The sequence below is a fragment of the Flavobacterium tructae genome, from assembly GCF_002217475.1.
Lineage (GTDB): Bacteria > Bacteroidota > Bacteroidia > Flavobacteriales > Flavobacteriaceae > Flavobacterium > Flavobacterium tructae.
This window is the reverse complement of sequence record NZ_MUHH01000022.1, coordinates 83697-141367: the sequence shown is the minus strand read 5'-3', so window position 1 is coordinate 141367 and position 57671 is coordinate 83697. Positions and strand designations below refer to the sequence as shown.

Annotated in this window: 52 protein-coding genes (1 of these 52 only partly in view); 20 read left to right on the top strand and 32 right to left on the bottom strand. The window is 35.3% G+C overall.

The features are described 5' to 3' along the window. From B0A80_RS10490 to B0A80_RS10425, 14 genes are all read right to left on the bottom strand, one after another. A protein-coding gene (locus tag B0A80_RS10490; RefSeq protein ID WP_165769243.1) for a DUF3857 domain-containing protein crosses the window boundary here: on the bottom strand, window positions 1-209 show its 5' end (the start). Its footprint begins 1804 nt before the window's first position; only the first 209 of its 2013 coding nucleotides appear in the window; it begins with the start codon at window positions 207-209; its stop codon lies beyond the left edge, outside the window. A 5-nt stretch (window positions 210-214) separates the two neighbouring features. Beyond that, window positions 215-2122 (bottom strand): DUF3857 domain-containing protein, encoded by a 1908-nt coding sequence (locus B0A80_RS10485; RefSeq protein WP_089077252.1) that lies wholly within the window; start codon window positions 2120-2122, stop codon window positions 215-217. Window positions 2123-2187: 65 nt separating this feature from the next. Beyond that, window positions 2188-2640, bottom strand: a complete 453-nt coding sequence (dtd, locus tag B0A80_RS10480; protein ID WP_017496168.1) for a D-aminoacyl-tRNA deacylase — start codon at window positions 2638-2640, stop codon at window positions 2188-2190. 90 nt (window positions 2641-2730) lie between these two features. Continuing rightward, window positions 2731-3708: a ribosome small subunit-dependent GTPase A gene (gene rsgA, locus B0A80_RS10475; protein WP_026109952.1), complete on the bottom strand. Its 978-nt coding sequence runs from the start codon at window positions 3706-3708 to the stop codon at window positions 2731-2733. Window positions 3709-3845: 137 nt separating this feature from the next. After that, a complete protein-coding gene (locus tag B0A80_RS10470) occupies window positions 3846-7205 on the bottom strand; it encodes a VIT domain-containing protein (protein ID WP_233430735.1) in 3360 nt (1119 codons plus the stop codon). Between the two features lie 217 nt (window positions 7206-7422). After that, complete coding sequence (locus B0A80_RS10465; protein ID WP_070906531.1) at window positions 7423-8505, bottom strand: bifunctional 3-deoxy-7-phosphoheptulonate synthase/chorismate mutase type II; 1083 nt, start codon at window positions 8503-8505, stop codon at window positions 7423-7425. Window positions 8506-8517: 12 nt separating this feature from the next. Continuing rightward, the gene (locus B0A80_RS10460; RefSeq protein WP_089077250.1) at window positions 8518-9375 is read right to left on the bottom strand and encodes a prephenate dehydrogenase; all 858 of its coding nucleotides are present in this window, start codon (window positions 9373-9375) and stop codon (window positions 8518-8520) included. Window positions 9376-9519: 144 nt separating this feature from the next. Beyond that, window positions 9520-10665, bottom strand: coding sequence for a pyridoxal phosphate-dependent aminotransferase (locus B0A80_RS10455; protein WP_089077249.1), 1146 nt, complete (start codon window positions 10663-10665; stop codon window positions 9520-9522). 104 nt (window positions 10666-10769) lie between these two features. Further along, window positions 10770-11609, bottom strand: a complete 840-nt coding sequence (locus tag B0A80_RS10450) for a prephenate dehydratase (protein ID WP_089077248.1) — start codon at window positions 11607-11609, stop codon at window positions 10770-10772. A 439-nt stretch (window positions 11610-12048) separates the two neighbouring features. Beyond that, window positions 12049-13215, bottom strand: coding sequence for a DUF1501 domain-containing protein (locus B0A80_RS10445; protein WP_089077247.1), 1167 nt, complete (start codon window positions 13213-13215; stop codon window positions 12049-12051). An 11-nt stretch (window positions 13216-13226) separates the two neighbouring features. After that, a complete protein-coding gene (locus tag B0A80_RS10440; RefSeq protein WP_089077246.1) occupies window positions 13227-14624 on the bottom strand; it encodes a DUF1800 domain-containing protein in 1398 nt (465 codons plus the stop codon). A gap of 400 nt (window positions 14625-15024) precedes the next feature. After that, a complete protein-coding gene (locus B0A80_RS10435) occupies window positions 15025-17418 on the bottom strand; it encodes a ribonucleoside-diphosphate reductase subunit alpha (RefSeq protein WP_017496179.1) in 2394 nt (797 codons plus the stop codon). Window positions 17419-17670: 252 nt separating this feature from the next. Beyond that, entirely contained in the window at window positions 17671-18648 is a 978-nt protein-coding gene (locus B0A80_RS10430; RefSeq protein ID WP_070906526.1) for a ribonucleotide-diphosphate reductase subunit beta, read from the bottom strand. Between the two features lie 335 nt (window positions 18649-18983). Continuing rightward, window positions 18984-19553, bottom strand: a complete 570-nt coding sequence (locus B0A80_RS10425; protein ID WP_017496181.1) for a DUF3109 family protein — start codon at window positions 19551-19553, stop codon at window positions 18984-18986. A 318-nt stretch (window positions 19554-19871) separates the two neighbouring features. Between B0A80_RS10425 and B0A80_RS10420 the strand changes: the two genes are divergently transcribed. The 3 genes from B0A80_RS10420 (at window position 19872) to B0A80_RS10410 (ending at window position 21368) form a co-directional block, all read left to right on the top strand. Continuing rightward, the gene (locus B0A80_RS10420; protein WP_089077245.1) at window positions 19872-20450 is read left to right on the top strand and encodes a MarC family protein; all 579 of its coding nucleotides are present in this window, start codon (window positions 19872-19874) and stop codon (window positions 20448-20450) included. 107 nt (window positions 20451-20557) lie between these two features. Then, window positions 20558-20758 (top strand): hypothetical protein, encoded by a 201-nt coding sequence (locus tag B0A80_RS10415; RefSeq protein ID WP_017496183.1) that lies wholly within the window; start codon window positions 20558-20560, stop codon window positions 20756-20758. Window positions 20759-20762: 4 nt separating this feature from the next. Beyond that, complete coding sequence (locus B0A80_RS10410; protein ID WP_089077273.1) at window positions 20763-21368, top strand: FAD-dependent oxidoreductase; 606 nt, start codon at window positions 20763-20765, stop codon at window positions 21366-21368. 60 nt (window positions 21369-21428) lie between these two features. On the opposite strand, the gene B0A80_RS10405 is transcribed toward B0A80_RS10410, so the two are convergent. Genes B0A80_RS10405 through B0A80_RS10390 form a run of 4 tightly spaced genes read right to left on the bottom strand, consistent with a single transcriptional unit; the run spans window position 21429 to window position 24420 of the window. Beyond that, window positions 21429-21794: a nuclear transport factor 2 family protein gene (locus B0A80_RS10405; RefSeq protein WP_089077244.1), complete on the bottom strand. Its 366-nt coding sequence runs from the start codon at window positions 21792-21794 to the stop codon at window positions 21429-21431. 17 nt (window positions 21795-21811) lie between these two features. Continuing rightward, window positions 21812-23389, bottom strand: a complete 1578-nt coding sequence (locus tag B0A80_RS10400) for a S41 family peptidase (protein ID WP_089077243.1) — start codon at window positions 23387-23389, stop codon at window positions 21812-21814. Next, window positions 23390-23821, bottom strand: coding sequence for a deoxycytidylate deaminase (locus tag B0A80_RS10395; RefSeq protein WP_017496187.1), 432 nt, complete (start codon window positions 23819-23821; stop codon window positions 23390-23392). A 5-nt stretch (window positions 23822-23826) separates the two neighbouring features. Next, window positions 23827-24420 (bottom strand): HupE/UreJ family protein, encoded by a 594-nt coding sequence (locus B0A80_RS10390; RefSeq protein WP_017496188.1) that lies wholly within the window; start codon window positions 24418-24420, stop codon window positions 23827-23829. 171 nt (window positions 24421-24591) lie between these two features. Here B0A80_RS10390 and B0A80_RS10385 point away from each other — a divergent pair, with 171 nt between their 5' ends. After that, complete coding sequence (locus tag B0A80_RS10385) at window positions 24592-25023, top strand: tellurite resistance TerB family protein (RefSeq protein WP_017496189.1); 432 nt, start codon at window positions 24592-24594, stop codon at window positions 25021-25023. A 174-nt stretch (window positions 25024-25197) separates the two neighbouring features. On the opposite strand, the gene fbp is transcribed toward B0A80_RS10385, so the two are convergent. Next, window positions 25198-26205: a class 1 fructose-bisphosphatase gene (gene fbp, locus B0A80_RS10380; RefSeq protein ID WP_017496190.1), complete on the bottom strand. Its 1008-nt coding sequence runs from the start codon at window positions 26203-26205 to the stop codon at window positions 25198-25200. A 171-nt stretch (window positions 26206-26376) separates the two neighbouring features. Between fbp and B0A80_RS10375 the strand changes: the two genes are divergently transcribed. Both B0A80_RS10375 and B0A80_RS10370 read left to right on the top strand, forming a co-directional pair. Continuing rightward, window positions 26377-26865, top strand: a complete 489-nt coding sequence (locus B0A80_RS10375; protein ID WP_089077242.1) for a GNAT family N-acetyltransferase — start codon at window positions 26377-26379, stop codon at window positions 26863-26865. 117 nt (window positions 26866-26982) lie between these two features. Then, entirely contained in the window at window positions 26983-28242 is a 1260-nt protein-coding gene (locus B0A80_RS10370; protein WP_089077241.1) for an aspartate kinase, read from the top strand. Between the two features lie 68 nt (window positions 28243-28310). Here the strand turns inward: B0A80_RS10370 and B0A80_RS10365 are convergent, their stop codons facing one another. Further along, the gene (locus tag B0A80_RS10365; protein WP_089077240.1) at window positions 28311-28664 is read right to left on the bottom strand and encodes a helix-turn-helix domain-containing protein; all 354 of its coding nucleotides are present in this window, start codon (window positions 28662-28664) and stop codon (window positions 28311-28313) included. A gap of 152 nt (window positions 28665-28816) precedes the next feature. Between B0A80_RS10365 and B0A80_RS10360 the strand changes: the two genes are divergently transcribed. Continuing rightward, window positions 28817-29311 (top strand): hypothetical protein, encoded by a 495-nt coding sequence (locus B0A80_RS10360; RefSeq protein ID WP_089077239.1) that lies wholly within the window; start codon window positions 28817-28819, stop codon window positions 29309-29311. A gap of 64 nt (window positions 29312-29375) precedes the next feature. Here the strand turns inward: B0A80_RS10360 and B0A80_RS10355 are convergent, their stop codons facing one another. The 3 genes from B0A80_RS10355 to B0A80_RS10345 all read right to left on the bottom strand — a co-directional run bounded on the left by B0A80_RS10355 (window position 29376) and on the right by B0A80_RS10345 (window position 33137). Next, window positions 29376-31547 carry an outer membrane beta-barrel family protein gene (locus B0A80_RS10355; RefSeq protein ID WP_089077238.1) on the bottom strand — a complete coding sequence of 724 codons (2172 nt, stop codon included), beginning with the start codon at window positions 31545-31547 and terminating at the stop codon, window positions 29376-29378. 102 nt (window positions 31548-31649) lie between these two features. After that, a complete protein-coding gene (locus B0A80_RS10350) occupies window positions 31650-32723 on the bottom strand; it encodes a helix-turn-helix domain-containing protein (RefSeq protein ID WP_089077237.1) in 1074 nt (357 codons plus the stop codon). A gap of 81 nt (window positions 32724-32804) precedes the next feature. After that, the gene (locus B0A80_RS10345; RefSeq protein WP_017496198.1) at window positions 32805-33137 is read right to left on the bottom strand and encodes a helix-turn-helix transcriptional regulator; all 333 of its coding nucleotides are present in this window, start codon (window positions 33135-33137) and stop codon (window positions 32805-32807) included. Window positions 33138-33791: 654 nt separating this feature from the next. Between B0A80_RS10345 and B0A80_RS20790 the strand changes: the two genes are divergently transcribed. The 4 genes from B0A80_RS20790 (at window position 33792) to B0A80_RS10325 (ending at window position 39453) form a co-directional block, all read left to right on the top strand. Beyond that, on the top strand, window positions 33792-33962 hold the full coding sequence (locus B0A80_RS20790) for a hypothetical protein (RefSeq protein ID WP_017496200.1): 171 nt from the start codon (window positions 33792-33794) through the stop codon (window positions 33960-33962). Between the two features lie 89 nt (window positions 33963-34051). Continuing rightward, window positions 34052-37483 carry a hypothetical protein gene (locus B0A80_RS10335; RefSeq protein ID WP_089077235.1) on the top strand — a complete coding sequence of 1144 codons (3432 nt, stop codon included), beginning with the start codon at window positions 34052-34054 and terminating at the stop codon, window positions 37481-37483. 63 nt (window positions 37484-37546) lie between these two features. Further along, on the top strand, window positions 37547-38137 hold the full coding sequence (locus B0A80_RS10330) for a hypothetical protein (RefSeq protein WP_070906515.1): 591 nt from the start codon (window positions 37547-37549) through the stop codon (window positions 38135-38137). 239 nt (window positions 38138-38376) lie between these two features. Then, window positions 38377-39453 carry a glycosyltransferase gene (locus tag B0A80_RS10325; RefSeq protein ID WP_017496203.1) on the top strand — a complete coding sequence of 359 codons (1077 nt, stop codon included), beginning with the start codon at window positions 38377-38379 and terminating at the stop codon, window positions 39451-39453. Here B0A80_RS10325 and B0A80_RS10320 read toward each other — a convergent pair. The 3 genes from B0A80_RS10320 to B0A80_RS10310 form a co-directional block, all read right to left on the bottom strand. Then, window positions 39450-40754, bottom strand: a complete 1305-nt coding sequence (locus B0A80_RS10320) for a porin (protein WP_070906514.1) — start codon at window positions 40752-40754, stop codon at window positions 39450-39452. The genes B0A80_RS10325 and B0A80_RS10320 overlap by 4 nt on opposite strands. Window positions 40755-40928: 174 nt before the next feature. Further along, the gene (locus B0A80_RS10315) at window positions 40929-42008 is read right to left on the bottom strand and encodes a sensor histidine kinase (protein ID WP_017496205.1); all 1080 of its coding nucleotides are present in this window, start codon (window positions 42006-42008) and stop codon (window positions 40929-40931) included. Between the two features lie 238 nt (window positions 42009-42246). Next, window positions 42247-42930: a response regulator transcription factor gene (locus B0A80_RS10310; RefSeq protein ID WP_017496206.1), complete on the bottom strand. Its 684-nt coding sequence runs from the start codon at window positions 42928-42930 to the stop codon at window positions 42247-42249. Between the two features lie 230 nt (window positions 42931-43160). Here B0A80_RS10310 and B0A80_RS10305 point away from each other — a divergent pair, with 230 nt between their 5' ends. The 4 genes from B0A80_RS10305 (at window position 43161) to B0A80_RS10290 (ending at window position 48900) form a co-directional block, all read left to right on the top strand. Then, window positions 43161-45935, top strand: coding sequence for a TonB-dependent receptor (locus tag B0A80_RS10305; protein WP_089077234.1), 2775 nt, complete (start codon window positions 43161-43163; stop codon window positions 45933-45935). A gap of 216 nt (window positions 45936-46151) precedes the next feature. Continuing rightward, window positions 46152-47333 carry a hypothetical protein gene (locus B0A80_RS10300; RefSeq protein ID WP_089077272.1) on the top strand — a complete coding sequence of 394 codons (1182 nt, stop codon included), beginning with the start codon at window positions 46152-46154 and terminating at the stop codon, window positions 47331-47333. A 107-nt stretch (window positions 47334-47440) separates the two neighbouring features. Further along, window positions 47441-47779 carry a T9SS type A sorting domain-containing protein gene (locus B0A80_RS10295; protein WP_017496209.1) on the top strand — a complete coding sequence of 113 codons (339 nt, stop codon included), beginning with the start codon at window positions 47441-47443 and terminating at the stop codon, window positions 47777-47779. A 140-nt stretch (window positions 47780-47919) separates the two neighbouring features. Then, entirely contained in the window at window positions 47920-48900 is a 981-nt protein-coding gene (locus B0A80_RS10290) for a LuxE/PaaK family acyltransferase (RefSeq protein WP_089077233.1), read from the top strand. Window positions 48901-48975: 75 nt separating this feature from the next. Here the strand turns inward: B0A80_RS10290 and B0A80_RS10285 are convergent, their stop codons facing one another. Together B0A80_RS10285 and B0A80_RS10280 are read right to left on the bottom strand one after the other, a co-directional pair. Beyond that, window positions 48976-49566 carry a uracil-DNA glycosylase family protein gene (locus tag B0A80_RS10285; RefSeq protein WP_070906510.1) on the bottom strand — a complete coding sequence of 197 codons (591 nt, stop codon included), beginning with the start codon at window positions 49564-49566 and terminating at the stop codon, window positions 48976-48978. A 61-nt stretch (window positions 49567-49627) separates the two neighbouring features. Continuing rightward, window positions 49628-49843, bottom strand: coding sequence for a helix-turn-helix domain-containing protein (locus B0A80_RS10280; protein ID WP_070906509.1), 216 nt, complete (start codon window positions 49841-49843; stop codon window positions 49628-49630). A gap of 130 nt (window positions 49844-49973) precedes the next feature. Between B0A80_RS10280 and B0A80_RS10275 the strand changes: the two genes are divergently transcribed. Continuing rightward, entirely contained in the window at window positions 49974-50183 is a 210-nt protein-coding gene (locus tag B0A80_RS10275) for a hypothetical protein (RefSeq protein WP_070906508.1), read from the top strand. Window positions 50184-50328: 145 nt separating this feature from the next. Here B0A80_RS10275 and tyrS read toward each other — a convergent pair whose 3' ends face one another. Then, window positions 50329-51624 (bottom strand): tyrosine--tRNA ligase, encoded by a 1296-nt coding sequence (gene tyrS, locus B0A80_RS10270; protein ID WP_070906507.1) that lies wholly within the window; start codon window positions 51622-51624, stop codon window positions 50329-50331. 195 nt (window positions 51625-51819) lie between these two features. On the opposite strand from tyrS, the gene B0A80_RS10265 reads away from it, so the two are divergent. Continuing rightward, window positions 51820-52824 (top strand): NAD-dependent epimerase/dehydratase family protein, encoded by a 1005-nt coding sequence (locus tag B0A80_RS10265; protein ID WP_089077232.1) that lies wholly within the window; start codon window positions 51820-51822, stop codon window positions 52822-52824. On the opposite strand, the gene B0A80_RS10260 is transcribed toward B0A80_RS10265, so the two are convergent. The 3 genes from B0A80_RS10260 to B0A80_RS10250 are packed head-to-tail and all read right to left on the bottom strand — an operon-like array spanning window position 52825 to window position 55372. Continuing rightward, on the bottom strand, window positions 52825-53286 hold the full coding sequence (locus tag B0A80_RS10260; protein WP_089077231.1) for a DUF4296 domain-containing protein: 462 nt from the start codon (window positions 53284-53286) through the stop codon (window positions 52825-52827). 9 nt (window positions 53287-53295) lie between these two features. Then, window positions 53296-54636 (bottom strand): dihydroorotase, encoded by a 1341-nt coding sequence (locus tag B0A80_RS10255; RefSeq protein WP_026109959.1) that lies wholly within the window; start codon window positions 54634-54636, stop codon window positions 53296-53298. A gap of 10 nt (window positions 54637-54646) precedes the next feature. After that, a complete protein-coding gene (locus B0A80_RS10250; protein ID WP_017496217.1) occupies window positions 54647-55372 on the bottom strand; it encodes a polyprenol monophosphomannose synthase in 726 nt (241 codons plus the stop codon). A gap of 105 nt (window positions 55373-55477) precedes the next feature. Between B0A80_RS10250 and B0A80_RS10245 the strand changes: the two genes are divergently transcribed. The 3 genes from B0A80_RS10245 (at window position 55478) to B0A80_RS10235 (ending at window position 57634) form a co-directional block, all read left to right on the top strand. Further along, a complete protein-coding gene (locus B0A80_RS10245; RefSeq protein ID WP_017496218.1) occupies window positions 55478-56146 on the top strand; it encodes a DUF4271 domain-containing protein in 669 nt (222 codons plus the stop codon). Window positions 56147-56160: 14 nt separating this feature from the next. Further along, entirely contained in the window at window positions 56161-56910 is a 750-nt protein-coding gene (locus tag B0A80_RS10240; RefSeq protein ID WP_026109960.1) for a uroporphyrinogen-III synthase, read from the top strand. Between the two features lie 253 nt (window positions 56911-57163). Next, on the top strand, window positions 57164-57634 hold the full coding sequence (locus B0A80_RS10235; RefSeq protein ID WP_017496220.1) for an Lrp/AsnC family transcriptional regulator: 471 nt from the start codon (window positions 57164-57166) through the stop codon (window positions 57632-57634). The last annotated feature ends 37 nt before the right edge of the window (window positions 57635-57671 follow it).

Below are 57671 nucleotides of genomic sequence, written 5' to 3'. Positions count from 1 at the left end.
GTTACCACAACAAAGCCTTGCGTTTCATCGTATTCAAATCTGGCCGTTCCTTTTTTATACAAAATAGCAGCCGCCGCTGATGAATCTTTAGGGTGTACTTTCTGTTCTAATTCAGCAACAGACACTTTTCCTAATTTAAACTCTTGTGCTGTTACTTTGAACATACAGAGCAATACCATTAAAAAACTTAAAAATTTGATTGGTTTCATTTTGATTAATTCTTGGTTAGTATAATTTTGGCATTATCATTTTTTGCTATCTGCTCCATAAAAAGACGATAGTCATCGTATTCTTTGTTGGAATATTTTCCTTTATTCAAAAACAGCGAGCGTTTGTAGAGTAATTTATTATTTTCTTTTTTGATGATTTCAGTTTTATATTCGCCGAACTTTCCTTTTAACTCAAAGTTTGAAGGCAAAAACTCTATAGCAAAACCTGCTGGTAAATTGACCTCAATCTCGTCTGTATCTGCATATCCACGCTGAATCTGAAAGGGGTTTTTTCTGTTTCGGATTCTCTTTACGTTTGTGGCGCTTTGATTAAATGCATCAACGGCAAAAATTAGTTTATTCCCTGAAACTGTTGCATAATTCAAAGCACTAAGCTGAACATCTTCGGTAAAACGTATTGTCTCTTTGTTATTGTTCAAAGTTATTTTACCCAATTTCAGATTGTTGATGTTATCCCAATACTCTTTGTAATGTGCTTCTTTTTCCGTTGGCTGTAAATGCTCTATTCGTGTTTTCGAAGCGTATTGAGATCCTTCTGAATTTATTAAAATAGAACCGGAAAAATGTCCGCTTTCATCTATTGTATAAGTTCCTTTTTCGATTTGAGTATTCCCCTTATCTTCATAGATATTAGTCCTTACAATTTCTGCTCCCTCAGGTTTAACAACCAATACATCTCTATCATCGGTAAAAGTTCCCTGATATCCAAAAGGATCGTCCTGACTTGTACATTCTAACCAGGTATACTGATTGCCATTCGGAATTGATAGAATCATGTGATTTCCCTGCATGGAAACAAAATCAGATTCGATATTTGTTTTATTAGAATCTCCGTATAAAATTGTATTATAAGACGGAACATCTACAGCTTGTAAAAGTGCTTTAGTATAATTGGTTAAAGCTTTACAATCGCCATAACCCAAGCGGTCAACATCGGTCGCCAGCATAGGTTTCCAACCACCAATTCCAACCTGAATACTTACATATCTGGATTTTTTTTGAACAAAATCGTAAACCAATTTTGCTTTTTTAATCGGGTCTTTTTCGTTGCCAACAATCGCTTTTATTTTAACTTTGGTTTCCTCCGGCAAATCGGTTGTTCCGGAAAGTATTTTTTCAGAATACCATTTGCCAAAATCAGTCCAATTTGTGGCGGTACCGTCAACCCCTTCCAGATGAAAATGTTCTAATCCCATCATAACTTTAGGAAAAAGATCTCTGTATACCGGACTATAATCTTCCTGTTTTTGGGCTAAAATAGTACTTGCAGTATAAGAAAGCTGCGTACTGGTATCGATTGTTTTCTTTACGTTGAACCCTGAAAATTGAAGTTCTTTCTTTTTAAATCCCAAATCAGCAGGATAGACGACATTTAGAACTGCTTTTTCAATGCTGGTATAAAACCCTTTTAAAGGCATCCAACTTGGAATAAAAGCAGTTGAAGAAGTTTGGACCTCACTGCTAAACTCAACTGTGAAAGGGTAGGAAATTGGAGTATAGTCTAAATATATAACACGACTATCAGAAAAGAGCGTACTACCTCCAACAACGCTCTGATCTTTAAAATCTTTCCTTTTTACTTTTTTAATTTCCTTACCAAAAGCATCATAAACTACCGCTTCGATACTCCTGACCGAAGTTGATTTATCATAATATTCATGAGCTTGTATTGCGCTAAGTCCTTTTTCGTTTAAAACCGTAACAACACGACGATTTCTAGCGTTCATAGTTCGTTGAGACAAAATCGCTATATCAATCTGATCGAAACGAACTACTGCATTGGCATTTTCTTTAAGACTGTCGGCAATTGCAGCTGAACTATATTCGCTCTTCTGAGCTGTTAAAACAAAGGTGAAAAAGAAGAAAAATAACGTAAGAACTAGGCTTTTCATTTAGTAAGTAATTTCGCCAAATATAATTTTTTTTTAGAAATTCTTAACACTCGTCTAATATTTTTTTAATCTCTGTTTTTACTGTCTATTAAAATAGTCACAGGTCCGTCATTAACCAGACCAACTTTCATATCGGCACCGAAAATTCCTGCCTGTATTTTTTTATTGAATTCCCTTTCTAAGGATTGTAAAAAATTCTCATACATCGGTATTGCAAAGTCCGGTTTTGCCGCTTTTATATATGAAGGACGATTCCCCTTTTTAGTAGAAGCATGAAGTGTAAACTGACTCACTACAATAATATCTCCATCGATATCCTGAATTGAACAATTCATAACATCGTTTTCGTCTGCAAAAATTCTCATTTTTATGATTTTACCCACCAGCCAATCAATATCTTCCTGCGTATCGGCTTCTTCTATTCCCACTAAAACCAATAAACCTTTCTGAATATCTGCAACTTTTTTCTGATCGACTGTTACGGATGCTTCTGAAACTCTTTGCAGTACTATTCTCATTTATGTAAGTCTTAAAGTTGAAAGTTATAAAGCCAAAAAGTTTAAAAAAGTCCTTTCGAAACTTTTTAAACATCGACCTTTTAACTGAATTTATTTTCTCGTTTCATCACTCGCTGCACGATCATCACCATAAGTATCCGTGCGGTAATGCTCTTCGTCTCCTTCCAAAATCTTAAGATAACTATTATAGCGGGACCAGGCGATTTCATCTTTTTCCAAAGCGGCTTTGATCGCACAATGCGGTTCTTCTTTATGTAAACAGTTGTTAAACTTGCACTGATCTTTTAATCGGAAGAATTCCGGAAAATAACCGCTTATTTCTGAAGGTTCCATATCAACAATTCCAAAACCTTTTATTCCCGGGGTATCGATAATCTGCGCATTAAAAGACAGATCGTACATTTCGGCAAAAGTGGTGGTGTGCTGTCCTTGTTTACTTTGTTCTGAAATTACAGTAGTTTTAAGATGCAAACTTGGTTCCATCGCATTGACCAATGTTGATTTTCCAACACCGGAATGTCCGGAAAACATACTTACTTTACCCACCATCATTTCTTTAAGCTTATCCACTCCTTTATTCTCTGTCGAAGAAATACGCAGGCACTTATATCCTATTTCCTGATAAATGTGCTGCAGATAAAGCTGTTCGTCCAAAGTATTTTCATCCAAAGTATCGATTTTATTAAAAATCAAAACAGCTTCAATTCCATACGCTTCGGCTGTAACTAAAAAACGATCTATAAAACTCGTTGTTGTTGGCGGATTATTAATCGTAATCAGCAAAAAAACCTGATCTATATTGGATGCAATGATATGAATCTGTTTGGATAAATTAACCGATTTACGAACGATATAGTTTTTTCTTTCGTGAATATTAAAAATCGTTCCGGTTACCGCATCTGAAGTTTGCTCCAATTCATAATCAACAATATCACCTACAGCAATTGGATTGGTGCTCTTAATACCCTTCATCCTAAACTTCCCTTTCATACGGCATTCTATAAAATCACCCTTTTCTGATTTCACAGTGTACCAACTTCCTGTAGATTTATATACGATTCCTGTCATTCTATATTTTTAGATTTCTGATTTTAGTTTTTAGATTATTCCTTGAACTAAAAAATAAAAGGCAAAATTACGTTTTTAGAATTGAACAACGCAACTTCGTCTTTTAAAATTAAAGGCTTACTCTTTATTTGAAAGATTTACCAGATAATTTCGGCTAAAATATCATTCTCTTTAACTTTTCCTAACTGAATCGTTTTTAAAGTTCTGGACGTTTTTCCTGCTCTTGTAATATAAATTTCGACCATTAATGTTGCTGGACCATTTTCAGTTAATTCAGTTTCTCCAAAATAATCGGTTTTAATTTTATATTTCCCCTTTATTGCATTTCGAATTATATATTGCTCCGGCCCATAACCTTCTGTAAAATCTTTAGAAAATCTTCCTCCAATTTGTGTAGAAGTATGGCTGTAATAACATTCTTCATTTGTTGGCTCAATTACATGTAAATCCAAATCAACATCCATTTGGTTCCAGTTCATGATAACTCTGATATCAACCGGCATTTTTGCAAGGTACTTTTTATCAAGCTTACCCGTTTTTATGCCAGAATGTTCTGTTATCATTCGATTAACATCCATTAGAATAATATCCTCTACACCTTCATACTGGCCACTCATTTCTCCATAATAATTCACTTCAAGCGCTTTAATTAATTGATCAAAAGCTTCTTGATATTTTCCTGCATCTTCTAGTGTTAAAGCATAATCTCTAAGACTCTGTGGTTCATGTTCTCTCCATTTTGCCACTTGTTTTGCAGTAAAAACTGCATCATTATGATCTTTCCACTGACGCAAAGTATAAGTCAAAGTTTTATAAAGCTGATGATTCTCTAACCCTAAATCAGCAATATTACTAAGGATCAGCAACGCTTTTTTTACATCGCCCTGATTGTAGAAAAAATGAGCCGCATCAAAATAAAAACTTGGGTTCCTTTCCTGTGCTTTTCGTAATTCAAAATACAAATCATATTGTTTTTCTTTTGGAGCTGAGGCCAACGCTTTTAAATACAATCGATCTGGATTCCAACTTTTTGTTTGAACAACTCCACTATTTGAAGAGTCCTTTTTCGTTGTTATGATAATAACTCCATTTGCCCCTCTGCTACCATATGTAGAAATTCTCGACGGATCTTTCAACACCTCTACCAAAGCGATATCATCTGACTTTAAATCGGTTAATTCACCCTCATAAAACTGACCATCAACAATAATTAAAGGCTTTTTTGAATCTCCGGCTAAATAACCTCTATTAAAATTTGAATCTTCCGAAAAATCTTTATTTTTTGATGTACCTTCTTCAAGAGCCCCTGTTAAATCTGATTTTTTTTGAGTACCATACCCTACTACAACTACTTCTTGTAATTCTGCGCTATTTGAAACTTTATTAATTTCTTCGCTTCCTACTTTTTTATCTTTTATATCAGCAATTTTTGGTATATCCTCAGTAACTTCTTCCGCTTTTGCTACCACTGGCGCAACAAATTTAACCTGATCTACTTTTGGTGCAGAAGCAGTATTATATACATTGTTGTCTTCAATTACTGTCGCGGCTGTTCCTGCACCAACAGGTTCATCTACGGTCAAGACTGCATCAGGATCTCCTTTTATAGTCTCTTGATAAACTGTGCCCCCATCTCTACCTAAACTAGGCGGAAGTTGCCTTTTGTATTTATACTTAGACGCAATTTTCTGCCCTTTATATTGAACATTCTTTTTCCACCAAATATTTAATTCCTTAAAATAATTTTCAATACTTTCCCAATTATTTTTTTGCTGCGCCAGTGTAGCATCATGTTCCTGTTTTTTAATTCGGTCAAATTCGGCACGCAATTCTGCTGGCGGAATAATATCATAAGAAATATAATCGCGAATATCTTCCAGAACAATCAATGACGTATTCTTCGTTATGATTCCGTATTTCTTACCCAGAAGCTCGATTTCAGCTGCATTTTTGTCATATTGAAAATCAAGATTGGCAATTTTTTTCTGCGCCCAAAGTTTTTCAATATTTACTTCTTTGGTATCTTGAATAGCAGCTTCAAGCGTAATTTTTCGTTCCAAAACTACTTGGTTGCCGTAACCAAAAAGAAGTGTAATCTCATTTTTCGGATTCAAAGAAATCCCCGAAAAACTAAAATTTCCCGAAACCGAAGTTCCTTCTATAGGAAATACATCAGTTACCGTTAAATTCTCCTTTATTCCAAGAAACTTTAAATTAGTATTTACCAATTTATCTAAAGCAGCTTCAGCATTTATCTGATTTAAATTGATGAAATTTCCGCCGGTTTTCATTGAAGAAAAGTTGAGAAAAGCAAAATCTGAAGAAACTGAAGAGGTAATTATGTAAAGAGGTTTCTTCGTTTTGGGTAAAAGATTTTCACTCAAAGAAGATAATCCATCTGTGAAAAATAAAAATTCATCCTGGTTTTCAAAACTGATTTGTGAAAAACGAGTTCCGCCATCGTATTTCGTATTTTCTAAAACTGTTTTTAATTCGGACCAATTTCCATCAGAAACTACAAATTCTTTTCGTTTTTCGAAAGTATAATTCAAAAAGTACAGGGTAACTTTTGTATTTTTTATTTTCTGGAAATAAACATTTAACAAATCCAGTTCCTTTTTTAAATCTCTATTCTGACAGCTAAGCGAGTTGTCCCAAATTAAACCAATCGAAGCTGGTGTCTTTTTCGCTGTTTTATTCCCTTCTACAAAAGTATTCCCGTAAAAATAATGTTGGCCACCAACATCCTGCATCAATACACTTGGAATATTCTGCTGCAATGGAATTTTAAAAACTTTTTTTTCTGCAGGCTGATAGTTTTCTTTTTTGATCGAAGCCTGAAAAGATTGGTTCCATTTTGAAAAAGTAATCTCGTTTCCTGAATTCTCAGTAACTGTTGGTGCCGTTGAAGCTCCTAAAACTGATACATTAATTTCAAACTGATCTATTTTTTTTGGAAAACGACTCATCAATTGATACACCAGATTGTCTTTATCAAAAGCCGAAAGTTCTTCTTCGTAACCAATAATCACGGTTCGTTCTCCATTTGGCAGTAACGGATAAATTCTCGTTCTAAAATTATTCCCATCTACTTTCTCCAGTAATCCCGGATCAACACGACGATGTTCAATCGCTTCAAAAACCTGTTTCCCTTTATTTTTATTAACCGGAACTGCTTCACGTATTTTTCCGTTAATATCAATAGCATATCTGGAAACCGAAACATTTTCCGGTAACGGAAAAATAAGTTCTGCCTCCATCTGACGGGTTCCTGAATTAAAAAAGTGCATTTCGGCAGTAGTATAAGCAATGTTTCCTACCACTTTTACATTGACGAAAAGTTTGTTCATTCTCACTTTTTCAGCATCCTCTCCTTTAACCGTTAGTTCAGGACTTTGTGCGAAACTTTTTATTCCCATAAACAAAAAGAATAAAAACAATACATGCAAATTCATCCGAAAAATGCCCGGCACAGACGAAAACAATTTTGACTTCATGATACGAAAATTTAGGTTTATACTTTTATAGAGAACAAAAAACATCAAAAGGTTGGGAAGATACTATTTATTTCAAAAAAAAATCTCCAAAGCCCAAAAGCAAAGGAGATTTAATGTAAAAAAAACAATCTATTTTTAAAATTGTGACATAAGAAAATCGTAGAACAGCGTTTAAAAAGCTTCAATTCACTTATATCACTTATGTGCTTAGAAAAAATTATGCATTGAAAACTTTTTCCTGGTGACCAATACTTTCCTGGTGAATTGCTTTAAACATTCTCAAAACGAATTCTTCAGTAAGTCCTTTTTTCTCTCCTTCCAAAATCATTTTTCCTAAAATTTCATTCCAACGGTTGTTTTGAAGAATCGCAACGTTTGCATCTTTTTTCACCTGTCCGATTTCATCAGCAACTTTCATACGTTTTCCAAGCAACTCTAATAAGTTAGCATCCAAAACATCAATGTTTGCTCTTAATTTCTTCATTTTTTGGTTGTACTCGTCTGTAGTATCATCTGTTTTTCTGATGGTCAAATCTTTTATGATTTGCTTCAAGGCATCCGGAGTTACTTGTTGAGCGGCATCACTCCAGGCATTGTCCGGATCGTAATGCGTTTCGATAATCATACCATCGTAATTTAAATCTAATGCTTCCTGAGTCACTTCGAAAATCATGTTACGGTTTCCGGTAATATGAGACGGATCGATGATTAATGGCAGATCAGGGAATTTATTTTGCAATTCGATTGCAATTTGCCATTCCGGAATGTTTCTGTATTTTGTTTTTTCGTAAGTCGAAAATCCTCTGTGAATCACCCCTAATTTTTCGATTCCTGCCATGTGCAAACGCTCCACACCACCTAACCATAAAGCTAAATCAGGGTTTACCGGGTTTTTAACCAAAACGATTTTGTCTGTTCCTTTCAAAGTATCTGCAATTTCCTGAACTGCAAAAGGGTTTGCCGTTGTACGGGCACCTACCCATAAAACGTCGATATCGTGTTCTAAAGCCAATTTACAGTGTGCTGCAGTTGCTACTTCAGTTCCCATTAATAAACCGGTTTCAGCTTTCGCTTTTTGTAACCATTTCAAACCAATTTCTCCAACACCCTCAAATCCTCCCGGACGCGTTCTTGGTTTCCAGATTCCTGCTCTGAATACACTAACTTTTGAATCTTTCAACTCACGTGCAATTTTCAATACCTGATCTTCTGTCTCTGCGCTGCATGGTCCTGCTATCACAAGTGGGTGATTTAAATTGAAATCTTCTAACCACTTTCTCATTTCTTTCTTATTTTCCATCTTTGTTATAGTTTATTTTTTAATTGTTAATCCGTTTAGTATTTCTTTAATTTTATTGGTGCTTTCCATTTCTTCAAAAATGGCGCTATAATCTTCTTCTTTCAGCAAATCTCTAAACCGACTGAGATTTGAAATGTATGCTTCTAAAGTTTCGAGAACGTATTCTTTATTCTGCTCAAAAATGGGGGTCCACATTGCAGGAGAACTTTTGGCCAGACGCACTGTACTTTCAAATCCGCTTCCCGCCATATCGAAAATATCCTGTTCGTCTTTTTCTTTGTTCATCACCGTTTTCCCAAGCATAAATGAACTGATGTGCGATAAATGCGACACATAAGCGATGTGTTTGTCGTGCGACACCGGATCCATGTATCGAATCCTCATTCCTATTTCGCTGAAAAGCTTTAATGCCTTTTCCTGCAATTTAAAAGTGGTTTTTTCCACCTCGCAAATAATATTCGTTTTCCCTTTAAACAACCCTCTTATCGCCGCCGAAGGTCCTGAGAACTCTGTACCGGCTATTGGATGTGTCGCAATAAAATTTCTTCTCTTTGGGTGGCTTGCTACTGCATCGCAAATTGGTTTTTTAGTCGACCCTACTTCAAAAACGATTGTTTTATCGCCCACTAAATCCAGTACTTTTGGCAAAACCGTTAGCGCCACATCTACAGGAACCGAAACAATTACAAAATCAGCTCCTGACAAATCTTCAAAATGTCCTTCCTGATCAATAACTCCTAAATCAATTGCTTCCTGCAGGTGTTTTTCATTACTGTCAATTCCAAAAACAGCTGCATTTGTATGTTGGTCCTTGATGTCCAACACCATCGAACCGCCAATTAATCCTATTCCTATTACGTATACTTTCATACTATTTCTTTAATTTCCAATTTTTGATCTTATTTGTCTCCCTGAGCGAAGTTGAAGGTCGCTCCAATTGGAATGTGGGCTTCGACTCCGCTCAGCCAGACAATTTGGATAAAATCTAGACTCTTGATTCTAAAATCTTAATCTCTAAAATCGCTCTATCGCTTCTTGTACTTTTTCTTCTTTTACACACAATGAGAATCTGATGTATCCTTCGCCATTGCTTCCGAAAATAGTTCCCGGCGTGATGAAAATATGTTTCTCATATAATATTTCATCAATAAACTTCTCTGCTGATGCTATTCCTTCCGGAAGTTTTGCCCAGACAAATAGTCCAACACCTTCTTTGTAAACTTCGCAGCCCAATTTCTCTGCTAATTTTTCTGTTAATTCTCTACGACGTCTGTAAATTACATTTTGATCTTCGAACCAGCTTCTATCACAATTTAAAGCTGCGACAGCGCCTTTCTGAATTCCGTAAAACATACCACTGTCCATGTTGCTTTTTACTTTCAAAACAGCATCTATAATTTCAGGATTTCCTAAAACCATCCCCACTCTCCAGCCGGCCATATTGAATGTTTTACTCAATGAATTCAATTCTAAAGCCACATCCTTTGCCCCTTCAACCTGCAGCAAACTCATTGGATTATCATTTAAAACAAAACTATACGGATTATCGTTAACCAATAGTATGTTGTGTTTTTTAGCAAAAGCAACCAGTTTTTCGAATAACGTCAAGCTTCCTCTTGCTCCCGTTGGCATATGGGGATACCCCAGCCACATAATTTTTACCTTCGAAAGATCCAATTTCTCTAAAGCATCAAAATCAGGTTCCCACGCATTTGCTTCTTTCAAATCATAATAAACCGGAACTGCTCCAACCAAATTGGTTACCGAAGTATAAGTTGGGTAACCCGGATTCGGAATTAAAACATGATCGCCTTCATTTAAAAATGCTAACGAAATGTGCATAATTCCTTCTTTCGAACCCATCAACGGTAAAATCTCATTGTTGGGATTCAACACAACACCAAACTGATTCTGATAAAAATCAGCCATCCCTTTTCTCAATTCCGGCAACCCCTGATAGCTTTGATAGCCATGCCCGTTTTCCTCCTGAATTGCTGCGGCTACCGCTTCAATTACTGCTTTAGACGGACTCAAATCAGGGCTTCCGATGCCCATATTGATGATAGGTTTCCCTTCAGATTGCAGTTGACGAACTTCTCTCAATTTTGAGGAGAAGTAGTATTCTTCAACTGTATCTAATCGTTTTGCTGTTGTGATCATTTTTTTTTTTTGCTTTAGGCTTTAAGCTGTATGCTTTAGGCTCATTTAAACTTTTTAATTTGCTATATTATTTTTTTGACTTTATGATTTTCGACTTTTCAACTTTAAGACTCACTTAAAGGCTTGGTGTTTTTGTATTCTCCCAATACTTTAAAATACTCTGCCATAATGTTTAATAACGATTTGGCTTTTGCAAAATCCTCGTATTTCTCAAAGGTTACGTCTACGAAAAACGCATATTTCCAAGGTGTTTCAATTTTTGGAAGCGACTGAATTTTCGTCAAATTCAATTTGCAGTCACTCATTACATTTAAAACCGCTGCCAGACTTCCTCTCTTATGATCCAGTTCAAATTTAATTGAGGCTCTGTTGATTTCATTTTCCGGCAAAAATGAATTCTCCTTTTTAATGATTACAAAGCGGGTCATATTGTTTTTGATGGTTTGGATTTCAGGAGCAATAATTTCTAAATTGTACATTTCTGAAGCCGTTTTACTTGCGATCGCCGCAATTCCGGTCAATTGTTTCTCCTGAATTCTTCTTGCTGTTTCGGCCGTATCTTTATCCTCAACCAATTTAATATTGGGATATTGTTTCAAAAAATCCATGCATTGCAATAAGGCCATCGGATGTGAATGAACCTCTTTTATATCCTCAATTTTCTGACCTTTTAAAGCCATTAAATTTTGGTGAATATTCAAATAATGCTCTCCGATAATGTGAATATTATTCTTATCAATCAAGGCATAATTCGGAATAATTGGCCCCGCAATCGAATTTTCAATAGCCATTACTGCCTGCTCTGATTTTCCTGAAAGCAGACTGTCAATTAATTCCTCAAAAGACAAACACTCATCAATGTGCACGTTTTCAGAGAAATACTCCTTCACTACCTGATGGTGAAAAGATCCTTTAATACCTTGTATTGCAATTTTCGTTGTCATATATTCAAAAAAAAATCCTGATTTGCATCAGGATTGTATATTAGTTTTATTTGTCTTTTAATTTTCTCAAATAACCATAGCACAATCCTCACTTCTACTAAAGAAGAAATAAAAAGAGTTGCTAAAATAAAAACGGTTATTAGTCATTTTGTTTGTGTTTTTCAATAAATACTCTGCGAATGTATAAATTATTTTTACCGCACCAAAAAAAATAATACTTTTTATGAAACAAAAAAGGATTTCTTAACAAATTTATGATGTTTTGTAAGATAATATAAAAATATCCTCTTAAAATGAGATATTTACAATTGGTTTTTTGAAGATGCTAAGGTTCTTAGATACTAATGTGCTACGTTTTTTCGCCACGAATTCACAAATGATTTCAAACTATTGCAGCTTTTAAACAAAAAATCCGTGAATTCGTGGCTATCTCGCAATTCTAAAATAATCCTGAAACCGGTGCATTCTTAATTCCTATTTTAGTATAATCGAAATTCATTTTTTGCTGTAATAATGAGGCGTACACACTTCTAAAATCAATTTCATATTTCAAATCTCCGTTATCCAAATTAGATAAATCAGGGTTCTTACCTAAAATTGTTCCTCGGTTGTTTCCACCAATTATAAACATTGGAGCCGCAGTTCCGTGATCTGTACCGTTTCCGTTATCTTTAACTCGTCTTCCAAATTCAGAAAAAACTACGACCGTTACATTCTGAAGCAGCTTTGCCTGTTTCAAATCCTGATAAAAACTATACAAGGCGTCATTCAGCTCCCCTAATTTTCTTTCGTGTAAAGCCAGCTGATTGTCATGAGTATCAAATCCACCCAGCGAGGTATAATATACTTTCGAATTTAGATTTCCTTTAATTAGTCGGCCAATCCATTCCAGGTTTTTAGACAATTCTGTTTTCGAATAACTAATTTCCGCCTTTGATTTTGCCAATGCCTTCTGAATCTCATCCGATCCTTCTGTAACCGAATTGGCAATTTTTCGAACAAAATCCAATTGCGGATTATCAGACAAGGTTACATTTACTTCTTTATCTGATTTTACCTTAAATCGGTTTGGGTCTTTTACGGTTATAAAATTAGGCTCATTCCCTTTTAAAGCTAAATTATCGATCGAATCCAGATTTATTCCCGCCGTAGCCTGATGTCCGTTGCATTGTAAATCCAAATAACGTCCTAACCAGCCTTCGTTACTATACTTATTAGAATCTGTTGCGGTTTGCCAAATTTCCTGACTTCTAAAGTGTGATCGAATGGGTTCGGGATAACCTACATTTTGAATTACAGTCAAATCTCCGTTTTGTTGTATCTGAGCCAGATCTTTCAATGCCGGATGAAATGCCATTCCTTTATTTTTACCAATAACAACGTCTTTATTCAAAGCGATTTTTGCACGATAATCGTAATACAGCGGATTGTCGTATGGTATAAAAGTATTCAGACCATCATTCCCACCATTTAACTGAACAAACACCACACATTGCTCCCCTACAATTAAACTACTCTGCGAACCAAATGCGTGTAAAAAATCAGGAAGTACCAACATTCCGCCGGTAAGAGTTCCTGTAAGCGTTAGAAAATTCCTTCTGTTCATGATAATAACTTCTAAATTAATTGATACTCGGGCAGTTTTGTAATATAATTGAAGAGCCGAATTACAGCAAAATTGGCGTGTTCCTCTTTTGGATCGAAATCGTATTTTAGTAAATTCTCCATGTCTTTTTGCATCGAATCATTTACTTTAAACAATAATCTGTTTGACAGTTCCGTGATGATCGTTTTATTAGTGCCATTGGTATCAAAGCCCATTTTCACATCCACTTTTTCAAATTCTGATTTTGGTTTTTCAGTTTCAGTAGTCATTGTGTTCAAAGTTTTTCGGGTAATACTTTTTCCAGAACAAAGTAAGTCGGCTGTGTTGTTGCGCTGCAGATACACCTGAGAAGTCAGCCAGGAATTTCCTCCCTCCCAGCCTTTCACATTAACCTGATTGTACAAATCCATTCCTTGCTGCTTCAGAAAAAACAAAATCATACCCTCATCAAGATCGTCGATATGCAGTTCCTCTAAAAGCTGCAAAATATAAACTAACGGATCTTTGATTTTGGCTCCTGAATTCTCTTTCTTATACTCTTCGGTAAAAATTTTGGTCAGTAAAGGCTGTATTTCAAATTTCACCTTTCTAAAATAATCTCCATAGTAAGTGACCAAATCTTCAGGTGGATTGTCATAAATGAACCATTCCAGAATTTTTCGCGTAACGAGATATGGAATATTTTTCTGTTCGAAAATAATATCAACCAAATCATCTGCTTTCCAATTTCCGGTTTTACCAAAATACGTTTTGTCTGTATCATCTTCAGCAAACCGTCTGTAAGCAGCCCCGTTGTCGCCGTAATTGAGTCCGGCCAGAGCTCTTGCACCGTTCTTAATGTCGCTTTCGGTATAGTTTCCAATTCCAATGGTAAACAGTTCCAATAATTCACGACTGAGATTCTCGTTGTATTTCCCTTTTTTGTTGTCAACATTATCCAGATACTTCACCATAGCATTCGATTTTATGATTTGCTTGGTAAGCTCTTTAAAATTACCGAAGGCATGTTCCCGCAAAATCATATTGTGCTGATAAATCCAGTAATTGACTTTTACTTTTTGAGAAGTAGAGACAAAGTGATTGTGCCAAAAGCAAACCATGTTCTCCCGTAATGGAAATTCGTCATTACGCATTTTTCCGATCCACCACTTTCGCAACTCCACAGCGGAGTAGATTTCTTTTTTCAGCGCTTTCTTTTTTTCCTCTGAATCTGCGACTTTAATAGACTCTTTAAGTTCTTTGAGTTCTAATAATGTTTTGGGATCATCTTCCAGAAAAGCGGGGAGCTGGGTATCAAATTTTGATTGATAAGACTGTTTCAGGAATTTTTCTATTCCCAATTTTTCAATCACATCGGATTCTTTTCCGGAAAAACCCAATCGTAATGACCAAAGATTGCTTTTTTTCATAATTCAGAAAGTATTACAATAAGACTTGACTTTCTCTTAAAGGTTTAAAGAGAAGGTTCTGAGATGCTTAGTTACTAAGGTGCTAAGGCTTTAAAATCTTTGGTAATAATTAGAACGGATTTTTTTATGGGATATTACGCGCTTTATAACATTTATATACATTACAAGTTATAGTTTCAAGTCTGGAAAACCTATGACAAAATGCAGTGTATTTAACGGTTGAAACCCTGGACAATATTAAAATAGCAGTGGACAAAAACACCTCGTTCCTCTACATTGACAAAAACAAACAACAACAAAAAAAGCAGCTACCCTTACGATAACTGCTTTCTATAAACTTAAGAATAAAAATAATCACTACTCTATTTTCTTTACTCTATCTTCTTTCTTCTAAAAAAAATTAAGATCCACACATTTCACAATCTTCAGGATCTCCAGCTTGCGCTTTTAGCAACATTGCTTTGTAATCTTCAACGCTGATTGCTTCAGTTTCCGGAACTAAAGTTGGGCTTGTTTCTTCTTTTTTATCGTTGTTCAACGTAAACTTAATCGCATCAACTGCTGATTTTGTTCTTAGGTAATACATTCCTGTTTTTAAACCTGATTGCCAAGCGTAGAAGTGCATAGACGTTAGTTTAGAATAGTTGGCATCCTGCATGAACAAGTTTAACGATTGTGATTGATCAATGAAGTAACCTCTTTGACGTGACATATCGATAATGTCTTTCATCGACATTTCCCAAACTGTTTTATAAAGATCTTTTAAATCTTGTGGAATAATATCAATGTTTTGAACAGATCCGTTATGACGCATAATTTCTTGTTTCAAATCTTCGTTCCACAAACCTCTGTCTACTAAATCATGAAGTAAATGTTTGTTTACTACGATGAATTCTCCAGACAATACACGACGTGTATAAATGTTTGAGGTATACGGCTCGAAAGCTTCATTGTTTCCTAAAATTTGTGAAGTCGAAGCTGTTGGCATTGGCGCAACCAATAATGAGTTACGAACTCCGTGCTCCATTACTTCTTTTCTTAAAGAAGCCCAGTCCCAACGACCTGATAATTCTTCATCTTTCAATCCCCACATATTGTATTGGAATTCTCCCTGTGACATTGGAGAACCTGCGAAAGTTGAATATGGTCCTTCTTCTTTTGCCATTTCCATAGAAGCGGTTACAGCTGCAAAGTATAAAGTTTCGAAAATTTCCTGGTTTAATGCTTTAGCCTGATCACTTGTAAATGGCATACGCAACATGATGAAAGCATCGGCTAAACCTTGCACTCCTAATCCTACCGGACGATGACGAAGGTTAGAATTTTCAGCTTCCTTAACCGGGTAATAGTTTCTGTCGATTACCTTGTTCAGGTTACGTGTTACACGTTTCGTAACATTGTAAAGCGCTTCGTGATCGAATTTTCCGTTATCAATAAACATGGGTAATGAAATAGAAGCCAGGTTACAAACTGCGATTTCATCTTTAGAAGTATACTCCATAATCTCAGTACACAAGTTAGACGAACGAATGGTTCCTAAATTCTTGTGATTTGATTTACGGTTTGCTGCATCTTTGTACAACATATACGGTGTTCCCGTTTCGATTTGTGATTCCAGGATTTTCTCCCATAATTCACGTGCACGAATCGTTTTTCTACCTTTTCCTCTAAATTCATAATCGGTATACAATGCTTCAAATTCTTCTCCATAAACATCGTACAAACCAGGACACTCATTAGGACACATTAAAGTCCAGGTAGTATCTTCCTGTACACGTTTCATGAATAAATCTGAAGTCCACATCGCGAAGAATAAATCTCTCGCACGCATTTCTTCTTTCCCTGTGTTTTTCTTTAAATCTAAGAAATCAAAGATATCAGCATGCCAGGTTTCGATGTAAATCGCAAAACTTCCTTTACGTTTTCCGCCACCTTGATCTACATAACGAGCAGTATCGTTGAAAACTCTCAACATCGGAACAATTCCGTTTGAAGTTCCGTTTGTGCCACGAATGTATGATCCCGTCGCACGAACGTTATGAATAGAAAGTCCGATTCCTCCCGCCGATTGTGAAATTTTAGCGGTTTGTTTTAAAGTATCATAAATACCATCAATACTATCGTCCTGCATGGCCAATAGAAAACAAGAAGACATTTGTGGTTTTGGAGTTCCGGCATTAAACAACGTTGGCGTTGCATGCGTAAAGAACTTTTTAGACATTAAGTCGTAGGTTTCAATTACAGCTTTTAAATCGTCAAGGTGAATACCAACCGAAACACGCATTAACATGTGCTGTGGCCTTTCGACGATTTTACCGTTTATTTTTAACAGATAAGAACGTTCTAAGGTTTTAAAACCAAAGTAATCGTAATTAAAATCTCTTGTGTAAATGATATGAGAATCTAAGAAAGCGGAGTTTTCCTGAATTACTTTAAATACTTCATCCGAAAGTAACGGAGCATCTTGTCCGTTTCTTGGATTTACGTAATTGTACATATCCTTCATCGTTTCTGAGAACGATTTCTTGGTATTGGAATGTAGATTTGAAATTGCCACACGTGCCGCCAATTGTGCATAATCAGGATGCGCAATCGTCATAGAAGCCGCCGTTTCTGCCGCAAGATTATCCAACTCAGAAGTCGAAACCCCATCGTACAATCCTTCAATAACCCTCATCGCTACCTTAACAGGATCTACAAGTTCATTTAAACCATAACACAATTTTTTGATTCTTTCTGTAATCTTATCAAACATTACCGGCTCTTTATGGCCATCTCTTTTTACTACATACATAAGCTTACTTTTTTAGTTATTGAAAAAATGAAAGTCTCGGGAATAACGATTTCCAAGGCTTAAACATTGTGTGTTTTTAAATTATTTTTTGAGAATTGCAGGATTCTCAATAGTTGTCTGTTTCCAGTTTGAAAAACAAACTGAAAGGCATTAAAAATTGTACTTGAATCAACGATTTGGGATGAAGATTCAATCTTATAAAATGATTTATTTTTTTAGTGTTTTGGTATACACTAAATTTATTGCTGTTGGCTAAAAATCTGCATCAAATGAAATTTTCTGAGCATCACTATCTGTGTTCATCACACCTGATTTTTGATACTCCGCAACACGTTTTTCAAAGAAATTAGTTTTTCCCTGAAGAGAGATCATGTCCATGAAATCAAACGGATTCGCTGATCCATACACACGCTCGCAACCTAATTCTACTAATAATCTATCCGCAACAAATTCTAGATATTGCGTCATTAAAGTAGCATTCATTCCTATTAAACTTACCGGAAGAGATTCTGTTACAAACTCTCTTTCGATATTTAAAGCATCAACGATGATTTCTTTAATTCTGTCTTTTGGCACTTTATTAACCAGGTGATGATTGTGTAAGTGCACTGCAAAATCACAGTGTACACCTTCGTCACGCGAAATCAATTCATTCGAAAAAGTTAAACCTGGCATTAAACCACGTTTTTTCAACCAATAAATTGAACAGAAAGCACCTGAGAAAAAGATCCCCTCTACTGCTGCAAAAGCAATTAGTCTTTCAGCAAACGAATCTGATTCGATCCATTTTAAAGCCCATTCTGCTTTTTTACCAATCGCAGGAAAAACTTCTAAAGCATTAAACAATTCCGCTTTCTCTGCTTCGTCTTTTACATAGGTATCAATTAATAAAGAATAAGTCTCACTATGGATATTCTCCATCATAATTTGAAAGCCATAGAAAAATTTAGCTTCGGCATATTGAACTTCATTTACAAAGTTCTCTGCAAGGTTTTCATTTACAATTCCGTCAGAAGCTGCAAAAAAAGCTAAAATGTGCTTGATAAAGTATCTTTCGTCGTCACTTAATTTATTATTCCAGTCAGTCAAGTCTTGGTGCAAATCGATTTCTTCGGCAGTCCAGAAACTAGCCTCCATCTTTTTGTACCATTCCCAAATATCATGGTGTTTTATTGGGAAAATAACGAAACGATTTTTGTTTTCTTGTAATATTGGCTCGACTTGTAACATGAAATTTTTCTTTAATTTTTATACTAAATTTTAGCTCATTCAGTAGACTACAAAGATTGTCATTTGTTGCCGAAAATAAAAGTCAAACTTATTCACAATCGGGCGTAGTTTTTAACAACACACCGAAAATGAGATATTTTTCATACAATAACTAAAATACTGAAAACAAGCAAATTAATATTAAATTTCATCTCATTTTTGGAAGTAAAATATAGAATTTTTGAAACAAAAAGCAAGAAAATTTTAAATGTTTTTAAAAGTTTTCACCTGACTTCTTAAATGTTTTTTAATCAAAATCCGAACACTTCCCAGCAATGGTAATGGCTACCGATTTTTTACGATTTTTTGAGTTCTTCTGCAACTTTTTCAAGCTCCAAATACCAATCCTGTCCAAAACGGCGAATTAATGCTTCTTTGACAAATTTATACACCGGAACTTCCAACTCCTTACCTAACGAACAGGCATCGTCGCAAATATCCCACTTGTCATAGTTTACAGCAGCGAACTCTGTAAAGTCTTTCACCCGGATTGGATACAAATGACAGGAAACAGGTTTTTTCCAGTCTACAATTCCCTGATTGTACGCCTGCTCAATTCCGCAAAGTGCAGTCTTGCCATCAAAAATAACATAAGCACAGTCTTTATTATCAATCAGAGTCGTTTCAAGATCACCATCCGTTCCTTTTACCCAGGTTCCCTGAGCTTCGATGGCAGCAATCCCTTCTTTTCGCAGGAAAGGCTTAACTTTAGGATAGATTTCTTCCAGAATTTTAGTCTCAGCTTCGCTCAAAGGCGCACCGGCATCTCCATCAACACAGCAAGCTCCTTTACAAGCTGACAAGTTGCACACAAATTCTTTTTCAAGAATATCTTCTGAAATAATGGTTTTCCCTAATTGAAACATGATATTGAAATACTGTAATTTATAAAGTGCAAAGATACGCAAAGAAAGCAGATATTCTGCCTATTCTTTTCTCATACTTACCCAACAGGTCCTCATGTCAAACACTTTATGCCGGTCCCGGACAAAAAACCGTCGCAACATTTTTCAGCAAACGCCTTGCAAATATGCAAAACAACTTGGTAATTGTTATAAAAATCGTTTTTTTAAACAACAACACGTGTTTTTATAACAAAAATGCAGCCCTTTCACTATATCACAAAAAAGCATTAACTTTATTATCTACTTTTGCACATCTCTAAACAGTAAATAAAAAAAATTATGTTAGAAATTGATTTTAAGGAAATTATCACCGTTGGAATGGTACTTTTTGCCGTAATTGATATTGTAGGATCAATTCCGATTATATTAAATTTGAGAGCGAAAGTTGGTCATATAGATTCAGAGAAAGCTTCGATTGTAGCCGGTCTGATTATGATTACTTTTCTTTTTGTCGGAGAAGGTTTTTTACATCTTATTGGAATTGATGTACATTCTTTTGCTGTTGCGGGTTCATTTGTATTGTTCTTTCTGGCCTTGGAAATGATTTTAGGAATCCGAATTTATCGTGATGAAGAACCGGGATCAGCCTCGATTGTTCCTTTGGCCTTTCCTTTAATTGCTGGCGCCGGTACGATGACTACTTTATTATCATTACGTTCTCAGTTTCACACTATTAACATTATCATTGCCATTTTACTGAATATTATTCTGGTTTACGTTGTTTTGAAATCTTCTAAAAAAATAGAAAATTTATTAGGAGAAAACGGACTCGGTGTAGTTCGCAAGACATTTGGAGTAATCCTTTTAGCAATTGCTGTTAAATTATTTGCTGCTAATGTTAAAGGTTTGTTTGTCTAACATTTATTTTTATAAATTTACCCCATAAAATTTCTAAAATATAACTTTAAGATATTTTTCACATCTGACGGTTCTACTTTATTATTTTAGACAAACAAACAACCATTATGAAAATTTTTACTTCAATTTTAGTGCTTTTGGCTTTAGCATTAATCGTTTTTAATATTACGCTACTGGACTTCAAAAATCCTTTTCAGGGAGACAGTGTAGTTGCTTTTATTGGAATCGCTGCTTCATTCTGCGCCGTTTTAATTCTTTTGATTTTTAGAATCTCTAAAAGAATTGAAGAAAAAACAAACGGACGATAATCCTATGTTTGATGTTTTAATTATTGGCGGAGGTGTTTCAGGCATGTCCTGTGCCCTTGTATTGGGATCAGCCAAAAACAAAGCTTTTGTAACCGACAAAAAAATCGGAATTTTTACACATCAAAAAAACTCTTCTCTACAGGAAGCCATTTTTTACAATGCTTACGGCATTACACCCGGTAAACTGGGATCTGATTTGTTAGTAGAAAGTACTCAGGATTTAGCCAAAACTTATCCGCATATCACTCAGATAGAAAACGAAAAGGTAGTTAAAGTTGAGGGTTCATACCCAGACTTCATTGTAACTACCAACAAAAACTCTTATAAAACAAAAAGTATCGTAGTTGGCATTGGTTCAGCGAATACTTTTGACATAGAAGGCTTAATGCAATATATCGAGCCACACAAGAAAGCACTTCCAGAAAAACAGCGAATCCAACTTAAAAATGACGACCACAAGGTTGCCGATGGCATTTACGTTACAGGAACTCTGGCAGGCTGGAGAAGTCAATTGGCCATTGCAGCCGGAAGTGGTGCTGCCGTAGCGACAGACATCTTAACTTTATGGAACAACGGTGTACAAACTCATGCTCACGACAGTATTCGATAAAACCCTGGAAAATTAGCACAAAAGCAGCGCAGATTAACAAAATCCAGCTTAGATCGTTTTTTACTGCAATTGAATACAGCTTCCGGCAATTACTTTCGGGTTTTCATCAAACTGTTTCCAAACCCTGATGTACCTAAAAGTTCCGTTAAAGGGATCATGATTAAAGCTTCCTTTTAATAAAATCGTTACCGCAACCACAGCCGAGCCATCAATTAAGTTTATAGTCTGATCTGAAGCTTCTAATGCATCTATTTGCATCTTACCTGAACGATACGAATTTAAATCAAACTCTTTCGTAATAGTTTGTCCGTCCGGTAAATTAAAAAGTAAATCGTCATGTAGCATCTTTTCCAAAGTTGGAATATCTGCACTTTTCATGGCCGTTAATAGTTCAATCTCAGCATTTACAATAGTTTCTATTTTCATCTGATGAAGATTAGGGATTACTTGTTTGGTTTCAAAACAGCCTTGATCATGGCATCTTCTTTTAAAATAACATCGTAGTAATACAATTCGCCATACAATTGTCTGGCAAACTCAGCAGTGATATATCGATTTACCAACGCTTTGGTTTTGTCAAATTTCAAATCTAAACCGGCTGACAACACATAGGTTTTGAACTTTTTAAAATACAGATCAGAACTCTTCATCTTTGCCAAAAACTCATTAAAATGGAGTCCGGCAAATACACCTCTGTTTTTATCCAATTCTTCAAAAACGAAATGCCCCACAATTCCGGTTTGCATCAGGTAGGCCACATTTTCATTCCCATGCTCGGCCTCCATCGGCACGAAAACATCAGGAACAATTCCGCCACCGCCATATACAATTTTACCTTTTGGCGTTTTAAACTTTAAAGAATCGGCCACTTTTATACTGTCTTTTGCATAAAGTTCGCCTGATTTTATACGGGCTTCAGATTCCTTAAAATAGTCTTCATTTCCTTTTTTATAAGGCTTCTGAATCGATCTTCCGGTTGGGGTGTAATAACGAGCCACGGTCAACCTCACTGCCGATCCGTCGTTGAAATCCATTTCACGCTGCACCAGACCTTTTCCAAAAGAACGTCGGCCTACAATGGTCCCTCGGTCGTTATCCTGCAATGCTCCCGCCAGAATTTCACTGGCCGATGCACTGTTTTCATTAATCAGCACATACACTTTTCCGGTTTCAAAACTGCCTGCTTTGGTTGCATAAGTCTTCTCGGTTGTACCGTTTTTATTTTTAGTAAAAACGATGAGTTGTTTGTCTTTTAAAAATTCATCTGCAATTGCAATAGCTTCTTCCATATAACCACCGCCATTGTCACGAAGGTCAATCACCAGCGACTCGATTCCTTTTTGCTTCAATCGATCCAGACCACTCTTAAACTCATTAAAAGTAGTTTCGGCAAAACGATTGATTTTGATATATCCGGCATTATTCCCCAGCATCAATGAAGCATCGACACTTTTGATTGGAATAACATCTCTTTTTACTTTAAACTTAAGTTTCTTTTGTTCTGATCTTCTAAAAACAGTCAGTTCAATCTCAGATCCTTTTAATCCTTTTAACTTAGAAAACAAAATATCTGAAGACAATCTGCGTCCGAACAGTTTGGTTTTTCCGGCAAATAGAATACGGTCGCCAGACTTTATTCCGGCTTTTGCCGAAGGCCCGTTTTCAATTGGTTTTATAATGGCAACAGAATCTTTGTACATGTAAAAATTAATTCCAATCCCTACAAAATCTCCTTTCATGCTTTCGGCTACTTCGGCCTGTTCTGTTGGGGGAATATAAACGGAATGCGGATCTAATTTTGATAAGATATTGTCGACTGTAAGATTTACAATTGAATCGGTGTTGATACTGTCAACATATTCATTATTGATAAAATCGATCAGCTTATTCAGTTTGGTTTTTGAGTAATTTTTAGCCAAAAGCTGATCATCCGCGGGAGCATTCATCAGGCTTCCGAGAACAATACCCAGAGCTAAGGTTGCTCCGATAACAAGTGGTAAATATTTTGAATTAAATTTCATCTACTCTTCTAAAACAGGAATATGTTCGACTTCGACACCTGCTTTTATTAAAAACTGAATTCCGGAATCGTCACGATATCCGTCATGATACACCACTCTTTTTATACCCGACTGATGTATTAATTTACTGCATTCTTTGCAAGGTGAAAGCGTAATATACAATGTCGCTCCTTCGCAGGATTGCGTTGATCTTGCTACTTTCAAAATGGCGTTTGCCTCGGCATGAAGAACGTCCCAACGGGTTAATCCTTCCTCATCTTCACAGCAATTTTCAAAACCAGACGGGGTACCATTGTATCCATCCGAAATAATCATCCGGTCTTTCACAATAATAGCACCTACCTGCTTTCGTTTGCAATACGACAATAAACTCCATTCTTTGGCAATCCGCAGATAAGCTTTGTCGTATTTATTTAATTTTTTTTTCTTCATTTATTTTATCTGTTCCAAATTGGGCTTTCAATAATCATGGGAATAACCACTCCGATAACAAAAGCCGACATTACAAGTGCCCAATCGCGTTTTGAAAAACGAAATATGGTCTGCACAATATAAGATAGTATCAAAACTACAAAAACCACAACCAGTTGTGCTGCTTCAATTCCTAAAGCAAATTCTCCTAAAGGTAGTAATTTTGAACCAGGTGACCCTCCTAAAATTGTTTTGAAATAATTCGAGAATCCAAGTCCATGTATAATTCCAAAAAATAAGGTCACAAAAAACACTACATTCAAACCGTCATTTTTAGAGTTCTTTCCGGCCGTTAAAAGATTAAAAACTGCGGTAATTAAAATCGTTATGGGGATTAAAAACTCAACAGTATTCACTTTTATCGCAATAATTCCGTAAACAGAAAGCAATAAAGCCAGTGTATGACCAATTGTAAAAACAGAAACAAGAAGCAAAATACGTTTCCAGTCTTTAAACAAATAAGGGGTTGTTAATGCAATTAAAAAAAGAACGTGATCATAAGCGTTAATATCTAAAACATGCTTTAATCCTATTTGAAAATAAATCCAAAATTCTGACATAAGGGTACTCTATTATAATGATTAGGGGCTGTAAACTTACGATTTATTTTGAACAATTATAGATGTCCCAAACTAAAACAACCGATAAAAATTAAGTTAAATTTTATGAGAACTTTAAAATTAATAATTTAAAATAAAAATTATCTTTGTAGGATAAAAAAAACCATAATTATGTCATTTTCAGATTTATTTGATAGCGAATTCAAACAAAGAAACAAAGGTCACTTTTCTGCTATTGTTCGTGTAGCACTAGCTGATGGAATTGTACATCCTGAAGAAAAAAATTTCTTGGACAAATTGGCTGCACGTTTAGAAATTTCAGAAACTGAATACGAAGAAATTCTTAACGACCCATTAAAATACCCTATCAATCCTCCTTATTTGCACGTACAGCGTTTAGAGCGTTTGTATGATTTAACAAGAATGGTACACGTAGATCACCATCTTGAAGACCAACAAGAAGTGATGTTACGAAAATTAGGTATCGCTTTAGGTTTTACACCAAGCAACGTAAACTATATCATTTCTAAAGCATTATCATTAGTCGACAAAAAAGTAGACGGTGATACTTTTGTTTACGAAATGCAACACATGCATAAATAGTATTCAGTCGCAGTTTTCAGTTTTCAGACTGATAGCTAAAGCTAAATAAAAAATAAACCCGACAGTTCAAAACTGTCGGGTTTTCTGTTTTTAAACCGAAACTAAAATTTACCGCAAAAGAAACCCGACAGGTTTTAAAAACTTGTCGGGTTTGAAACGAACCAAAAACGGAGATTACTCTGTTTCCGCCATAAATTCTTCTGCTTTTTCTACCATGTTGTAACTTCCGCAAAAAAACGGAACTCTCTGGTGCAATTCAGTTGGCTGTATTTCCATAATTCTTCCAAAACCATCTGTTGCTTTTCCTCCTGCCTGTTCTGCGATAAAAGCCATCGGATTGCATTCGTACAACAAACGTAGCTTCCCTTTTGGTGCTTTTGAACTGGTTGGATAAATATAAATTCCTCCTTTGATCATATTTCTATGAAAATCAGAAACTAAACTTCCGATATATCTTGAAGTGTAAGGTCTGTCTTCTTCTTCTCTCTGACAATATTTGATATAATTTTTTACTCCTTGTGGAAAGTGAACGTAATTTCCTTCATTGACTGAATAAATATTCCCATTTTTTGGAAATTTCATATTAGGATGTGACAGATAGAATGTTCCAATCGCCGGGTTTAAGGTAAAACCGTTTACGCCATGACCTGTGGTGTATACCAACATCGTCGACGTTCCGTAAATAACATATCCTGCTGCTACCTGATTGACTCCCGGTTGTAAAAAATCCTCGCTTGTAACCGGAGTTCCGATAGGTGTAATTCTTCTGAAAACCGAAAAAATGGTTCCCACTGATACATTCACATCGATATTTGAAGATCCGTCCAGCGGATCCATTAAGATCACGTACTTATTATTATGACTGTTGTCGCTCCCCTGAACAGTAATAAAATCGTCGTTTTCTTCTGAAGCAATACCACAGACAATCTCACGGTTAATTAACGTCTGAATAAATACTTCGTTTGCATATACATCTAATTTTTGCTGGTCTTCACCCTGAACATTCTGCTCTCCTGCAGCGCCAATGATATCCACCAATCCAGCTTTGTTTACTTTATAGTTTACGACCTTGGCCGCCAAACGTATAGAATTGATAATTCGGGAAAGCTCCCCCGACGAATATTGAAATGCTTTTTGGTTCTCAATAATAAACTCTCCCAGTGTTTTATTGCGTTCTTCCATTACTAAATCGTTGTAATTTTGTTTTTAAGTCACAAATATCGTTTTTTTTGTGAGAATGGTTTAAAAATTATTTCGTTAGTTTGCCACTATTGTATATTTGCTAAACAAAGCCCTAAAGTACTGAGCAAAAGAATACTTTTTTAGCTAATAAACGCTTAATAATAAGAATATATGAATATTAGAAAAGGGAATCCTGAAGACATGAAATCGGTTCTGGGATTAATACAGGAGTTGGCAATATTCGAAAAAGAACCAAATGCCGTAGTGATTACAGAAGCAGATTTAATACGTGACGGTTTTGGTGAAAAACCACTGTTTCATGTGTTTGTTGCAGAAATTGATACTGACGAAAATCATAAAGAAATTGTTGGAATTGCATTCTACTATTACCGATACTCGACCTGGAAAGGAAAAACAATACATCTTGAAGATTTGGTCGTTAAAGAAAAGATGAGAGGTACAGGTCTAGGGTCTGCACTTTATGCCGAAATCATAAAACAGGGAAAGCGGGATAATGTTCTCAGAATCGATTGGAATGTTCAGGACTGGAATACTCCTTCTGTAAAATTCTACGAGAATTCGGGTGCAAAAATCCTTGAAGACTGGAGAGTTGTTCAAATGGACGAAGCGGGAATTAATTCGTTTTTAGAAAAATTATAAAAAATAATATTTTGCCACGAATTTCATCAATTAATATAGATTCATGGCAGAAAAAATGATAACATATATAAGATTTCATCCGGTCTGAAATCTGAAATAAAAAATCTAAAATTAAAAATGAGAGTATTTAAATTTGGTGGAGCATCGGTTAAAGATGCCGAAGGAATTAAAAACGTATACGACGTTTTACAAAAAGTAGGTTATGAAGATGTGATTTTAGTAGTTTCCGCAATGGGAAAAACGACAAATGCTCTTGAAGTAGTAATCAAAAATTATTTTGAAAAATCATCAGAACTGAGTTCATCCGTACAGGAAATAAAGAAATACCACAATCAAATTTTACTGGATTTGTTTGAGAACGAAGAACATGCTGTTTTTACTGCTGTAAAAGCGCTATTCTCTGAATTGGAATATTTCCTGGCACACAATAAATCTCCAAACTATAATTTTGTTTACGATCAGATTGTGAGCTTCGGAGAATTGATTTCAACGACTATCTTAAGTCATTTTATGAATTTTATGGGCATTCAAACGCAATGGCTGGATGTTCGAAATTTTATCAAAACCAATGCCAACTACCGTGATGCTGAAGTAGACTGGGAGGTTACACAACAAAACATCAGTAAAAATGTTCCTCGTAAAGTTCTAAACATTACTCAGGGATTCTTAGGTGCCGACGAGAACAACTTTACTACCACTTTAGGTCGTGAGGGTTCTGACTATACCGCCGGAATTTTTGCCTACTGCCTAAATGCAGAAAGTGTTACAATTTGGAAAGACGTTCCGGGAGTTATGAATGCCGATCCGCGTTATTTTGAAAATGCGAGTTTATTAAACCAGATTTCTTATCGTGAAGCGATCGAGCTGGCTTTCTACGGAGCTACTGTAATTCACCCAAAAACATTGCAGCCTTTACAGAAAAAGGAAATTCCGTTGTACGTAAAATCTTTTGTTAATCCACTTTTAAAAGGAACCTGTGTTTCTAAAGGTGTCGATTTGGAGCCGCAATATCCTTGTTTTATCGTAAAAAGAGAACAGCTTTTAATTTCTCTTTCTTCGATTGATTTTTCTTTTATTATGGAAGAGAATATCAGCGAGATTTTTGCTTTGTTTCACCAATTTAAAATAAAAGTAAATCTGATTCAGAATTCTGCCATTAGTTTTTCGGTTTGTGTGGAAGATAAATTTGGGAATTTTAATGACCTGAACGCCATTCTTTCGAAAAAGTTCAAAGTAGAATTTAGCGAGAATGTGACTTTGTATACCATTCGTCATTTTACAGAACAAGCGGCACAAACGGTAGAAGAGAACAAAGCCGTTTTATTAAAACAAGTAAGCCGCGAAACGATGCAAATCGTTACTAAAGAGATTAACTAAATCTGCATTATACGTTAATTATATAATTCATATACTTAAAAAGCTTCACCAATAAAGTGAAGCTTTTTTTATTCCTGCCCTTTATTCAAATGTTTAATTATAATTTTAAGATCTTCAATCTCTAATTCGTATTTTCTGATAATCTTTCGATAAACAACAAGCATAGAATAGTCTATCAATTGATCAATATTCATTAAACTCTCATAAGTTTTAACCCCTATCTCTTCTCGCACTAATTCTTCCGGTGCTATTTCAAAAACCTCACAAATCCTTTTAAAATGAACTACCCAGGAAGTACTTTCTCCGCGTTCCATTCTTGCATAAGCCGATGGTGATATATGAAGACTGTCTGCCACTTCTTCTTGCGACATATTTTTCTCTTTACGCAGCATCTTTAATTTTCCCCCTACAGTCTTATTCATGATTGGTACTTTTCTTGCGTATAAATATAGGAATTGTTTTACAATTATTTAGAAACAGGCTTTAAATAACCGTTTTTCGGCTGACAATTTCCCCGAAAGCAGTTTAACTTTAATAAAAGAAAAATTCTACATTAACTAAGAACTGCTCCACTATGAAAAACAAAATCAAATCATTTGCAATGCTTCTCTTAGTGTTATCTCTTACTTTTTTATCCTGTGTAAAAGATGAAATGATTAATAAAGACGGAGAGATTTCACAAGAATTAAAAAACGATCCACTATTTGAGTCGATGGATAAAGCCTACAACAAGTACTGGGAAGATGTTTTAAAATATCCTCGAGACAATGTAAATCAAACCTTAGAGAAAAAATTCACGGAAGACTTACAACTAAATAAATTTAAAAATTTCAAAGATTTTGCAAAAGCCAAGGAAAAAACAGGATACGTTGATTTTGGAAAAAGAGTTCGCAATCTAATTGCTTTTAAAGCAGCTGAGGAAAAACTTTTCCAAAAATATCCGGAACTGAAAGTCAACAAGAAAAAATTTTACCCCTACTTCTTAAAAAACCGACGATCTCAAATCGGAGATGAAAAAATGAAACAATTACTATTAGAAAGAAAAAATATACAGTTAAAAACCCAATAGACTAAAGAAATGAAAAAAATGATAGTGTTTTACTAATTGAATAAGTGATGCTTTTTCATTCCAATCATCTTGCTCTGTTATTCTCTACTTCTTCTGTTTTCAATTTCCTGAACATCTGTTTCTTTGAGTTTCCAAAAGTATAGGTCGCAACCAGTCTGAAATAGTTTGTTGTATAGGTCCTGTGATAATAGATTTCGCTTTGTCCAACATTATAATTTCCGGAAGTTCTAAATTTGTGGAGTATGTCATTCGCTGTAAAATTTAGTTTTAATGCATCATCAAAAAAGTTTCTTTCAATCCCAATAGTTACTGTTGACCGATCATCATCATGACCTAATCCGTAGCTTCTGTCTCCCAAATACCAGGCAAGTAGTTGAATTTTGAACAGATTAGGGATTGTAAACGTATTGTTCGAGTACAGATACAACTGCGGTTTAACAGCCCCAAATTCATACGAATATTTATGATCAACCGCTTTACTATAACTGACACTTATCGTATTTACAGAGCTCCAAATTTTATTCTTGAACGATCTTGAAAGAGAAACAAAAAAAGTATTTTCTCTATCAAAATTTATCGATCTTAAGATATAACTGTTCGGATTATCTCCTCGCAAAGCGGCTCCGGATATAGGATCTGTTTTATGTGTATATCCTATTTTAAAATCGAATTTTCTGTAGAATGCGCCAATTTCAAAAGCATGAACTTTTTCCGGCAACAAATCAGGATTTCCTTCTATGGTCGTAAAAGGATCCTGGTAAATAACAAATGGATTTAAAGACTGATACCGCGGTCTTGTTATTCTGGAGACATAAGAAACATGTGCTTTAAATTCATCCGAAACCTTCACATTCAACAGAACGTTTGGAAAAAGATTCGCATAACTTTTTTTAAATTCCTGATTTCCGTTAGCATTGGTACGCAAATCGTAATTGGTCCACTCTCCCCGGGCACCAAGCGAATAACTAAACTTTTCACTTAATGATGACAGATAACTAAAATAAGCCGCACCAATTTTCTCATCGTATTTAAAATCACTTGAAAGCCCTGTGTCCACTTCAAAATCGCCTTCTTTTACTTTTGATACCAGAAAATTCGTTTCAGAATTAATCACAGCACGGCTAAATTTAGCTCCCATTTCTAATGTTGTATCTTCATCGATCTTTTTAGCATAATCTGACTGTATGCTTGTAATATTTGTAGTGTTTTCTACATTGTTCTTCAAGTATTTTTCGGTCAGAAAGCTATCGACCAGACCATTTTCATCAATGAAATCCTTAACATCTCCATTATAATTAGAATATTGAGTGCCTACAAATAATGACGAACCCAGATCATCCGTTACCAGATTGTAATTTAAATTAATGAACTGATTTAACAACACATCATTTTTAGAAATGTTAGTACTGTAAAGGCTATTACCAATGTTATTTGTTATTGTATTTCGACTTATAACCGCTCCTCCCAAATCTGCAACATTACCGCTATACCCCAACGTAATGTACTGTTTGTCCGAGAAGGCATATTGTAATCCAAATCCAAAATTGGAATAATTGTTAAATTGTCTTTGCCAATCTGTAGTCAGTTTTGATTGCATATACTCGTCGGTACTGGATCTTGTTCTTGTGGTATATAATAATTCCCTTCCTTTTCCTAATTGCAATCCATAATTGGTTATAAAAGAGAATTTGCCTTTTGTATAATTAAAATCAAGCAATGTATTGGTGCTGGTTCCGGCAAATTTTGAAACGGTAACTTGTTGACTTGCTGTCCCCATCATTCCGCTTTCAATATTCTTTTTGGTAATAATATTGATCACTGCTTTTCCTTCGGCATCATATTTTGAGGAAGGATTAGAAACAACTTCAATCTTCAAAATTTGCGAAACCGGAATTGCGGCAAATCGTTCATTATTAATCAGAATTCCATTGAGATAAATAATTGCTTCACCTTTACCCAGCACACTAATTTGTCCATCAGCTGCAATAACATTTGGAACTCTACCTAATAATTCAGTAACAGAACTAGTGGTGGAAAGTAAAGTATTTGCGACCTGAACCTCAACCGTTCCGTTTGTTCCATGTTTTATCAATGTCGGCTGGCTTTTTACAACCACTTCCTTTAACTCATCAATCTGATCTAAAACCTTATCTTGATTTGTTGGTTTAGATTGTGCTTTTGAGCTTATAGAACAGAAAAATAAAAAACAGGAATAAAGAGTAACAACAGATCTCATCGTTTATGGTAATTAAAATTTGACTTTTATTGGAACAAAAGTCCGCAGTAAATCACGTTATGAGATCTTCAAAATAGAAATCAGGAGTACAATTTTATAAATTCACACTTGGTTTGAGTTTCTAAAATCTGCACTTTGATAATAAGAAGGTGTTTTTCCGGTATACTTTTTAAATGTCGCAAAAAATGTCGATTTGGAATTAAAACCAACATCGTAACCAATAGCTTCTAAAGTAAGCTTATCATTTGAAATTATAATTTCGCGGGCCTCTCTAATTCTGAATTCATTTACAAAACTGGTAAAGTTCTTACCTAAATTATTATTTAAAAACTGTGATAATTGATGGCTTGTAATATTGACCTCTTTAGCCAGGTCTTGCAGTGAAAGATTTGGATTTTTATACAATGCTTTTTCATTCATTACACTTTCTAACTTCTGAGATAAAACTCCTGCCTCTTCAGTATCTATTTTTTTTACAGCACCTTTTGTGCCATTTAACAGAAATAAATCATCAGTCCTCTTTCGATACAAAAGGATTGATACGACTAAGTATAGAATAAAAGAAAAAACAACTGCACCGCTGATATAAATTGCGGCCGGTGCTCCAATTAAAGCAAGAAAATAAAAAACGAAAAGTAAAAGGATACCTAAAAAGAGCATTCCAAACCACATTTCAGATGGAGACGTTTTCTCTTTTCTGCTAAAGATTTTTTTCAGAATTGCTTTAATGGTAAACCCTGAAGCGACAATATAAATAAACCATTGCAGATAAATAATTCTGATAAAACGAAAACTCCAAAGTTCCGGATAATATTCATAAGGAAAAATAACACCAACTAAAACACTAAGGATCCCCCAAAATAGAAACGTGAGTTTCCAGGATTTTGGCATTACATTTATTTCGTCTACAGCTGATTTTAGAAAAAAGTACAAACAAGGACCTATGAAAAAGCAAGCTGTCAGCCCAATCTGCAAATACATTTTGGGTAAAGTTGGATTAAAATAAACAAATACTGATTTTGCGATTCGTATACTTAAAGCGAACAAAAGACCTCCTAAAAAATAGTTTGTAAGAAATCTTTTTTTAGTAAAAAAGAAGAAATAGATGCTTAAGATAATTCCGTTAAAAGCTCCTAATGCACTAAAAAAGAATAAAAGTTCTTTACTGGAATCCATTGTTTAAGGTTGTTACATTCCGTGCAAAGCTAAAAAAAAATACTATTTTAACTACTTTTCTTCTCTTTCTTAAAATAAAAACTACACCTTCTTCAGATCGCGAATGGTTTGTTTCAACTCTTTTATACGTTCTTCATATTCCTCAATTATTTTACCCGATAAATGAGCGGTGGTAGTGGAGGAACCCTCTCCATTCAGATCCTGTTTTTTATGTTCAACTTTCAATAAATCCTCAGGAATTATCTCAAAAATTTCGCAGATTCTTAAAATATGATTCGCCCATGAACTGCTTTCACCACTTTCCATTCTGGCATATGCTGATTGTGAGATATGAAGAAAATCTGCCACTTCTTCCTGTGACATTCTCTTATTTTTCCGAAGTATTTTAAGCTTGTTTCCTACAATTACATTCATGATTTAGCAAATTTTTCCGTCCAAAATAATAGAGGACACTTTTACATATATATACTCACAAAAAACAAATAATTTTTAAAATAAAAAAACATATGCCAATTTCTTATTAAAAATACCCGATAATCACATAATAGAGAACCTTACAAAATGTTAAATTAGCGCCACCGAAAAACAAATAAATAATTTCTTGTGCTTAACCACGCCCAGGAATTTGATTAACACCAAAAACACTAAACCCAAAAAACCATGACCCGACCAGTCTTATTTCTCTGCCTTTTGATCATTATTATAGCATTAGGATATCGCTTTAGTAGAAAAAACAGTTAAATCATTTTATCAAAATCCCCCTCCTCTGATAAAAACTTAACCCTCGAAAATAATGGATTTCAATACTAAACCTACAAAAGAAACCCAAAACAACTGGAACCGCGATCCAAATAATTGGATTTGGGGAATTTTTTATTACAATCCTCTGGATAAAAGATTATTTCCTGCAAAAAAAATTAAGCAACTTAGGTGGACCATAAATTTTGCAAACCCCAATTCAATATGCATCGCCATAGCAATAATCGCTGTACTACTAATTTTCACAAGAAACTCTTAGTACCTGAACTCAAAACAGCTGATTATTATTTTTAAATCACCCTTAAAAACATGAAACTTTTTATACTCAAATATAGCATTGCTGTTATAAGCTGTCTTTATCTGGCCTACTTCTTTTACAATTCAGAACGTGCCGGCAGCATGATCAAAACGGGAACCGCTCTTGTTTTAGCACTTTCTATTTTTATGACGATGTGCTGTCAGATTAGAAGCGGAAGATAACGCTGATCAATCATAAGTTAGTCTGAATTACTGACTCTTTATTTCCCAATTATAAATACTACTTTTGATTTTTGAGAGTTAAAGTATTTATGTTGAAAAAATTACTGGTTCTTACTATTTTCATCTGGTTTTCCGGGCTTCAGGCACAGGAAACGATATCATCGTACAAAACCAGGAAAATAATTGCCAGTCGGGATACTATTCATCTTGAAGAAGTAAGTATCAATTCGGGATTCTTTCAGCTTTTCAATACCAAAAACGAACCTCTCGATTCTACCTTTTATAAAGTTGATTTTAAAAAAGGTACTCTACTCCTCAATGAAAAACTTGTCACAACAGGTGATACTTTATTGGTCAATTATTTAAAGTACCCCGATTTTCTCACCAGGGAATATACTTTATACAAATCAAATCAGGTCGTATCCAACGACATTGGTACTGAAAAGTTGTATAAAATTAATAATGCTGTCACCAAAAAAGTCACTCCGTTTGATGGTTTAAATACATCTGGAAGCATTACAAGAGGCGTAACTGTTGGAAACAACCAAAACACTGTTCTAAATTCCAATCTGGATTTGCAGATCACAGGAAAAATATCCGACAAAATTAGTTTACGGGCCTCCTTACAAGACAGCAATATCCCGCTTCAGGATGGCGGTTACTCTCAAAAACTGGATCAGTTTGATAATATCTTCATGGAACTTTTCACAGACGACTGGAACATCAGGGCCGGAGATGTTTTTTTAGAGAACAGAAAAACTCAGTTTTTAAATTTCAATAAAAAAGTTCAAGGGCTTTCGGCCAGTTTTAATTTTGGTACCGACGAAAACAAAACCAACATTTTTGCTTCGGTGGCTTTTGTAAAAGGACAATATGCCAAAAGTACTTTTACAGGCCAGGAAGGAAATCAGGGGCCTTATAAATTAAAAGGACAAAATGGTGAATTGTATGTTCTGGTAATTTCAGGCTCTGAGCGTGTTTACGTCAATGGTGTTTTGCTGAAACGTGGAGAAAATAACGATTATGTGATCGACTATAATGCCGGTGAAATTACTTTCACTTCTCTTTTTACGATTACTTCCGAAATGCGAATTAATGTAGAGTACCAGTATTCTGAACGAAATTACAACAGACTCGTGACCTACGCAGGCGGAACTCACGAAAGCAAAAACTGGAGTTTTGGCGGTTATCTTTATTCTGAAAACGACATGAAGAATCAGCCCTTACAGCAAAATCTTTCAAAAGAGCAGGTTCAGATTTTAAGTCAGGCCGGAGATGATCCGAATTTAATGAAAGCCCCTTCGGCGTATGAAGACACCTATGCCGATACTAAAATACTTTACAAAAAAAAAATAGTCAATTCTGTCGAAATTTATGAATATTCAAAAGATGCGAGTACTGTTTTATACAACGTAAAATTTAGTCTTGTCGGAAACAATGCCGGTAATTACATCATTCAGAACAACAATTCGGTAGAACGCATTTATGAATATGTAGCTCCTGTTAACGGAATTTTACAAGGAAATTATGAACCACTTGTAAATCTGGTCGCCCCTATAAAATTGCAAGTTGCTACCTTTTTAGGAAAATACAATCCGGACGAAAAGACCCTGGTTGACTTTGAGATTGCAGTAAGCAACAACGACAAAAACCTGTTCTCTAAAATAGATGATGCTAATAATGACGGTATCGCTATTAAAACCAACATCAAAAAACGTCTTTTTACACGAAGCTGGTCCTTGGATGCCTTTGCAAACTATCAATTCGTTCAGGAAGATTTTAGGTCTGTTGAGCGTTTGTACAATATCGAATTCAACCGTGACTGGAATTTAAACGAGATACTTTTGGGGAACCAAAACATGTTGATCACAGGACTAAATTTTGATTTATTTGCCAAAAAAGAGACTTCCAATATTGGATTGTTTACCTATCAATTTGAGAAGTTAGATTACTCCGAAAGTTATTCCGGATCGCGTCACACCTCAACAGCACTTTTTAAACTGCAGCAATGGACGATCGAAAACAGGGGCAGCTTCCTGAATTCAGATGCTATAAATTCTACTTCAAAATTTATCCGGAATCAAACCCGAACTAAATATCATTTTGGTAAAAACTGGGTCGGCGCCAGTATGCAGCTTGAAAACAATCAGCAGAAGAATAAAATCACTAATCAGTTTTCGGCTTTAAGCCAAAGATTTTCAGAATATGGTGCTTTTATTGGCCGTGGTGACAGCACTAAAGTTTTTGTTGAAATTGGTTATTTGCAACGTCGAAACGATAGTTTGCAAAACGGATTTTTAAAGCATGTAAACAATTCTCAAACTTACTTTTTAAAATCAAAATTGATTCAGAATAAGAAAACGGATCTGGCCGTATATGCCAGCTATCGCAAATTGGATTTTACAGATGCTTCCCGAAAAAATGAACCTTCGTTAAACTCCAGAATACTCTATAACGATCGTTTTTTTAATCAGCTGGTGCAAATTGGAACCACCTATGAAACCAGTTCAGGAACGATTGCCCAACAGGAGTTTACCTATATTGAAGTTCCGACGGGTCAGGGTGTTTATACCTGGAACGATTACAACGGAAACGGAATTCAGGAACTCGAAGAATTTGAAATTGCAGCCTTTCCCGATCAGGCTCGCTACATCCGAATCTTTTTACCAAATCGGGTGTACATCAAAACCAATCAAAATAGGTTCTCCCAATCTGTGGCATTAAACCCATTGCAGTGGCAGAACGAAACTGGTTTCAAAAAACTCCTCTCTTATTTTTACAATCAGACATCCTTTATCATGGATCGTAAGGTAAAAAGTCAGGGAGAGCGTCTGGAATTGAATCCGTTTAATTCTTCAGAAGAAAATATTCTGGGACTTAATTCGAGTTTCAGAAATAGTCTATACTATAACCGCGGCAAACAAAAACACTCTGTTACTTATACTTATTTGGTCAATAAAGGTAAAAGCCTGCTTTCGATCGGATCGCAAAATGTTCAAAACAATTCACATCAATTGCAATACACTCATTTGTATCAAAAAAGCTGGCTGTTTAACTTCTTTACCAAAACGATTAAAACCGACCTGGTTTCTGAAGATTTTGTCGAAAAAAACTATGCAATCACGGGCTACCAAATGGCTCCCAAAGTGAGTTATTTGTTCTCAAAAAACACCAGTCTGGATTTCTTTTTTGAGTTTCAGAACAAAGAAAATCAGATAGGAAATTTTGAAGCTCTGGTTCAAAATCGATTGGGAACTTCTTTTTCGTTTGCGGGAGAAAAGAAAATAACGGTAAACGGAGAATTTTCTTTTTACCGGAATAAATTCACAGGAAATGAATTTTCATCAGTAGGATTTCAAATACTCGAAGGGCTACAGGCCGGACAAAATCTGGTGTGGAAGTTTCTTTTACAAAAAAATATAACTCAGTTTTTAGATGTGAATTTAAATTATCAGGGACGAAAGAGTGAGACTGGTCCGGTAATTCACACCGGAAACATACAGCTCCGTGCTTATTTTTAACAGTTTACGAAAATCATATTCATAAATTGTTTAATTTTAGTAGGAATTTAAACTTGTAACATTATGAAAAAATTATTAGTACTTTGTTTTGTAGTTCTTCTGTCTTCTAATTTCTATGGGCAAGATGTAACTACAAAAGCAGTGAAAAGCAAAACCGAGGCTGCTGCGAAAAAGAAAAAAGCGGAAGCAGATAAAGCGAAAGCAGACGCTAAAAAAGAAACTGCAAAATCCAAAAAGGCAGCTGATGATGCCAGCAAAGCGGCAGCAAAAGCGACAAAAGAGTCTGCAAGCGCAGCAAAAAAAACGGCCGACAAACAGGCAACCAAAGCTAAAAACGAGGCCACAAAAGCAAAAACTGATGCTGTAAAAGCCACAAAAACTGCTGACAAAGCGGCAAGCACAAAAGCCGCCGGTGTAAAAGCTGAGGCAACAAAAACAGCAGCAAAAGCAACTGAAGCTTCAAAAGCAGCACAAAAAGACGCCACTGCTGCGAAAAAAACAGTTTCGAAAACAATAAAAGAAACAAATGAAAAAGCTCCAAAAGTAGCCGATAAAGTAACTGGCGAGTACAATGGAAAAAAAGTATATACCGGACCAAAAGGCGGTAAATACTACATTAATAAAAATGGAAACAAAACCTATATTCAGGATTAAAGTTCCTTTTACCAATATCTGAAAGGGGTTACTTACAGTAACTCCTTTTTTTTGTTTATTGAGAAACCAAATATTCGTTAACATACAAGTAACTTTTCCTTCCAAACACTACTAATTCCACAACCTAAACAACGAATTATATGGGCTGAAGACCCTTATAGAGTTAATAATTTAGTAATACATACGAAATAACACAAAAAGCATATTTCTTTATCTTCGTTTTTAAAAAGTGTTACACTATGAGCATTGACTATTCTGCGAACAAAACAATTTTAGTTGCTCCATTAAACTGGGGATTAGGTCATGCGACAAGATGCATCCCTATTATAAAAGCACTTCAGGAAAACAATTACATCCCGATAATTGCTTCTGACGGTGTTGCGTTAGCATTGTTACGAAAAGAGTTTCCATACATTCAAACCCTTGAATTACCATCTTATCATATCGAATACGCCAAGAATGCTAAAAACTTTAAATGGAAGCTGATTAAAAACCTGCCAAAAATGATTGTTGCCATCCTTGACGAAAAAAAAATCGTAAAAAGCTGGATCAAAAAACACGGAATAGACGGTATTATTTCGGATAACCGACTGGGGGTTTTCAGTAAAAAAGTCCCTTCCGTTTTTATGACACATCAATTGAATGTCATGACCGGGAACACCACCTGGTTCACCAGTAAATGCCATCAGCATATCATAAAAAAATACACAGAGTGCTGGGTTCCGGACACCAATGACACGGTAAATCTAACCGGAGAACTGGGGCATCTTAAAACGGATGATCTAAAATTAAAATATATTGGTCCATTAAGCAGAATGCGCAAAAAGGACACTCCAAAAGTATATGATCTGATGATTATCCTATCAGGACCCGAACCTCAGCGCACTTTTTTGGACGAAAAATTACAGAAAGAAGTTGTCAATTATAAAGGTAAAGTAGTGTTTGTTCAGGGTATTGTGGAAAAAATACAAACCAAATGGCAAGCCGGAAATGTTACGTATTATAATTTCATGAACTCTAAACAGCTGGAGCAGACTTTTAACGAAAGTGAATTTGTCTTATGCCGCTCGGGTTACACGACTGTAATGGATTTGGCAAAATTAGGCAAGAAAGCCTTTTTTATTCCAACTCCGGGGCAATACGAGCAGGAATATCTGGCCATAAAGCTTCAGAAAGAAAATTTAGTACCTTATGCAATGCAAGACGACTTTACGATTGAAGATCTTTCAAAAGTAAAGTCGTTTAAAGGTCTGACTCAATTTAACGATACGATAGACTGGGATACTTTGTTTACCGTTTTTGAGGATGAAAACTAGAAGTTAAACTGTGCCTGCAAACGCAATAAGTTTCCTTGCTGTCTGTTCACAGGAAGTGCACTGTCCTGGAAAGTTCTGTCGGCAATCACGTATTCCGCCGTAAGTTCAAAGGCTTTTAGAGGCTGCCATTCTATACCAAATTCATAATCTCTAACGACATAACTTCTGGCATCTTTCTCATATTTCTTCCCTCCGTCGTAATATTGAAATTTGGCGAAAGGATAAATAACTTGTTTTTTAATATCTAATTTGTAATTCAGTAATACATAACCACCGTCCAGATCTGTTTCATCGACTGCGTTAGTTACTGAATTGTATCTTGGTCCTTTTCCGATATTGTACTCTGTCTGAATTCCGAAAGGTCTTGGATACAGTACAAAGGTTGCTCCAACCCTTTGATCTTTTACGTGCTGCGAATTGTTCACTTTAACTCCCGATGAAATTTCACCTGAAAAAGCCCATTTTCCGGCATAAGCCTGAATTCCGGGTTCGATAATCTGACTTCCAATTACAAATGGGTACGTTACTCTTGCCACCACATTCAAATCTCTGTTTCCATCTAATCTATTCGCAATCTGTCCATTGTAAACTCCAAAAGCGAAAACACCATAATCACCTGATCCTTTATAACCGTCTTTTACCAACATTTCAAAACGCTCTCTAATTTTAGCCGGTGCCCAGTAAAAGAACATTCCTAAATCGCGCTCGTTTAATATGGCACTGTTCAACGCATCGTTTCGATCTAAAGTTAAACGCTGTCCGCTTGACTGCATATTCTCGAAACCGTATGGTATTTTACTTTGCCCGACACGTAATCTGTACTCTCTCTTTTTATCAAAAGAAAGGTCAAAATATAAATCACGAACCTGAACAAAATTCTGAACTCCAGTAACCGGAGAACTCGCAAAATCAGGTTGAAAATAAAAAAATACATTTGGATGAACCTGACCGGAAAACACTAAACGTGCACGTCTGATAAATAAACCATTGTTTGCTTTTGCATCCGGGGCCGTAGAAGTTGTCCCCCATGATCTGTCGCACTGATCACACGATACTTTATCATTTGTAGAAAACAAACCGTTGTATCGTATCTGTGCATAACCTCTTAAAGAAATCTTATCGTACCAACGATCTTTATTCGTTTCATCATCATTCTTTTCGGATTCAGTATCCGGCAATTTTGCTTTGTTGATTGAATCAAGAAGACGTACTACTTCTTTTTTTACCTCTTCTTTACTTAAATCCTGTGCGTTTGATACACAAGTAATTAGCAACAGAATTGCTATTAGTTTTATTTTCATTCTTTTTGTTTTCTGATCCCTTAATTTTTCGAATGCAAAGATCCACCACCTATGTTAAGATATCATTAACAAGGTGTTACTATAACAAAAAGGAATTGTTTCGAAATGGTTACGTAAATTTCATTAGTGTTAAAACACTAGATTTCACGGTACTTCACTCCAACAAGCTTACAATTATTTAACTTCGGCTTTTACTGTTTTATTTGCTTTTTCAAGCGTAAAAGAGAATTCAGAACCAATTCCGAACTCACTTTCTACATATACTTTCTCTTTATGTGCTTCAATAATGTGCTTTACAATAGCTAATCCCAATCCGGAACCGCCCTCTGAACGGGTTCCACTTTTATCCACTCTGTAAAAGCGTTCAAAAAGTCTCGGAATGTTTTGTTTTTCAACACCTTCACCATTATCACTAATACGGATCAGTACTTTTTTCTTGGTTAGGTTAACAACTCCCACCTCAGTCAAACCACCTTCTTTACCGTACTTAATAGAGTTCACGATCAGGTTTTCCAGAACTTGCTGAATTCTGTCCTTATCTCCGCGAATGATTACTGACTTAATGTTCTTGCTTTCAAACGCCAGTTTAATTTTCTTTTTGTCGGCTTTCATCTCCAATAAATCGAAAACGTTTTGAATCAGTTCTACAATATCAAAATCACTCATGATTAAATCCAGGTCTCCTGATTCTAATTTGGTAATCATGTCCAGATCTTCAACGATATAAATCAATCGCTCAACACCTTTCTCCGCTCGCTTTAAATATTTTTTTCGAATATTCTTATCTTCCATAGCACCATCCAGCAAAGTTGAAACATAACCCTGAACCGTAAACAAAGGCGTTTTCAGCTCATGCGAAACATTTCCAAGAAACTCACGTCGGTATTGCTCCCTGATCTCCAGCATTTCAATTTCCAGCTTTTTATCGGTGGCAAACTTTTTCACTTCGCGCGAAAGTGTTTCCATATCAGTAGTTATAGGCTGATTGATCAATGTTGTTGTCTCTAATAATGAAACCTCATCGTATATCTTTTTGACTCTTCTGTAAATAAAACGCTCCACACGATATTGCAAGACCAGGAACGAAAAAGCATAAATGGATATTATAAAGATTATGGCGAATGCAAATTGATACTTTAATTGGTTTTTATAAAACAAAGACATCAATATCATCACAAATCCTGTTGCAAAAAGACTTATGTATAATGCTGACTTTACAGCAAATTTGTATGTTTTTTTAAAATTAATTTTCATTGAAATTATTGGGTCATTAAGAGATTAAGAAAATTAAGTTTTGTTTTTGAGTACTATTTTCTCAGGCAAAAGCAGAAAAGGAATAACTCAAAAACCATATAAGAAAATGAAGATTACACAAACTTCAATTCTTATATGGTTTAAATGTATTGAATATTTTAAAACAATTTGAATGAATTTAGATCCCGACTAAAGTTCTTAGTAACTTAACTTCTCAGAACCTCAGCACCTTAAAAATCTAAACTTCAAATTTATAACCTACTCCTTTTATGGTTTTAAAGAGGTCTTCTCCAATTTTTTCGCGAAGTTTTCGAATATGAACATCAATCGTTCTTCCTCCTACTACAACTTCATTTCCCCAGACTTTATCGAGAATTTCATCTCTTTTAAAAACTTTCCCCGGTTTTGAGGCTAACAAGTAAAACAATTCAAATTCTTTTCTTGGTAAGGCAATCTCAACGTTACCTTTAATGATCTTGTATTCTTCACGGTTAATCTCTATTCCGCCTACATTTAAAGTATCACTTACGACTTCTTGTTCTTTTAACCTTCTTAACAGCGCCTTTACTTTGGAGACCAATAATTTTGGTTTTATTGGCTTGGTAATATAATCATCTGCACCTGCGTCAAAACCAGCTACTTGTGAATAATCTTCACTTCTTGCTGTAAGGAATGTTATGATAACATTATTTAATTCGGGAATTTTTCTAATGTGTTCGCAAGCTTCCATTCCATCCATTTCTGCCATCATTACATCCATAATAATCAATTCCGGCAATTCTTTCTGAGCCTTTGCAATTGCTTCTTTTCCGTTAGAGGCAGTTACAATCTGGTAGCCTTCCTGAGCAAGGTTATAGCCAACGATTTCTAAGATATCTGGTTCATCGTCAACTAGTAAAATCTTGGTTTGTGTTTTTTTCATAAATAGCAAAAATTGAGATTTTTACATCAAATTTTCTTTATTATACATTCGATGATTTTCATTTGAGATGGTAAATATACTAATAAAATGACCGTTAAAAATTGCGGTTAACGGTAATTTAATCTGGTAACAATTTGATAATCTACGCGACACGAAAACATAACAAGTGGCTAACATGAACTTTACACAGCGTCTTTTTCTTTGCACAAAAATTTAAACACAACACTGAAATGAAATTCAATTTAAAATTTCTATTTATCACATTATTCATCTGTACGATTTCGATCGCACAAAACAAAGGTACGATTTCTGGTGTATTAACCGACAAAGAAACCAACAATGAAGCCCTACCTTTTGCAAATGTTTTATTAAAGGGAACAAACATTAGCGCAAACACTGACATTGAGGGAAAATATTCCTTAAATGTAAATCCGGGAAATTATATCATTATTTTTAGTTTCGTTGGATATGAATCTGTAGAAAAGCCAGTTACTGTAAAAGCAAATGAAACAATCACTGTAAATCAGGTACTTTCGTCAGGAAGCTTTACACTTAAAGATGTTGTTGTAAAATCATCGGCAGTAAACAAACAAAAAGAATCTGCACTGCTATTGGAACAAAAAAATGCTGTTGATATTAAACAATCTATCGGAGCACAGGAGCTTTCTAAAAAAGGAGTTAGTGATGTTGCCAATGCAGTTGTAAAAACGACTGGTATTACCAAACAGGAAGGAACAAACAATATTTTCGTAAGAGGTTTAGGGGACCGTTACAATTCAACTACAATGAACGGTTTGCCAATTCCGTCAAACGATCCTGAAAAGAAAAACATCAACTTAGATATTTTCTCTACTGACATTATCGAATATGTATCGATTGACAAAGTTTACAACGGTAAGTTCTTTGGAGATTTTGCTGGAGGAAATGTTGATATTATCTCTAAAGATTACAAAGGAAATGGATTTTTTAAAATTGATGTGGAATCAAAAGTAAACACAAATGCTCTTGGTGAAAACAACTTTAGCCTGCAAAAAGGCCCAAATGCTTTTGGATTTAGTAAAGCTGAAATTCCAAACAATCCATTGAATCAATACAATTTCAACACGCTTCAATTTGAGAAGAAAACACCTTTAGCAGGTTCATTCGGAATCTCAGGTGGAGATTCGTTTAATATTGGAAGTGAAGGAAAACTTACCGTATTTGGAACTGCTTCTTTCTCAAATGAGTATTCGTCAAGAACAAACGGAACTGCCAAGGCGAGTGTAAATGCTGCTGGTGTTGCCGGAAAAGATTTAGATTACCACTACCTGGCCTACAGCACTAACACAACAGGAATGTTTAATGCCGGATACAAAATCAACAATCGCAACAAAATCAACTTCAACTCTTTATTCATCAACACTTCTGCACAAAAGAGAGAAGAGTCATCTGGATATATTGTCGATCTTGCCAATGAAGGAAACGGATATATTCGCAGAAATGAATACGAAAAAACAGCTTTGTGGGTAAATCAATTATTGGGAGAGCACAAACTAAGCGAAAGAAGTACACTGAACTGGGGAGGTTCTTACAATATTGTAAACCAAAACATTCCGGACAGAACTTACAACACTATGAACAAAGTGAATGGTGGTTATGTAATCAACTCTCAATCTGCACCAAACAACAACCGTTACTTTCAGGACTTAAAAGAAAACGAATTGGCTGCAAACTTGTCTGTAAACTATAAGTTTAACAAAAATGACGAAGGTGATTTCAAAGGAAAATTCACTTTAGGATACAACGGAAGGTTTAAAAACAGAGATTTTGAGGCTACTCAATTCAACCTTAAAACCACAACATTTCCAGTGTCTCACACCGGTGATATTGTTGACCCAAACAACTTAGATTTATTCTACAACCAACAAAACTTAGCGAACAACTATTTCACAATTTCAACTTTCCGTGGAGGACCTGAAGTTCCTAACGCATTGGATCCGCAAACTTACGGTGGAGATTTAACGATCAACGGTGGTTTCTTAAATACAGAGTACAAATTCAATCCTAAATTCACAGCAGTACTAGGATTAAGAGCTGAAGTTATCACCCAAAATGTGGAATGGAGTACACAATTAGATCCTGCAGGAGGAAGCGATAAGTTAGAAAAAACAGCTTTCTTACCAAGTGTAGTTTTAAAGTATGAACTTAACGAAAAACAAAATTTACGTTTAGGATTCAGTAAAACGTATACATTACCTCAGTTCAAAGAAAGATCTCCTTTTATTTATGAGGACTTTTTACAGGCTAAAGTTGGTAATCCATTTTTATACGCTTCAGACGATTACAACTTTGACTTAAAATGGGAAGTTTTTCCAAAAAGTGACGAAGTTTTCTCTGTAACGGCTTTTGGAAAATACATTTTGAATCCAATTAATGAGGTAATCATTAACTCTTCTACAAATGATATTTCATATGTAAACTCTGGAGATTATGGATATGTAGCCGGAGCTGAATTAGAGTACAAAAAAGTACTTTTTAACTTTGACAGTGAACAGACAAAGAAATTAACAGGAGGTATTAACTTGTCTTACTTGTACAGCAAACAACAATTAGACGACGAAAAGGTTTTGAAAGAAACTGAAGGAACACGTCCAACTACTTTTACAAATACAACAGGTAAATTTACAGGAGCTTCTCCTTTCTTACTAAATGCTGACATCTCTTTCTACAATGAATGGAATGATAAAAACAGTAACCTGACTACAACTTTGGCTTACAATTATTTCTCTGATCGCGTTAACGCAATTGGTACACTTGAAAAAGGAGACTTGGTTGACAAAGCGGTTGGTTCATTAGATTTCATTGCAAAAGCAAAACTGAGTAAAAACTATGGTCTTGGTTTAGTTGTAAAAAACATTCTTGACCCAACAGTTAACAGAGTTCAGGAAAATCAATCTGGTGATGTAAATGTTTTGAGCTACAAAAAAGGTTTAAACTTAAGTTTACAATTTAGCTACGAGTTCTAAGCCATATAAATTGAATTAATAAAAAAGGACAGTCTGCGTACTGTCCTTTTTTTATTCTTTCAACTATAAACAGTGTGTTAAGTAGTTAACATTTAGTTAATATAAAAGCTTCATTTTATTAAACTAACAATCACGGTTGCTTAACATCCGGAAAGGATTTCTAATCCATCTTTGCATCAAGAAATTAAACACACAAAAAAAATTATTAAAACGATTATGAAAAAATCAATTTTAAACTTTGTTACAGTTATTGCTTTATCAGGAGGCTTACTTACAAGCTGTTCAAGTAGCGATGACGATAAAAAAGCACCTACTTCGACGTTTGTTGCCGACCCTGCTAACTTTCAAGGAAAGATCACTGATGGTGAAGTAATACTTGATGCTACTAAAACTTATAAATTGACAGGAGCTATAAAAGTAGAAAACGGAGCAACTTTAACAATTCCTGCAGGAACGGTTATTGAAGGTACTGGAGGAACTGCGGCATATATATCAGTTGCGCAAGGTGCAAAAATAAACGTAAACGGTACAGCTGCAAAACCAGTTATCATGACTGCTTCTGTAAAACAAGCTGGTAAATGGGGTGGTTTAGTAATTTGTGGTAAAGCTCCAATCAACCGTGTAACTGGTGGTGCTAGTACTGCTACATCTGAAGTTGCTGAATTGACTTATGGTGGAACTAACTCTGCTGATAACTCTGGATCTATCAAATATTTAAGAATTGAATACGCTGGAGCTGCTTTCAACTCTGAAAAAGAATTTAACGGAATCTCATTCTTTGGAGTAGGTTCAGGAACAATCGTTGAAAACGTTGAAGCTTACTACGGTGCTGATGACGGATTCGAATTCTTCGGAGGATCTGTAAATACTAAAAACTTAATCTCTATCGGTAACGAAGATGATCAATTTGACTGGACTGAAGGATGGAATGGTATCAACGAAAACTGGTATGGTAAATTAGACTTCGGAAAAGGAAACAGAGGAATTGAAGCCGATAACTTCGAATTCGGATATGCTTTCACTCCAATCGCTAATCCTACTATCACAAACTTAACTCTTGTTGGGCCTGGAAGTACTGCAGCTGCTGCTAACTTCGCTGAAAACCAAGCAATCAAATTAAGAAGAGGAACTAAAGCTATTATCTCAAACGTAGTTTTAAGTGCATGGGCAACTGGAATCGATGTTGAAAACGACGAAACTATTGCTTTTGTTGGAACTGCATTAAAAGTATCAAATGTATTATTTGTTACTGATGTACCTGTAAAAACTAAAGGAAAGAAAACAGACGCTTCTTCTGCTAACGTAAGTGCTATTGTTACAGAATCGGCTACTGCTACTGGAGCTGGAAACGGAGTATTAGCTCCAACATGGGCTGCTGGATGGTCAGTTGGTTTCTAATCACTTACAATATAAACTGTTAAAAACATCCTAAATATTTAGGATGTTTTTTTTTGGTGTAATTTTTGTACTTTTTTTTGTATATTTACACTAACCAAAATAACGCGATGGCAAAAAATTACTTTTATATTACTTTCTTATTGGCTTTTTTCTTTACTGTTAGTGTTTCGGCACAAGACAGTAAGCAATTACCAAAACCTCAACAGGTAGCAACCATTGAGGGTCTAAGCTTGTACCCTAACCCCGTGACCGGTGGAAAAGTAACTATCTCCTCTAAAAATGATTTAGAAAAAGAGATTATCATCTTTGATGTTCTGGGTAAAAAAGTACTTCAAACACATTTAAGTTCTCGAGAATTAAACGTTTCTGATCTGGTTCCAGGCGTTTACATCATCAAAATAAGCGAAGAAAATGCTTCAGCAACACGAAAGCTCATTATTCGATAAAACACAAAAGCTCTAATTTTCATTAGAGCTTTTTTAGTTTTCAGTCGCGGTCACAGTTTTCAGTTTCTGCGAAATCCTAAAAATGGCAACTGAAAACGATGACTAAAAACTAAAAACAATATCTTTGCACAAAAAAAGTTTTGATCACAGCCAACGATATATTTACCATTTCGAGTCAGAAACAATTTGAGAAAATAGCACTAAAAGTGTTTCGTTTTCAACATGAGAATAACATTGTCTATCGTGATTTTTGCGATTTTTTAAAAGTAAATCCACAACAGGTAAAATCATTGGAACAAATTCCTTTTTTACCCATTCAGTTTTTCAAAAGTCATAATGTAGTTTCTAATAACGATCCTGCTCAGGTAACTTTTACAAGCAGCGGAACTACAGGCATGATTACCAGCAGACATATTGTGACCGATGTAACCCTTTACGAAGAAAGTTATCGCAACGGATTTTCACAATTCTATGGCAACATAGAGGATTACGTTGTTTTAGCCCTTTTGCCGTCTTATCTCGAGCGAGATGGATCTTCGCTAATTTACATGGTTGAAGATCTAATAAAACTCTCCAATCAGCCTGAGAGTGGGTTTTACCTGCACAATCACGACGATCTTATAAAAAAATTAACCGCTTTAGACGAATCTGGTCAAAATGTAATCCTGATTGGTGTTACTTACGCCTTACTCGATTTGATTGAGAAACACCAATTCAATCTTCAGAATACTATTATTATGGAGACTGGCGGTATGAAAGGCAAACGAAAAGAAATGATTCGTGAGGAATTACACGAGCAGCTTTGTTCGGGTTTCGGTGTTTCGGCCATTCACTCGGAATACGGTATGACCGAACTTCTGGGACAAGCTTATTCTCTGGGTGAAGGTGTATTTGAATGCCCGTCGTGGATGCACATTTTGGTTCGCGATCCCGAAGATGCACTCACTTACGTAAAAGACGGAAAAACCGGTGGAATCAATGTGATTGATTTGGCCAACATTAATTCCTGCTCCTTCATTGCTACTCAGGATTTAGGCAAAAAAAATCCCAACAACTCTTTCGAAGTATTGGGACGTTTTGATAATTCTGATATTCGTGGCTGTAACCTGATGGTACTTTAGATGTTGAATCGTTAATTTGTTGAAATCGTTTAATCGCGAAAAAATCAATTAAAAAACCACATTCTAATATAAAACTTACTTCTTTAAAGAGCTGTTATCTAATATAACTTTGACCTTTTCTCTTAACTGAGGCAAAACTTTTTCCTGAAACCATTCATTTTTGGCCTGCCAGATATTGTTTCTCGGTGACGGATGCGGCAAAGGAAAAAAGTACGGTAAATAATCTTCAAAATTTCGTACCGTTTCGGTCAGTGTATTTTTGATAGTATCCCCTAAATAATATTTCTGCGAATACTGCCCTATTAATAACACAAGCTCTGCATCAGGCATTAATCTCAATACTTTTTCATGCCATAATGGTGCACACTCTGGACGTGGAGGTAAATCTCCTGTCTTTCCCGTACCCGGAAAGCAAAAACCCATTGGCATTAACGCTATCTTATCGGTATTATAAAATACTGTTTTATCAATTTGCAGCCAATTCCTCAAATTGTCTCCACTTTTATCGTTCCATGCAATATTTGTATTGTGTACGATTCGCCCTGGTGCCTGCCCTATAATTACAATTTTACTCTTTCTGCTGGCAGCAACAACGGGATTTACACCATCTTTAAGGTAATCTTCACAAACACGGCAGTTTTTAATTTGTTCCAGAAGCTCTTCCATAAATCTGATCAATTATTTAAATTAAAGCACCCTCCTGTTATGACTGTGTTATCCTTATTCCTTAATCTACAAGTTTAAGTCCTTTGCAAACATCCTTTAATAATTCACATGGATCGACATCAATTGCCAAAGCAATCAAATACAATTCGTCTGCACGTAATTTTGTGCTAGTGCTATTTGCTAATTCGCTCAAACGTGTTTTACTAATTCCGGTTTTACGGGAAACATCTGAACGATTTACTGATTTTCTAGAAAAAAATAATCCTAATTCTGTCATTATTATCTGTTTTTACAGACATAAATCTAGTAAAACAGAACAATTTTTCTGAAAATCTAAAACTTGATTTGGATTTTTATCCGAAAATCAATACGTTTGTTTAGAAAATCGGATAACTAAACTAAAAAACATGTCACTACGAAACACCTATACGAAATTACAATTAGAAGAATTAATTCACAGTCAGCTAGAAAACCTAAACGCAATGAACGATTTGATCAGTATCATGCGACACCAGAATGATTTGCTGAAAAATGCTAATAAGAAATTGAAAGAAGAAATAACAGATTTCAAAGAGTATCAAATAAAATACGCCACAAGAAGAAAACGAACCTCTTAAAAACCAGGAGATAAATAAGTGTTAGGGGCTTACTTTAGATTATACACTTCGCAAAACAATCCCTAAAAAACAGATAAAAAAAAACCGTTCCAAATTAAGTATTGAAACGGTCTTTAAAATTTAAATATTTGATCTGGCTCAAAGATTACTTTACTCTAATCACAAAATAATTCTTCTTTCCGCTTTGTAATAACACAAACTGATTATTAATTAAATCATTTGCAGTTAAGACAAAATCTTCTTTTATTTTTTCTCTGTTCACCGAGATCGAATTTGCGGTTAAGGCACGTCTCGCTTCTCCGTTTGATTTAAAGAAACCTGTTTTTTCGTTTAAAACTGTAATAATCTCCAAACCATTTTCTAAATCAGCTTTTGCGATTTCAGCCTGAGGAACACCGTCAAAAACTTCCAAAAAAGTAGCTTCATCCAGTTTTTTCAAATCTTCGGCTGTAGAATTTCCAAACAAAATATTCGACGCCTGAATTGCTTTTTCCAATTCTTCTTCAGAGTGAACAAAAATGGTAATTTCTTCTGCCAGTTTCTTTTGTAAAACTCTTAAATGCGGAGCTGTTCTATGCTCTTCGATTAAAGCTTCAATTGTATCTTTATCTAAAAACGTAAAGATTTTGATGTATTTCTCTGCATCAACATCAGTTGAATTCACCCAAAACTGGTAAAATTTATACACTGAGGTTTTATCAGTATCCAACCAAACATTTCCACCTTCAGATTTTCCAAATTTAGATCCGTCTGCTTTTGTAATCAATGGCGTTGTCAATGCAAAAGCTTTTGCACTTTCTCCTCCCATTCTGCGTACCAACTCCGTTCCGGTGGTGATATTTCCCCATTGATCCGAACCTCCCATTTGAAGCACGCAATTGTTATTTTTATATAAATGATAAAAATCGTAACCCTGAATTAACTGATAGGTAAACTCTGTAAAAGACATTCCTACACCGTCTCCGGCAAATCTTTTTTTAACGGAATCCTTCGCCATCATATAATTTACCGTGATACGTTTTCCAACTTCACGTGCAAAATCAATAAATGAGAATTCCTTCATCCAGTCATAGTTGTTTACCATAACAGGAGCATTTGCTTCTTTTGAATTAAAGTCAAGAAAACGCGACAAAACACTTTTGATACCTGCAACGTTCTTAGCCAAAGTTTCTTCATTCAACAGATTTCTTTCATCAGATTTCCCCGATGGATCACCAATCATACCGGTTGCACCTCCTACCAAAGCGATAGGCTGATGTCCAAAATTCTTTAAGTGAACCAATAAAATAATCTGAACCATACTGCCAATGTGCAGCGAATCTGCTGTTGGGTCAAAACCTATATAAGCAGCAGTTACCTCTTTTAGCAATTGTTCTTCCGTTCCTGGCATGCTATCATGATATAACCCGCGCCACTTTAATTCTTCAACTAGATTCTTCATTTTTAAAATAATTTGTGCAAATATAATCAATGACAATGGCAATGACAAAAAGCAGTTTCAATATCAATGGTAAAAAGCAATTTCAACATCTAAATTCTTAGTAACAAAGAGAAGATCATAATTGCTGATAGCAAAATCAGACCTTTGCAGCTTTGAGCTTTTGCACCTTAAAAACAAAAAAGTTATCTTTACAAAATGGTATTAGTAACAGGAGGTACAGGTTTAGTTGGCGCACATTTATTACTTCATCTGATTGAGAATGGAGAAAGTGTTCGGGCTATTTACAGAACTCAAAATAACATTCAAAAAACCAAATCGGTTTTTGAGTTGTACAATAAAGTGGATTTGTTTGAAAAAATAGAATGGCTTGAAGCCGATATCCTGGATGTCCCCTCTCTGGAAACTGCGTTCTTAGGTATTGATTACGTTTACCATTGTGCTGCTTTAATTTCATTTGATCCAAAAGACGAAGAGCTGCTTCGAAAAACCAATATCGAAGGAACTGCCAATATGGTTAATTTTTCTATTGCCAAAAATGTAAAAAAGTTCTGTTTTATAAGCTCTATCGCTGCTTTAGGTGATTTAGCAGCTCACGAAACTTACATTACTGAAGAAACAGACTGGAATCCCGAAAAGCCTCATAGTGATTACGCGATTTCTAAATACGGAGCTGAAATGGAGGTCTGGCGTGGTTTACAGGAAGGTCTAGATGTAATCATCCTAAATCCGGGTGTTATTTTAGGACCAATTCCAAAAAACAAAACTCACATACAAGGAAGCGCAGAGCTTTATGCAAAAGTTGCAAACGGTCTTTCTTTTTACACTCTTGGAAGTACCGGATTTGTCACCATAACGGATGTCATAAAAATAGCTGACGTATTAATGAAGAGTGAGATTAAAAATGAACGCTTTACCTTAATTGCCGACAATATTGTTTTTAAGGACATCCTGAATACTATTGCCGATGCTTTAAAAGTAAAAAGACCAACCATTCATGCCACGCCTTTATTCATGAATTTCCTTTGGATTGCCGACGGAATTTTTTCGACTCTGTTTTTTCAAAAAAGACGCCTGACAAAAGCAACTGCAAAGGCTTCTTATTCCAGTAATTTATATTCTAATGAAAAAATAAAAACCGCTCTGGGAGGAACGGTTTTTCAGGATATACATGCGTACATAAAAGATGTTTCGAGACTTTAACTATCTCTTTAATCGTGTTGTTTTTCGGATAGAATCCAAACTCGTCTTGCTCAGCTTGTTCTTGATCGTATTTTTAACAATAGGTTTCTTCTTTTCTTTTGCTGCTTTCTTCTCTTCAATTTTCACAATTGAATCTGTAGCTCTCTGATTGACAGCCAAACGCTTTCCTACTTCATCGAATATGCTTTTATAATTCTCATAATCGGCAGCGTAGTAACGGTTGTTTTGTGAAAATTGCACACTATCCACTTTATATTTTTTCAAAATAAAAGCAGTAGGGCTGGTTTCAACTGAATCTGCCGAAACCGGATGCTGGTATTTCATAGCTTCAAGGATAGACAAATCATACATAATATCAATCATTTTATCTTTCTCAATAAGTTTTGCAGGCTGCTTTACCAGCTCTTTTTTACAACTTACAGAAAGAAACAACACCAATATTATTACTATAAAATTTTTCATCTCAGCTTTTTATCTGTCAAACAATAGACGTTTTCCTGCGCGAATGTCTTTTACTTTAAAGTTATTGTAAACCATTTCACCGTTTACAAAAGTATGTGTAATTCTCGACTTAAAAGTAAAATTCTCAAAAGGCGACCATCCGCATTTCGCCAGAATATTTTCAGGTTTCACACTCCATGGCAAACTTGGGTTTACAATCACTAAGTCAGCAAAATAACCTTCTTTGATAAAACCTCTTTTTTCTATTTTGAAAAGTTTAGCCGGATTGTGGCACATTTTCTCGACAATTTTCTCCACGCTGATTTTCCCCTGATGGTGCGCTTCAAACATCGCTACAACCGCATGCTGCACAAGCGGACCGCCAGATGGAGCATTCACATAAGGCTGCATTTTTTCTTCTTTAGTATGTGGCGCATGATCGGTTGCTATTACATCAATACGTCCGTCATTTAAAGCTTCCCACAATGCTTTTCTATCGTCTGCTGTTTTTACCGCAGGATTCCATTTAATAAAATTCCCTTTGGTTTTATAATCTTCGTCTGTAAACCACAAGTGATGCACACAAACTTCAGCAGTAATTTTCTTTTCTTCAAGTGGAATTTTATTGGTAAACAATTCCATTTCTTTCGCAGTCGAAAGATGAAAAATATGCAAACGAGCTCCCGTTTTTTTCGCTAGAGCTACCGCTTTTGAAGAAGAAATATAACAGGCTTCTTCACTGCGTATTAAATGGTGCGCCGTTACCGGAATATCATCACCATATTGTTCTTTGTACAGCTGTAAATTATTTTTAATCGTCGTTTCATCCTCACAGTGTACCGCGATTAAAAGCGGAGTACTTGAAAAAATCTTTTCTAAAACTGCCTCATTATCTACTAGCATATTTCCTGTTGACGATCCTAAAAAGATCTTTATTCCGGCAACATTCTTCGGATTTGTTTTTAGAACTTCCTCCAGATTATCATTAGTTGCCCCCATCATAAACGAATAATTCGCAAATGATTTCACTGCTGCAACCTGATATTTATCTTCTAATATTTCCTGAGTTACAGCATTTGGAACTGTGTTAGGTTGCTCTATGAAAGATGTAATTCCTCCAGCCACCGCAGCTCTTGACTCTGACTCGATATCTCCTTTGTGTGTTAGTCCCGGTTCTCTAAAATGAACCTGATCATCAATTGCCCCCGGAATTAAATAATTCCCTTCAGCATCGATTACTTTACAATCGGATGTTTTTAAACTGATGCTGTCTGCCACTTCAACAATCAGATCGTTTTCGATTAAAACATCTCCTTCAAAAATAGATCCTTCGTTTACAATTTTGGCATTTTTTATTAGAACCCTATTTATTTTCATAGCTTTATAAAGTATTGACTAGTTTTTTCAATCGAAGTGAAATCACTCCCAGTATAGCTTCTTTGATAATGGCATTGCTCATTTTAGAAACTCCTTTTGTTCTGTCAGTAAAGATAATCGGAACCTCTTTAATTTCAAATTTAGCACAATAGGTTCTGTACTTCATTTCAATCTGAAACGCATAACCCACGAATTTAATTTTATTGAGATTGATTTTTTCCAGCACTTCTCGTTTATAACAAACGAAACCTGCCGTTGCGTCGTGAATTTTCATTCCCGTAATAAATTTCACATACACCGAAGCGAAATACGACATCAGAACACGGCTTAAGGGCCAGTTCACCACATTTACACCTGTTACATATCGGGAACCAATCGCTAAATCTGCTCCACCAAAATGGCAGGCATCGAACAATTTCTCAAGATCATTTGGATTATGCGAGAAATCAGCATCCATTTCAAAAATGAAATTGTACTGACGTTCTAACGCCCATTTAAAACCATGGACATAGGCAGTTCCTAAACCGGATTTTTTAGCTCTTTTTTCTAAAAATAACCGTTCCGGAAATTCTTCCTGCAATGCGACTACTTTATTGGCAGTGTGATCAGGCGAATTATCATCAATAATTAAAAGATGAAAAGGTTTGTGTTGCGAAAGTACAGCTCTAACTATGCTTTCAATATTTTCGATTTCGTTGTAAGTGGGGATTATGACAATACAATCATTCATTTTTCTGAGTAATTTCACCGCAAAAGTAAACTTTTTATAGCATTTGATTCATAATAAATATATAATAAAACTATTGATACAAAAAATTACTAATTTTGCATCGCTATGATTGAACAACTTCACCCCCGAATTCTGGAAAACAAAGACTGGGCAACACTTTTATTCGTGTTGACCTTTGCTGTTGTTGCCATGACTAAATCAGCTTACGAAACCCGATTTAGCGAATTCAGTAAGCTTATTTTTTCTGACAAGTATGCTAAAATCTATCGCGACAACAATCATTTAAGAAGCAGTTTTACGGTTGGTTTGTTTTTTGTACAAGTTGTTTCGTATGCTTTTTTCATCCAGCTTACCATGCACATTTTTGGATATGCATCGAAAACGGACTGGATTTTATTCATTCAGCTGGCTACCTTTTTACTTTACTTTATTCTGGGAAAATTTTTAATTGAAAAAATTGTAGCCACTTCATTCAACATTGACGAATTTGCAGAACTTTTTAACTTACAAAAAGTAACTTACAGGACTTATATAGGCGTTTTAATCCTTCCTATTAATGCTGTTTTGTTTTATTATGACAATATTCCTAAGATTGTACCCCTGGCAATAATCGCCATTTCGCTGTGTATTAGCCTGTACTCTTATTTTATTTCAATAAAAACGTATCAAAATGCAATAATCAGCAAGTTATTTTATTTTATTTTATATCTTTGCGCTCTTGAAATAGCCCCTTATTATTTCCTGTATTATTGGATTACAAAACAGGCGGCTTAGTAAATGTTTATAATATGAAAGTGAAAACAATTTTGGTGTCACAGCCTGAACCTAAAGTGGAAAATTCTCCTTACTTTGAGCTCCAACAAAAACACAAAATAAAAATTGATTTCAGACCATTTATTCATGTGGAAGGGGTTAATGCAAAAGAGATCCGATTACAGAAAATCGATCTTAATCATTATACTGCAATCATTTTGACGAGCCGTAATGCGGTGGATCATTTTTTTAGAGTAGCAGATGAGATGCGTTATAAAGTTCCTGAAGGATTGAAATATTTCTGCCAATCTGAAGCTGTTGCATTCTACCTGCAAAAGTATGTTGTGTATAGAAAGCGTAAAATTTACGTGGGAGCAAAAGACTTTGCAGATTTATCGCCGCTTATCAAAAAATACAAAGACGAAAAATTCCTTTTACCGGCGTCTGATCAGTTAAACGCTGATGCACCTGTAACATTAAACAATCTGAAAGTAGATTGGGCACAAGCTGTTTTTTACAAAACAGTAATGAGCGATCTGTCTGATCTGGCTGATGTTTACTATGATGTTTTGGCTTTTTTCAGCCCAACCGGAATCAAATCATTGTTTAAAAACTTTCCTGATTTTAAACAAAACGATACCAGAATTGCTGTCTTTGGAAGCACAACTCAAAAAGAAGCGCTTGATCATGGTTTAAGAATTGATATTCTTGCTCCAACTCCTGAAACACCTTCGATGACGATGGCTTTAGAAAAATACATTGCAGAAGCAAACAAAGGAAAATAATCCTTTTAGAAAATAACAACATTTAAATTCCAAATTCCAACCTTAAAGTTGAAATTTGGAATTTTTATTTTTAAAAATAATCCTCTCCCCAATCTTTGTTAAAGCTCTAACAAAGAAAAGCAAGCAACATTTTCAGTTTCCATTTGGAATTTGGAATTTCAAAGATTGGAATTTTATTTTTCAAATCGTTTTGAGTACATTTGATTTACAACTACAACCAAATAACTAAAATTAGTTTCAAATCACAACTCCAATGAAAATCAATTCCCTTATTATTGAAATTGACGGTATCGACAAAGAAATCCTGCGTTACCTGATGGATGATGCACGAAAACCTATTTTGCAAATTGCCAATAAAATAGGTATTTCCGGAGCTGCCATTCATCAGCGGTTGAAAAAACTGGAACAATCGGGTGTTATTTCAGGCTCTAAATTTACCGTTAATCCAAAAGTATTGGGATACAACACCATGGCCTTTGTTGGTGTTTATCTGGACAAAGCCTCCAGAAACTCCGAAGCTGTGAAAGATTTAAAAAAAATCCCTGAAGTTTTAGAATGCCACTACACCACAGGAAACTGGTCGGTATTGATTAAAATCATCTGTCGCGATAACGAACACTTAATGCAGCTTCTAAATACTAAAATTCAGGCAATAGAAGGCGTTTCCAGAACAGAAACCTTTATTTCCCTGGATCAGCAAATCGACAGGCAAATTCAACTTTAAAAAACAAAATTCCAATCTTTGAAATTCCAAATTCCAA

Excerpts from the sequence above, each read along its gene's own strand:
- B0A80_RS10485 (WP_089077252.1), bottom strand. The coding sequence starts at position 2,122 with ATGAAAAGCCTAGTTCTTACGTTATTTTTCTTCTTTTTCACCTTTGTT.
- dtd (WP_017496168.1), bottom strand. The coding sequence starts at position 2,640 with ATGAGAATAGTACTGCAAAGAGTTTCAGAAGCATCCGTAACAGTCGAT.
- rsgA (WP_026109952.1), bottom strand. The coding sequence starts at position 3,708 with ATGACAGGAATCGTATATAAATCTACAGGAAGTTGGTACACTGTGAAA.
- B0A80_RS10470 (WP_233430735.1), bottom strand. The coding sequence starts at position 7,205 with ATGAAGTCAAAATTGTTTTCGTCTGTGCCGGGCATTTTTCGGATGAAT.
- B0A80_RS10465 (WP_070906531.1), bottom strand. The coding sequence starts at position 8,505 with ATGGAAAATAAGAAAGAAATGAGAAAGTGGTTAGAAGATTTCAATTTA.
- B0A80_RS10460 (WP_089077250.1), bottom strand. The coding sequence starts at position 9,375 with ATGAAAGTATACGTAATAGGAATAGGATTAATTGGCGGTTCGATGGTG.
- B0A80_RS10455 (WP_089077249.1), bottom strand. The coding sequence starts at position 10,665 with ATGATCACAACAGCAAAACGATTAGATACAGTTGAAGAATACTACTTC.
- B0A80_RS10450 (WP_089077248.1), bottom strand. The coding sequence starts at position 11,609 with ATGACAACGAAAATTGCAATACAAGGTATTAAAGGATCTTTTCACCAT.
- B0A80_RS10445 (WP_089077247.1), bottom strand. The coding sequence starts at position 13,215 with ATGAACAGAAGGAATTTTCTAACGCTTACAGGAACTCTTACCGGCGGA.
- B0A80_RS10440 (WP_089077246.1), bottom strand. The coding sequence starts at position 14,624 with ATGAAAAAAAGCAATCTTTGGTCATTACGATTGGGTTTTTCCGGAAAA.
- B0A80_RS10435 (WP_017496179.1), bottom strand. The coding sequence starts at position 17,418 with ATGTATGTAGTAAAAAGAGATGGCCATAAAGAGCCGGTAATGTTTGAT.
- B0A80_RS10430 (WP_070906526.1), bottom strand. The coding sequence starts at position 18,648 with ATGTTACAAGTCGAGCCAATATTACAAGAAAACAAAAATCGTTTCGTT.
- B0A80_RS10425 (WP_017496181.1), bottom strand. The coding sequence starts at position 19,553 with ATGTTTCAATTAGGGAAAACCATTATTTCAGAAGATATTCTTGAAAAA.
- B0A80_RS10420 (WP_089077245.1), top strand. The coding sequence starts at position 19,872 with ATGTTAGAAATTGATTTTAAGGAAATTATCACCGTTGGAATGGTACTT.
- B0A80_RS10415 (WP_017496183.1), top strand. The coding sequence starts at position 20,558 with ATGAAAATTTTTACTTCAATTTTAGTGCTTTTGGCTTTAGCATTAATC.
- B0A80_RS10410 (WP_089077273.1), top strand. The coding sequence starts at position 20,763 with ATGTTTGATGTTTTAATTATTGGCGGAGGTGTTTCAGGCATGTCCTGT.
- B0A80_RS10405 (WP_089077244.1), bottom strand. The coding sequence starts at position 21,794 with ATGAAAATAGAAACTATTGTAAATGCTGAGATTGAACTATTAACGGCC.
- B0A80_RS10400 (WP_089077243.1), bottom strand. The coding sequence starts at position 23,389 with ATGAAATTTAATTCAAAATATTTACCACTTGTTATCGGAGCAACCTTA.
- B0A80_RS10395 (WP_017496187.1), bottom strand. The coding sequence starts at position 23,821 with ATGAAGAAAAAAAAATTAAATAAATACGACAAAGCTTATCTGCGGATT.
- B0A80_RS10390 (WP_017496188.1), bottom strand. The coding sequence starts at position 24,420 with ATGTCAGAATTTTGGATTTATTTTCAAATAGGATTAAAGCATGTTTTA.
- B0A80_RS10385 (WP_017496189.1), top strand. The coding sequence starts at position 24,592 with ATGTCATTTTCAGATTTATTTGATAGCGAATTCAAACAAAGAAACAAA.
- fbp (WP_017496190.1), bottom strand. The coding sequence starts at position 26,205 with ATGGAAGAACGCAATAAAACACTGGGAGAGTTTATTATTGAGAACCAA.
- B0A80_RS10375 (WP_089077242.1), top strand. The coding sequence starts at position 26,377 with ATGAATATTAGAAAAGGGAATCCTGAAGACATGAAATCGGTTCTGGGA.
- B0A80_RS10370 (WP_089077241.1), top strand. The coding sequence starts at position 26,983 with ATGAGAGTATTTAAATTTGGTGGAGCATCGGTTAAAGATGCCGAAGGA.
- B0A80_RS10365 (WP_089077240.1), bottom strand. The coding sequence starts at position 28,664 with ATGAATAAGACTGTAGGGGGAAAATTAAAGATGCTGCGTAAAGAGAAA.
- B0A80_RS10360 (WP_089077239.1), top strand. The coding sequence starts at position 28,817 with ATGAAAAACAAAATCAAATCATTTGCAATGCTTCTCTTAGTGTTATCT.
- B0A80_RS10355 (WP_089077238.1), bottom strand. The coding sequence starts at position 31,547 with ATGAGATCTGTTGTTACTCTTTATTCCTGTTTTTTATTTTTCTGTTCT.
- B0A80_RS10350 (WP_089077237.1), bottom strand. The coding sequence starts at position 32,723 with ATGGATTCCAGTAAAGAACTTTTATTCTTTTTTAGTGCATTAGGAGCT.
- B0A80_RS10345 (WP_017496198.1), bottom strand. The coding sequence starts at position 33,137 with ATGAATGTAATTGTAGGAAACAAGCTTAAAATACTTCGGAAAAATAAG.
- B0A80_RS20790 (WP_017496200.1), top strand. The coding sequence starts at position 33,792 with ATGAAACTTTTTATACTCAAATATAGCATTGCTGTTATAAGCTGTCTT.
- B0A80_RS10335 (WP_089077235.1), top strand. The coding sequence starts at position 34,052 with ATGTTGAAAAAATTACTGGTTCTTACTATTTTCATCTGGTTTTCCGGG.
- B0A80_RS10330 (WP_070906515.1), top strand. The coding sequence starts at position 37,547 with ATGAAAAAATTATTAGTACTTTGTTTTGTAGTTCTTCTGTCTTCTAAT.
- B0A80_RS10325 (WP_017496203.1), top strand. The coding sequence starts at position 38,377 with ATGAGCATTGACTATTCTGCGAACAAAACAATTTTAGTTGCTCCATTA.
- B0A80_RS10320 (WP_070906514.1), bottom strand. The coding sequence starts at position 40,754 with ATGAAAATAAAACTAATAGCAATTCTGTTGCTAATTACTTGTGTATCA.
- B0A80_RS10315 (WP_017496205.1), bottom strand. The coding sequence starts at position 42,008 with ATGAAAATTAATTTTAAAAAAACATACAAATTTGCTGTAAAGTCAGCA.
- B0A80_RS10310 (WP_017496206.1), bottom strand. The coding sequence starts at position 42,930 with ATGAAAAAAACACAAACCAAGATTTTACTAGTTGACGATGAACCAGAT.
- B0A80_RS10305 (WP_089077234.1), top strand. The coding sequence starts at position 43,161 with ATGAAATTCAATTTAAAATTTCTATTTATCACATTATTCATCTGTACG.
- B0A80_RS10300 (WP_089077272.1), top strand. The coding sequence starts at position 46,152 with ATGAAAAAATCAATTTTAAACTTTGTTACAGTTATTGCTTTATCAGGA.
- B0A80_RS10295 (WP_017496209.1), top strand. The coding sequence starts at position 47,441 with ATGGCAAAAAATTACTTTTATATTACTTTCTTATTGGCTTTTTTCTTT.
- B0A80_RS10285 (WP_070906510.1), bottom strand. The coding sequence starts at position 49,566 with ATGGAAGAGCTTCTGGAACAAATTAAAAACTGCCGTGTTTGTGAAGAT.
- B0A80_RS10280 (WP_070906509.1), bottom strand. The coding sequence starts at position 49,843 with ATGACAGAATTAGGATTATTTTTTTCTAGAAAATCAGTAAATCGTTCA.
- B0A80_RS10275 (WP_070906508.1), top strand. The coding sequence starts at position 49,974 with ATGTCACTACGAAACACCTATACGAAATTACAATTAGAAGAATTAATT.
- tyrS (WP_070906507.1), bottom strand. The coding sequence starts at position 51,624 with ATGAAGAATCTAGTTGAAGAATTAAAGTGGCGCGGGTTATATCATGAT.
- B0A80_RS10265 (WP_089077232.1), top strand. The coding sequence starts at position 51,820 with ATGGTATTAGTAACAGGAGGTACAGGTTTAGTTGGCGCACATTTATTA.
- B0A80_RS10260 (WP_089077231.1), bottom strand. The coding sequence starts at position 53,286 with ATGAAAAATTTTATAGTAATAATATTGGTGTTGTTTCTTTCTGTAAGT.
- B0A80_RS10250 (WP_017496217.1), bottom strand. The coding sequence starts at position 55,372 with ATGAATGATTGTATTGTCATAATCCCCACTTACAACGAAATCGAAAAT.
- B0A80_RS10245 (WP_017496218.1), top strand. The coding sequence starts at position 55,478 with ATGATTGAACAACTTCACCCCCGAATTCTGGAAAACAAAGACTGGGCA.
- B0A80_RS10240 (WP_026109960.1), top strand. The coding sequence starts at position 56,161 with ATGAAAGTGAAAACAATTTTGGTGTCACAGCCTGAACCTAAAGTGGAA.
- B0A80_RS10235 (WP_017496220.1), top strand. The coding sequence starts at position 57,164 with ATGAAAATCAATTCCCTTATTATTGAAATTGACGGTATCGACAAAGAA.